Origin of the sequence: Mucilaginibacter sp. (assembly GCF_041088075.1) — a bacterium.
In the GTDB taxonomy this organism is placed as follows: Bacteria; Bacteroidota; Bacteroidia; order Sphingobacteriales; family Sphingobacteriaceae; genus Mucilaginibacter_A.
In genome coordinates this window covers 57,672-115,342 of sequence record NZ_JBGCVY010000033.1, presented here as the reverse complement: position 1 = coordinate 115,342, position 57,671 = coordinate 57,672, and the positions used below count along the sequence as shown (strand labels likewise).

The following is a 57,671-nucleotide window of genomic DNA, read 5'->3' as shown; positions in this document are numbered from 1 at the left end:
GATCAAAGAAACCGACCGCGTAAAAGCACTGCAAAACGAATTGGCTAAAATCGGTGTCGAGCTGATTGAAAAAGGCCAGGTTTACAAATTAAACTGTGCTAAAAGAAGCATTCCCGAAAAACTTTTCATCCATACTTACGAAGACCACCGCATGGCTATGGCTTTTGCACCACTGGCTTTGATCGTACCGGAAGTTGAGATTGAAGATTTTAAAGTTGTTGAAAAATCGTATCCGGGTTTTTGGGATGATTTGGAAACGGCTGGATTTAGCGTAGGGGCGATTCTTGAATCGCCCCTACACAAAAAAATATAAAATGGCAGGCAATACTTTCGGACAAGCATTCCGCATCACCACTTTTGGCGAATCGCATGGCGTGGCCATCGGCGTTATCATTGATGGTTGTCCGGCTGGTTTGGCGATTGATTTGGAGTTTATCCAGTCGGAATTAGACAAGCGCAAACCCGGACAATCCAAAATCACCACGCAGCGCAAAGAAAGCGATACGGTGCAAATTCTTTCCGGTGTTTTTGAAGGCAGATCAACCGGAACACCAATTGCGATGCTAATCCCGAATGAAGATCAACGCTCGAAAGATTATGCGCATAACACCGATACTTTCCGGCCTTCGCACGCAGATTTTACCTATCAAACGAAGTATGGCTTGCGTGATCATCGTGGCGGCGGCCGTTCTTCTGCCCGCGAAACTGCCGCGCGTGTAGCAGCCGGAGCCGTAGCAAAACTGCTGCTGCAAACACAAGGAATTGAAATTTTAGCTTCGGTAACCAGCGTTGGAAAAATGAACGCACCGGAAGTAAAAATCGAAAACGCGCAAGACTTTTTGCGCGTCCGAGAAGAAAACATCGTTCGTTGTGCCGACCCGGAAACGGCCGCGCAAATGATTGATCATATTGATGACGTCCGCAAAAAAGGCGATACCGTTGGCGGGAAAATCAGTTGTACGATTCTGAATTGCCCGGTTGGTTTAGGCGAACCTGTTTTTGATAAACTCCATGCTGATTTGGGCAAAGCCGTGCTTTCCATCAATGCCGTTCATGGTTTTGAATATGGTTCCGGTTTTGCCGGAAGTGAAATGCTGGGATCGGAACATAACGATATTTTCAGAAAAGATGAAGCCGGAAACGTGCAGACTTTGACCAATAATTCTGGTGGCATCCAGGGCGGCATCAGCAACGGGATGCCGATTACTTTTAAGGTGGCTTTTAAACCTGTGGCCACCATTATGCAAAACCAGGAAACGATTGATGCCGCCGGAAACCCGGCCGAAATAAAAGGCAAAGGCCGCCACGATCCTTGCGTAGTGCCGCGCGCCGTGCCGATTGTGGAAGCGATGGCTGCGTTGGTTTTGGCGGATTTATGGTTACGGAATTTGAGTGCGAAGTTGTAGGTTGATGCTTCTTTTATCGGGTAAAAATTGGTGTGTTAAAAGAAGCATTTGGTTTACATTTTACAAATTAGAATCTTTGTTATACGCTTTAAAGCTGTGTCCATTTCGTGCGAATACGCAAATAAATTTCTATTTAAGACGTACCACATTATCAGCTTTAAAGCGTTTTTTTTATTTTAAGAGTTAATGCTTCTTTTATCAGGTAAAAATTAGTGTGCTAAAAGAAGCATCTAATTTTTTATTCAATTGTAAATTCAATAGTTGATATTCTCCGTATAAAGAATGGAATTACAAGTCCAACAAAAAGAAATATGATGAATATTGAATTTAACAGCTTAAAACCAGTTATGTATATCTTGTACATTTTACTTTTGATTTGTACAAGTTGTGATTTTAAAGAACCAAAACCACCTCAAGTTACATTTGATGTTCCTTCGTTAATTGGAAAGAATATTGATCAGGTACGTAAAGTTTTAGGTAAATCTGACGATACTTCTCCTGATCCTTCTCGTCATAGTGTAGATGGTTATACGAATCATTACCACAAAAACGGGCAACATTTACTAATAGATTTTGATCCTCATACCCGCAGAATACATCGCTTATCCATTCATTCAGATGTACCTTACGATAACCTTAAAGATATAATGAAAGTTGGAAATTTAGATTCTATTGAAACAATGAACTATATAATAGAGCCATGGAAGGGTTTTTTAGGTATTTCTTTTAGCAGCATTGACGTAATTATAAGGTAAGTAGTAAAAACTACAAACTCCCTTTCAACCTTGCATCAAATCTAAACCGCTTAATCGATGCAATTTTTATACTGATAAAAGAAGCATGGTTTGGATTAATCAAATAATTATATTCCAAATCAATAATCGCAGAAGGAACTTTTAAAACAGCAGCCGTATTGGCCTTTAACCAATCGTTTCCCAATTTTTGGGTGAAAGGATATTGCTCTACCGATTGCCAGTTTGGATGAACGCTTGTTAAGTCCCCGCTCCTTACTTCCTCGATCTTTAAATCAGCAATATCAATAACAGACAAAGAGAAATTTCCGGCTGCCAAAGAAGTGCCGCTTTTGTGCGCCAGGTTTTCCAAGCAAGCCAAAGCAACAGAACTGGCCGTGTAAATCATTTTTTGATGAAGCGGATTCCAGCGGCCATCAATGCCGGAAGCGGTTAAACTGTTAGCGTATTTGGTCTGGCTGATCCGGTAAACAAACATCGAAAAGCGTTAAGCAGTTACGCCATAATCAATGCGAATCAGTTCGCTTTTAACCATATTGATGCCGGTCAGCGTATCCAGCAACTCCATCGGGACGGCATTGATACCGATATTGTGGTGTGGCAACCAGTTTTTAAATTCTTCCAACGAACCGAACGTGTCCATGCCTTTGTCAAACAATTCAAAAAGTTGGAGCAAATGTTCGCTTAAACCGGTGTTCAGTTCTTTGCCGGTTTTGATGTATTTTCTTAAAGTTGGTTCGGTTAAATCTAGAATATGCGCGGCATCCGTTTGCGTAACGCCTGCAATTTCAATCAAATCCTGTATGGCTTTCGGTTCCAAGCCTTTTTTGATGGCATCGTGTTTTGCCTTGGGCGAAGTGAAAAGCTTTTCGTAAGGTTTGATTAACGTTAAAGCTTCCTGCGTTCGTTCGGATAAGATCGAAGGCGTGTTTTCTACCGCTTGATATTCCTTGCTTGCTTTCATTTTCAAAAGTAAATATTTTCTTTTTAAAACGAAAAAATTTTCGATGCTGTTTTTATGTCGATAAAAACAGCATCAATAAATCTTTGGAAACTGTGCAGGTTTGCTTTCGCCCATCATCTCGTAAACCGTTTCGATGATATCATCTACCGAAGGTTTGCTAAAATAATCGCCATCCGAACCGTAAGGCGGACGATGGTCTTTGGCCGTCAAAGTTTTGGGCTGGTTGTCTAAAAAATAATAAGCTTTTTGTTTTTCAACGATTTGCTGCAAGATGTAGGCTGAAGCACCGCTTGGCACGTCTTCATCCACCACCAGCAGTTTATTGGTTTTTTTAACGGAAGCAGCACAAAGCTGGTCCAAATCAAAAGGATAAAGCGTTTGCGGATCTACAATTTCTACCGAAATGCCCATTTTTTCGAGTTCGGTTGCTGCCTGATAAACCAAGTTTAAGGTTGAACCATATGTAACAACGGTTAAATCTGTTCCTGCTTTGATGATTTCTGCTTTGCCTAAAGGAACGGTAAAATCGCCAACGTTGGTCGGCAATTTCTCTTTCAAACGGTAACCGTTCAGGCATTCGATCACCAAAGCCGGTTCGTTTCCGCGAAGCAACGTATTGTACATTCCTGCGGCTTGGGTCATGTTCCGAGGGACACAAATGTGCATCCCGCGAAGCGCATTCACGATCATACCCATCGGCGAACCGGAATGCCAAATCCCTTCCAAACGGTGGCCGCGGGTACGCACAATCACTGGCGCAATTTGTCCGCCAAAAGTACGGTAACTCATGGTTGTTAAGTCGTCTATTAGCACGTTCAAGGCATAAGGCAGGTAATCTAAATATTGGATTTCGGCAATCGGCCTTAAACCACGCAAAGCCAAACCAATGCCCTGACCAACGATCGTACTTTCGCGGATTCCTGTATCTGTTACGCGCAGCGGGCCGAATTTTTCCTGCAAACCGGCAAAGCCCTGGTTTACATCGCCTATGGCGCCAACATCTTCGCCAAAAGCAATAATGCGCGGGTCGCGGGAAAAATTAGCGGTAAAACAAGCATTCAGGATTTCCCGGCCGTCAATCATTTTTGCGTTTTCTTCGTAAACGGGAAGCTGGACGGGAACTTTTAACGGTGATTCTGTTGTATTGCTGAACTGGTGCGAATCGTAACGGAAAACGTTTTGTTCCATTTCCTGATGGTACAACTCCATCAATTTTGTACGTTCGACGCTGCTTTCTCCAGCAGTTAACATCAAGGCTTTTCGCAAAGCTGAAACGACATCTTTTCGGCCTAAATCGGTGGTTGTGTTGATGTGTTTGACCAAGCCTTCTATTTTTTCGCCTGCGGCAGAAACCGGAACCAGTTCGCGGATCACATTGGCGGTTTGGTTGCGTTCCACTTCAATTTCCTGCTGCAAACTGTTTAACGCCGCACGCTGGCATTCGCGCACGTATTTTTTAGCCGCATCTTCCAACTCGTCCAATTCTGCTGCATTTGCAATGGCCGAATCCAAAATCCAGGAACGCATTTTGGCCAAACAATCGTGTTCTTTTTCCCAGGCCAAACGCTCTTTGGTTTTGTAGCGTTCGTGCGAACCGGAAGTTGAATGGCCCAACGGCTGTGTCAGTTCGGTTACGTGGATCAATACCGGAACGTGCTGCGTACGGCAAATATTGGCCGCTTTTTCGTAGGTTTCGCACAAACCCGGATAGTCCCAGCCCGGCACTTTAAATATTTCAAAACCTTCGCCGTTTTCATCACGCTGAAAACCTTTTAAAATTTCGGAAATGTCTTCTTTGGTCGTCTGGTATTTTGAGGGAACAGAAATGGCGTAACCATCGTCCCAAACAGAAACCGTCATCGGCACCTGCATTACGCCTGCCGCGTTGATTACTTCAAAAAAAATACCTTCGGAAGTAGAACCATTGCCGATGGTGCCAAAAGCAACTTCGTTTCCGTTGATGGAAAAGGAATCCATGGCGGCCAGGTCTTTGTTTTCGCGGTACAATTTGGATGCCCAGGCCAAACCGATCAACCGCGCCATTTGGCCGCCGGTGGTAGAAATATCGGCAGAAGAATTCTTCATTTCCACCAAGTTTTTCCAGGTTCCGTCTTCATTCATGGAGCGTGTGGCAAAATGGCTGTTCATTTGCCTTCCTGCCGAAGATGGTTCCTGCTTTACATCCGGAATGGCGTACAACTGCGCAAAAAACTCGGTGATGTTAGAAATTCCGGTTGCAAAAGCAAAAGTCTGGTCGCGGTAATAACCCGCGCGCCAATCGCCTTTTCTAAACGCTTTGGCCATGGCCAGTTGCGCTACTTCTTTTCCATCGCCAAAAATGCCAAACTTGGCGCGCCCGGTCAATGCTTCTTTTCGGCCCAAAATGCTGGCCTGCCTGCTTTCCACGGCAATGCGGTAATCACGGATCACGATCTGCTTAAAGTCGTCAAAACTCAGTTCAGATTTTTCCAGTTGATCAAAGGCGCTTGTTACTTCTAATTCCTGCATTTTAGGTTTCTATACCAGCAAAAATAGTATTTAATCAGACTATTTTTTTGAGAAAAGGACAACCACCGGATGAATTTAACGTATCAATATTTTAATTGATTAAATTTGACTTATATTTGTTTTAACAGTCTGATAAAGAAGCTATGAAAAAATTAATGATGATTTGCGCAATGGTTGTAGGGTTCACAATCACTGCATCGGCACAAACCGACAACAAAGCCGAATTTAAATTTACAGAAGAAAAACACGATTTTGGCAAAGTACCGCAGGGAAAACCTGTAACCACCGATTTTGTGTACACCAACATTGGCGCAGAACCTTTGATTTTGACGGAAGTGAAACCAACCTGCGGCTGCACCATTGCCGATTATACCAAAACGCCGGTTAAAAAAGGCGAAAAAGGAAGCATCAAAATTACGTACAATGCCGCTGTAGAAGCACCGTTTAATAAAACCATTGTGGTAACATCCAACGCAAAAACGCCAACAAAATATCTGGTGATTGTGGGCGAAGTTGTAAAAGCTTCCGCAGCGACAAAATAGTTTCGATACTGTTTTTACCAACTAAAACTTCGTCTTGCAAAACAGGGCGAAGTTTTTTTGTGCAACAATTTTTATGGCATAAAAGAAGCATTGGGGTTGAGCTATCAGCTATGAGGTATCAGCAGTCAGGTATTAGCGATTTGCAAGGTTTTGAATTTAGAACTGGCAAACCGAAACTTGCAACTCACAACTCCTCACTCACGGCTTTTTCCTACTTTTGCTTTATGCCGAAAATATCAATAAAAGGCCAGCAAATGCCGGCTTCCCCCATCAGAAAATTAACGCCTTTTGCTGATAAAGCCAAGCTGGAAGGCAAAAAAGTGTATCATTTAAACATCGGCCAGCCGGATATTGAAACGCCGGAAATCATGCTAAATGCTGTTAAAAATATCGATTTTAAAGTTTGGGCTTACACGGCCTCGGAAGGAACGCTGGCCTATCGCAGCAAGCTGACCGAATATTACAATAAACTGGGTTATAATATTTCGCCAGATAATATTTTGGTTACGACCGGCGGTTCCGAAGCAATTACGATTTCGATGATGGCTTGTTTGGATGTCGGTGATGAAGTGATCATCCCGGAACCTTTTTATGCCAACTACAATGGTTTTGCGCATCAGTGCGGCGTGGTGGTGAAGCCGATTTTATCTTATATTGAAAATGGTTTTGCGCTGCCGCCGATCAATGAATTTGAGTTACTGATCACGGAGAAAACGAAAGCGATCATGATCTGCAACCCGAATAACCCGACCGGTTATTTGTACTCGAAGGAAGAAATGGAAGCGTTGAAGCAACTGGCTTTGAAGTATGATCTGTATTTGTTTTCGGACGAAGCTTACCGCGAGTTTTGTTACGATGGACGTGAATTTATTTCGCCAATGCATTTAAAAGGTTTGGAGGAACACGTCATTGTTTTGGACACGGTTTCTAAACGGTACAGTGCCTGCGGCGCGCGTTTGGGCTGCATCATCACCAAAAACAAAGCTTTGATGGCGGCCGCTTTAAAGTTTGCGCAAGCGCGGTTAAGTCCGGGCATGGTGGAGCAAATTGCCGGCGCAGCCGCAGTGGATACGCCCGATGCTTATTTTATCAACGTAAAAAACGAATACACCAAACGCCGCGATATTTTGGTGCAGGCTTTGAATAAAATTCCGGGCGTTTTTTGTCCGAACCCGGGCGGCGCTTTTTATGTTGTTGCCCGTTTTCCGATTGACAATGCCGATACTTTTTGCCAATGGATGCTGGAAACTTTCAGTTACGAAAACCAAACGGTGATGATGGCGCCCGCAACTGGTTTTTATAGTACGCCCAGCGGCGGTTTAAACGAAGTGCGTTTGGCTTATGTTTTAAATACAATAGATTTGGAAAAAGCCATGGTTTGTTTGGAAGAAGCTTTAAAAGTTTATCCGGGAAGGGTTTTGTGAAGAGGTTGATGGGTGATAGTTGATGGTTCATAGCTGTTGCGAGTTTCCATGAACTATCAACCATAACCCATTAACTAAAAAAATTTTTTCTTTTTTTATATCGCTAAAAACAGTATTTTTGCATCCACTTAAAACCCTTCTACAATTTACCTTTCACCCTTAAAAGGGCCCGACCGGAATTGACAGGATGGAGATAAGTAAGTAAGCATGCAGCGCGTTGGGTGAATTAGCGCTTTAATCTGAACACTCAAACTTTCAAATGGCGAAAATAACTACGCCTTAGCTGCCTAACTTAGAGTTAGCATAGCTTTCGTTCCGGTCGTCTGCGGTTTCTTAGGATCATCACCAGGAACGTCGAAATAAGAAACTGGTTTGCTGCTGGTGTGATCAGCAAACGAGATAAAGCACCTACGGAAGATGGTACAGGTACGCGGCTGACCTTCCCCTTCCCGACAATCAAACAGCAGCTAAGCATGTAGAAGGCTTACCTTATACCATGTTTGGACGAGAGTTCGAATCTCTCCGGGTCCACAAAATTTAAAAAACCACTTGTTTGTTTAAGCAAGTGGTTTTTTAGTTATCCAGGTTTTTTTTATTTTTCAAAGCTTTATTCCTTTAAATTGCCATGCTTCTTTTAGCACCATAAAATAGTGAAAAGCCTTTAAACCGATCAAAGCCAGATATGAAATACCTGTTTATTTTTCTGTTTGTATCAACCTCCATAAATGTTTTTGCCCAGCGTGGTTTAACGGTTACTTCGCCTGATAAAAATATCCGTTTTTGGTTGAGTACAGATCAAAATGGGTTAGTTTATCGCGTTAGTTATAAAGGCAATGTTTTGCTTGATAATTCCCGTTTAAATATCAGTTTTGAAAAAGGTGGCGCGTTTGCAAACAACCTGAAATTGGAGAAGCACCACTCCCAACATCTCGAAGAAAATTACCAATTAATTGTGGGTAAAAACAGCAACGTGCACAGCGCGTGCAACCAATTGCTGATTTCGGTTTCAGAAAAAAGCGGTTTAAAACGACGGCTTGAAGTCGAATTGAAAGTATTTAATGATGGCACTGCTTTTCGTTACCGCATTCCGCAGCAGCAGCAATGGAAAAGCGTGAACATTACGGAGGAAGCCAACACGTTCAACCTCAGTCAAAACCCGCTTGTGCTGACGCTTTTTCGCGAAAATTACACCACCTCGCACGAAGGGATTTACAACAAACTGCATCTAAGCGAAATTAAGGCTGACACACTGATGGATTTGCCAACGTTGTTTTCCTTCCCGAAAGGTGTTTTTATGGCGATAACCGAAGCCAACCTGCGCGATTACGGCGGCATGTATTTGCGCAAACATCAGGGCGTTTTGCAAAGCAGTATTTCGCCTTTGCCCAAGCAAACAGCCATCAAAGTAAAGGCAAAACTACCGCACCAAAGCCCCTGGCGGGTGATGATGATTGGCGACCGGATGGGCACTTTGATCGAATCGAACCTGCTAACGAATCTAAGCGATCCCAGCCAGATCAAAGATGTTTCCTGGATCAAGCCCGGCAAAACTACTTTTCCCTGGTGGAACGGCAATGTTACGCCTGATACTTCTTTCGCGCCCGGCAACAACTACGAAACCAATATGTATTACGTAAATTTCTGTGCTAAAAACAGCATTGCTTACCATACCGTGGTTGAGTATGGTTTGCACGAATGGTACGTAAACGATGGCGCCAACTTTATGCCCGGCCCTCACGCCGATCCTGCTAAAGCTGTCCCCGGTTTGGATATGCAGCAACTGTGCGATTCGGCAAAAAAGGTGGGCGTTGGCATCCGGGTCTGGGTGCATTTTGCTGCTCTGTACCCCAAATTGGAAGCAACTTTTGCGCAGTACGAAAAATGGGGCATCAAAGGTTTGATGTGCGATTTTATGGACCGCGACGACCAGGAAATGGTAAACATGCAGGAAGAAATTTCGCAAAAAGCGGCGCAGCACCATTTACACATCCAGTTTCATGGCGCTTACAAACCAACCGGCTTAAACCGCACTTACCCAAATGAGTTTACGCGCGAAGGAACTTTGAACTACGAAAACAACAAATGGAACAATAGCGTTACGCCAGATGCCGATATCAATATCCCGTTTACGCGCGGGCTTGCCGGTTCAACGGATTATCATTTGGGCGGGTTTCGGGCATCAAATCCTTCCACTTTTAAAATTCATTACACCGCGCCAATGGTTCCAGGCACACGCTGCCATATGCTGGCCATGTATGTGGTTTTGGAGAACGAGCAGGGCATGGTTTGCGATTATCCCGACGCTTACATCGGCCAGCCGGGATTTGAGTTTTTGAAAGAAGTACCGGTTACCTGGGACGAAACCAAAGCCGTAAGCGCAAAACTAAGCGAACACATTACGATTGCCCGGCGCAAAGGCAGCGATTGGTATCTCGGCACCATCAACAGCAATACGCCACGAAGTTTAAATACGCCCTTATCGTTTCTACCAAAAGGAAATTACACCGCCGAGATTTACAGTGATGCGCCGGATGCCAATATCAACCCCAACCATTTGGTAAAAGTGGTGCAAAAGGTAACCAGCCAAACTGTTCTGAAAACAACTTTAACTGCCGGGGGCGGCCAGGTGGTGCATTTGCGCAAGGATTTTTAAATGTTGGATTGCTGCTTTTGTCGGATGATTTTTGTCGGATGATTTTGGCTAAAGCCAAGTCCAGGTTTACCTATCCCGCGGCCTTTAGGCCGCGGCAATGAATAACCACCTTGTTTTAGGGCCTGTTTAAATTTTGTTAAATTGATTTGCCATGCTTCTTTTACCACATAAAAATCATTGTCTTTTTGTGGTTTTTATGCCCTTAAAACATCCGTCACACCAAATTTATAGGCATAAAAGAAGCATTGTAAATTTTTATGACAGAAATTCAAACAGGCTCTTAAATTTTTTTATCTGCTGATAACAAAACCCTACAACCTAACGCAGCTATTTATTGCCCCCCGGCTTAAAGGCCGGGGGGATAAAAGGAGCCAAAACTGGCTTTAGCCAAACCTAAGCCACCAATTTTAATGGCATAAAAGAAGCATTCAACCTTAACTCAAAAAATCCACCCCATAAAAACACTTAAAACAGTGGCGTTGTTACCCTAACAAAAAAACTTGAAAATTATGAGCACTTCAGCACAAACCCACGACCACAAAAAAATCCAAAAATGGACCGAAGAGCGCGAAGGCGTTCCGGCGAAAATAAAATCAACCGGCAAAGAAGAAGATGACGGCGTAATCCGCATCCACTTCCCGAAACACAGCGATGCCGACGACCGTTTTGAAGAAATCACCTGGGACGATTTTTTCAAGAACTTTGAGAAAAACAAGCTGGACTTTTTGTACCAGGATAAAAAGAAAGACGGCGAGATCAGCACTTTCCATAAGTTTGTATCGCGCGAAAAATAGGCTGATAGCTGATAGCTGATAGCTGATAGCTGATAGCTGATAGCTGATAGCTGATAGCTGATAGCAAAAATGACCAACACCAATTTTTGTTCGGTAAAAGAAGCATTGGTTGTTTTGAAACTGTTTTAGGTGAAGCCTTTGCTTCACCTAAAACAGTTTACACTTACTTAATTTTAGAATGTTAATTTTAGAAGTTGGCTGCCGAAATTATACCGATAAAAACAGTATCAAATAAAAATAACATGGCTATCAATTATGGGGTTTTAAGAGGGAAAGTTACCGATGCAATGCCTTACCAAAGCGGCACCGACCATTACCAAATTTTGGTACAGTCGGACCAGCTTTACCGCGTTGCCGTTGATGTTTACTCTAAATTTGCCGGGCAAACTTTGCTTTATCCGCAAAACGGCAGCACCAAATTGGACACGAACAGGATGGTCATGTTTTATAAAGATGAAAACTACCAGCATCCGGTTACGGCGGATATTTTAAAATCTAAAGTTGGTTTTACGCCAAAAGCGGCTATGCCTGCTTCCATTTGTTTGGATTATCTGCATTTTTCGCCGCCACTTTTCCCCATCAATTTGATGCAGGTGGTGAAACCGAAAAGCGATACTTCGCCGGGCGAAAACCTGAACGGCGACATTGACCCCTGGGTACAAAAAGCAAAAAACAACCCGGATGCCGAAATTTTTGCCTTTGGCTCCGGCTGGAACGATAACCTCCCCGGCAGCATCCCGGATTTAAACCCTTATTTTACCCAAAACCCGCCCGTTGGTGTCCACGACATCCACATGAACCAGGGCGACAGCGGCAGCCAAGCCGCCAACAACGGCAGCAAACAGGACGGCGCATTGTTTATTTATTTTAAAACTGCCAATCAATGGGTGGCGATGTTTTTTCGGTTTCAAAACCAAAATATTAAAACGGATGGCAAGGGAAATCCGGTTTAGGTTTCGATACTTCTTTGATCGGCATAAAAACCAACACCAACTTTTACCCGATAAAAACAGCATTCCGTTAAACATATCTGCCCAAAATAGCTTTATAATTTTAACATTAACAAAGCAATTATGGAATACAGGCCATTGGGCGCATCGGGTTTGCATGTGCCGGTTTTGAGTTTTGGCACCGCTACTTTTGGCGGAAGCAACGAGTTTTTTAAAGCCTGGGGCAACACGCAGGTAGAAGAAGCTTCGCGCATGGTCAACCTTTGTTTGGATGCCGGCGTTAATTTATTTGATACGGCGGATATTTATTCGGATGGTTTGGCCGAAGAAATCCTCGGAAAAACGCTGGAAGGCAAACGCGACCAGGTGATCATTTCTACCAAAGCCACTTTCCCGATGGGCAGCGGGCCGAACGAACAAGGATCATCGCGCTTTCATTTGATGAAAGCCTGCGAAGCCAGTTTAAAGCGTTTAAACACCGATTACATTGATATTTACCACATGCACGGTTTCGACGGCGTTACGCCGGTGGAAGAAACGCTGCGCACGCTGGACGATTTAGTGCAAAGCGGAAAAGTACGTTACCTGGCCTGTTCCAATTTTTCGGACTGGCATTTGATGAAATCGCTGGCCGTTTCTGACCGTTACGGCTGGAACCGCTACATTGCACACCAGGTTTATTACTCGTTGGTGAACCGCGAATACGAATGGGAACTGATGCCTTTGGGTTTAGACCAAAAAGTGGGCGGCATTATCTGGAGCCCTTTGGCGGCTGGCCGTTTGGGCGGAAAATACCGGCGGAACCATCCGATTCCTGCGGATAGCCGCGTGGCACAAGGCGGAAGCCCGGTTCCGGAATCGGCCATTCCTGAAGAACTTTTTTATAAAATTATTGATGTTTTAGACGAAGTGGCTACCGAAACCGGAAAAAGCGTGGCACAAGTTTCGTTAAACTGGCTGCTGCAACGCCCAACCGTTGATACCTTGGTGATTGGTGCCAGAAACGAAGAACAACTGAAACAAAACCTGGAAGCGGTGGGCTGGAATTTATCCACCGAACAAATTAAAAAACTAGATGCAGCCAGCGAAACGCCGACCATTTATCCTTATTGGCACCAACAGCAAAATTTAAAACTGAACCCGTTGCCGAAGTTTTATTAGGAATAGAAAAGCCTTTCTACAAATACATGTTTTGTAGAAAGTCTTTTATTAATTATTATACATTTTAAAATTTGAGGTAATACAATTACTTCAAATACATCAACAAGGAGACCAATATTCGATTTTACAAAGCTTTCCATTAAGAAAATAAAAAATGTACTTATCATCATCACCTTTCTCTTGCAAATCCAAACTTGTAGTTTTTAAATTTTGATTACCTATAACTTTAATAAGATCCGAAGGATTTTGCCCACCGATATTAGTATCGAAAGTATCTATACCGCTTAATTTCATAAACTCTTTCTGGGTGGTTTGATAAGAAAGTATTTTTCCTTTGTACTTTATAATATAATTTAAATTTGGTGAAATAAAAAGGTTTTCCATGGTATAACCCTGCTTATTATTTCCAATCCAATTAAGGAGTTTATATTGTAAGGTATAATAAACCTCTCCACGTTGTTCATTATCCGAAAAAAAACCGCATTCATAGTGAGGTTTAAATTGTTGTAAAGGTTTACCTAATACTTTAATTATAGCTTTTTTGCTAACAGTAAAAGGAATGCCATTTAGAGTTAGCTTATTGCGATTATAATTTGCTTTTTGCGCCTTTGCAATGTTATAAGAAAATACCGCAGTTATTGATAAAATCAAGCAAAACTTATTCATTAATCCAATTTTTTAAATCTTCTTCCGTAATCCCTTTTTCGTCTATGCTTTTTTGAATATTACATTGCAATTTATCAGAAAAATATTGTGCCATTAGTTTTTTGATAGCTAATAAATCCTCTTCTTTCGGTTCAAATGAATACACTTTTAACAGCTCCAATTGTAAAGAAGTTAATTTTTGACTTTGCATACTTTTATCCTTTTCAACAAATTTAACTATTTAAAAAGGACTTGTGGTTTTTTGCCTGATAAAAGAAGCATTAATCGTCGTCATCATCCGTATCTTTTCCCGCCAACTTCGCCGGGTAAGTTTTATTCCCCTTCCTATTAAACCACAAAATCCGGTTCAGCAAATCATCGTTTCCGCCGTCCACATGGTCGTATTCCGGCCGCATGGATTGTTTGGCGTAATACAACGCTTTGCCCTTTAACATCACCAGCCTCGGGTTCATTTCGTTCAAAAGGATTTTGTTCGCCAATTTTTGATAGGTAAAAGAAGCATCGGCGCGATCGGCAAAACAATTAAACATGGGCAAAGCGGTTGCATCAAGCAGGTTCATCGGCGGGATGCCCAGAATTTGTTCGATAGAACGGACGATGGAAGTTTGGTTATAATTGGTAGAAACCGTTTTTTGCAGATGGCTGTACGGACTGATCACAAAACCGGTGGTGCGGTAAGCCGAAACATGGTCCCAACCGGCCTGCGAATCGTCTTCGGTTACAAAAATCACCGTGTTTTTCCAGAACTTACTTTTGGTAACTGCTTCCACAATCCGGCCCAAAGCCAAATCGTTATCGGCAACCATGGCGCGTGGCGTTGGCATTCCGGGACTCGAACCACGTGTGTGATCGGTTGACAAAGCCATCACCATCAGTTCGGGCAACTGGTCGCCGCCTTTGCTTTCGTAGTCTTTTAATTCTTTGATAAAAGCCGCGGCACGAACCTGGTCTGTAATTTTCAGGTAATCAGAACCGGGATAGTTTTGCGAAAGCATCGGCCGAACACGCGAAATGGTACTTACATTTTTAAAACTCAAGGGTTTGCCCGCCTGGTAATTGTTGTAAATATCCGTCCACGAAAGTTTACTGTCTATTTCCGGGATGCAAGCCTCGCCATAAATCCGAACGCTTTTGCCATGATCGGCCGCATTGTTCCAGATAAAACCTTTTTTATTGTAAACCATCGCATCGGTTTGCACATGCGGGTAACTGCGGAACCAGGCACGCACACTTTTCTCGATATAATCGGTAACCATCGCCGCGTCTGTCCATTGGTGGCCTTCGGCAGAACATTTGCCCGAAGCATAATAATTGTCCAGCAACACAAAGTTCCTGGCAATTTGATGTTGGTTTGGCGTGATGCTGTCTCCATAGATACACAAATTTTTCAGGCCGTTCCCTTGCGGCATATCGCCCAAAACCTGGTCGTAAGTGCGGTTTTCTTTGATGATGTACAGCACGTGTTTAAAAACCGAAGGTTCGCCAATACGCTCGGGCATTGGCCGTGCAGGTTGGTTTTTTCGGGGAGATAAACGCGCCAGTTCCGTCCGAAAATCCAAACTTAGTTCTTTAACTTTTTTGGTGAAAGTTTTGAGCTGATTGGCATCCGGCAAATCAATCACCGAAATGGTTGCTTTTTGGTGATGCGAATTGTAAGAACCGCCATCCACATCGGGCACTTCCCGGTCTATCGCTTTGCTTTCTTTGCGGATTTCTTTAGAATTAACGCGCGCGCCTTCGCCTTCCAAATTGGTTACAATCAGTTTATTTCCCGCCAAAGCCAGTCCGCCCGGGTAAGCTTCCGTTGGGATAAAACCTTCGATACTGTTTTTACCGGTACTTTTTGGGGATGCGTTTGCGCCCAATTTTACGATGGCAATCGCATTGTCCATTCCGTTGGCCACATATAGATGCGTGCCATCTTCACTTAAAATCAGCGCGTTTGGCGTATCGCCGATAAAGCCTTTTTCGCCCGGATTGATTTTTACCGAAATATTATCAACCACACTTAAACTTTGGGTTTGAATAACCGAAACGTCATCGCTGTTGCCATTTGCCACATAAACATACTGTCCATCTTTACTTGGAATCAAATCGTTCGGGTGCAATCCAACCTCAATTTCTTTGACCGATTTTCCATCATTCAAACCAAAAACAGAAACTGTCCCGGCTGCTGTTGCGCCCGTTTTCGGATCAACATACACGTTTCCATACGGTGCGGGCACGCCAGCCGTTTCCCGCGTATCGTTTTTAACCGGCATCTTTCCGCCCCAATTACTTACAAAAGCTTTACCGCCCGAAATGGTTAAACCATAAGGCGCAACGCCGGTTGGAACTGTCCAAATTGTTTTTTTAGTATTGATATCGATCTTGACCAACTGGTTATTACCATTTAAAACCGCATACAAATAGTTGGTTCCATTCTCGTTATTGATAGCAACTTCATTGGGCAAAGCCAGTGGCGAACCGGCATCTGGCTTAAACGGAAATGCTTCTTTTATGGCAATATTTTTAGTGTCGAATTCTGCCTCAAACACAAAGGATTGATGGTTGCTGTCGTTCGCGCCGCTCCAAAAAATCTCGGTTTTGCCGTTTTCATTTAACAGTTGGATGCCGGAATACGTGCTCATCATACCTTTGTATTTTGTATCGCTGTTGTACGTCCAGCGTGCCACAATTGCGTTGGTTTCGTGGTTGATGATGGCAATGCCGTAACGGTCTTCCACCGCCACAAGCGGAGTATTTGGGATTGGCTGCACATCCAAACTATGGTTTTCGAACTCCGGGCTGCCAAAAACAATCACTTTTCCGGCCGGGTCAAGCAAACGGTTATAAGGCATCATTACCGGCAAAACGCGGTTGTTCAACGTGCTGTCGTCATAACCAAAATGGTGGCTCAGTTTTTCCTGATCTGTCTGGTTTTTAGGGCGGTAAAAGAAGTTACAACTGTTGCAGCAAACAACTAAATTCAATAAAATCAATACTACACAAAAGTGTTTAAAAAGCATATTTGGAAAATTACTGTTCAAAATTTTTGCATAAATATATCCGCTTTGTGTTAAGTTAATGTTGCTGTACTGCTTATTTTACAATGGAAAATTTTTTGGCAAAAAATTGTCATCTAAATAATGCTTTAAGCTTCATCATCCTGTTTAAGATATTTGTAAATTTGATTAAGATTTTAAAGTATGTACAAACACACTTTCGTACCCGACAAAAAAAACCATAGCATCAATTTACCCGAAGAGTTTTACGGCAAAAAAGTGGAAGTAATAGTTATCGAAGTTGAAGAAGAAACGTTTATAAAACCAGTTGCAAAATTGCCGAAAGGAAAAAAAGTAGCAGTAGATCAATTACTTGAAACTTTTGGTTCTGATTTGAACTTTCCGTCAATAGAAGAAATCCGTAACAACTTCTGGCCATCTAAATGGTAATCTTTGATACTGTTTTTAGCCCGATAAAAGAAGCATTTACTCGATCAGCAAACCTTCTTCGTCATCGGTCAAACTTAACTGGATGGTATCGCTTCCCGCAATTCCTTCGATAGAGCCACGGATCCAGGCTGCATTTAACAACACTTTTTCCAATTGCTTTTCGCGCGCTTTCCACATTCTTTCCATCGCAATCCGCTCTTGCTGAATAGATTGCCGCATACTCATAAAACCTTCTTTTATCGCTTTCCACTGTTCAGAAAACTCGGTACTGGTTAAATAGCTGTATAAAAGCTGCATTTTGTCGCCGCGGTTTTCCTGCGATTTATTGGTGTTGAAAAGTTTGATAATCCCGTCCCGTAAAATATAAGCCACCGCTTTGGCTTCTTCAAAAGAACAAATCCAAACGCCGTCTTTCTCGCCAAAACAATCCATGCCTTTTGGGTAACATTGCGAAACGATGACGGCCACATCTACGCCCTGGCTGCGCATGTCTTTTTTCAGTTTTTCAATCCAGTCGCCTCCAAAATCTTTGGTTCGTTTGCTTTCATAAATAATCTGTCCGCATTCCTGGCCAAACTGGTTGCGCACCGTTTGCACACAATCCGCACCGCGAATGCCTTTTCCAACTTCGCTGATCACATCAAACGGAAAACTTTGCCGCAGCAGTTCTTCCAAAATCAATTCCTGCACTTCGCCTTGCAACTGCATCGAGCCTTGTTCGGCTTTACGTTTCATTTCTTCGGCCAGTTTTTTCTGGTCGTCCAACTGTTTTTCCAGTTCTTTTACGCGCAGTTGGTGTTCGGTTTCCTTAATGCTGTTTTTTTCGGATTCCTGCTTGCGAACCTGTTCTGCAATTTCGCCGCGCTGTTCCTGCAATTTGCGTTGCAGTTGCAGTTCCATTTCGGCCTCTTTATTTTTCAACTGCTGTTCGCGCTGCAAAAACTCCATTTCTTTTTGGCGCGAAAGTTTTAGTTTTTCTTCGGATTCTTTGTTGGCATTTTCCAGCATCACCAGCTTGTTTTCAAAATCCGAAGCAATGTTTTTGCGCAGTGTTTCTTCCAATTGTTGTTGCAATTGCTTTTTTTCGGAAGCCAAACGCTCTTCAAAAACTAAGTTTTGCTGGCGCGATTTCTTGTCAAATTCTTCTTGTTTGCGCAAAAGTTCTTCCCTTATTTTCTGCGCTTCTTCATCTTTTTTGCTTTTGTAGGAAAGCATTTCCCGCTTCAGCTCTTTTTTATATTCCTCGGCCATCACTTCCTCAATCGGGAAACCATAACCACAACCCGGACACTTCACTTCTGTTGCCATTGCTAAAATATTTGGCCGAAAGATAGGTAATCGGCAACAAACCTAAAAATAGTGGTTTTTGGTTTTTACAGTTTTTGAAAACTACCGGTCATTCAAAATGCTTCTTTTACCACCTCAATTTTTTGCCGGTAAAAACAGCATCAATCGGTTTTATAGTTTTATTTTGTGCCGATGGATATTTACGGCCAGGCTTTACAGGATTTTTACACGCAGCAACCCGAAGAAAAATTGTGGCTGCACAACAATTACGGCGGGCCGGAAGAAATGCCTATCGAAGTTTTTTTTCGGGAAGAAGATGAAATGCCGGAAGCCGAATTACTGGCGCTGCAACTGTGCCGAGGCAAAATATTGGATATTGGCGCCGGTGCCGGAAGCCACGCTTTAATTTTACAAGAACGCGGTTTTGAAGTTACAGCTTTAGAAGTATCGCCCGGCGCAGCCGCCGTGATGCAAAAAAGAAATGTAAAAAGAGTATTGGAGCAGGATATTTATCAATACAAAACCGACAAATTTGATACGTTGCTTTTGCTGATGAACGGCATCGGTTTAACGCAAAACCTGGCCGGCCTCGACCGCTTTTTACAACACGCCAAACAATTGCTGCTGCCTGGCGGACAATTTATTTTTGACTCTTCGGATATTGCTTATTTGTATGAAGATTTGCCGTTGCCGAAGAACCAATATTACGGCGAGATCAGCTATCAATATGAATACAAAAAACAGCGCGGCGATTGGTTTAACTGGTTGTATATCGACCCGGAAACGTTGCAAAAACAGGCCAAAAAGCAAGGCTGGAATTGCGCGATTATGTACCAAGATGAAATGGATTTGTATTTGGCCAGGCTGACTTTGGCTTGATTGCAAATGCTTCTTTTACCGGCATAAATTTGGTCTGAAAAAGGACACGCCCCTAACCCCTCTCAAAGAGGGGAAGCATGGCGCATACTTTTCTGCCTTAAAACCTTTTACCTCAAAACCTTTTACCTCAAAAACCTACAAATCCATCTGATACTCGTTAATCGCATCTTTGCTTTCCAGTTCCGAGTGGCCCATCAAAAATTCGTCAACTTTTCGTGCTGCTTCGCGTCCTTCGGAAATTGCCCAGACTACCAAAGATTGACCGCGGCGCATATCCCCGGCCGTAAAAACTTTATTGACGTTGGTGCGGAAAACGCCTTCGGCCGCTTTTACGTTTTTGCGTTCGTCCAGCTCTACGCCCAATTGTTCTAATAAACCCTGATATTGCGGATGCACGAAACCCATCGCCAGGAAAACACGCTGACAAGGTATTTCCCGTTCAGAACCTTCAATTTCTTTAAATTTTACCGGTCGGCCTAAAAAGTCTTTTTCCCATTCCACATCGGTAACAACCAAACCTTTCAGGTTTCCGTTTTCGTCTCCCACAAAACGTTTGGTGTTGATGCCCCAAAAACGTTCGCAGCCTTCTTCGTGCGAACTGGTGGTTTTTAAAACCATCGGGAAACTTGGCCACGGCATTGCTAATGTACGGTTTTTGTCCGGCTGAAACATCACTTCAAACTGTTTGATGGAACGCGCGCCCTGCCGGTTAGAAGTGCCCACGCAATCCGAACCGGTATCGCCGCCGCCAATCACCACCACATCCTGGCCTGTTGCGGTGATATTTTCACCGGTAAAAGAAGTATTGCTGACGCGCTTATTTTGCTGCTTTAAAAACTGCATGGCAAAATAAATACCTTTTAATTCGCGTCCGGGAATGGGCAAATCGCGCGGAATGGTAGAACCGCCGGACAAAACCACGGCATCGAAACTGCGAACCAACTCCTCGGCTGCGATGTCTTTTCCAACTTCTGTATTGCATTTAAAGGTGATGCCATCGTCTTTCATCACTTCTAAACGGCGGTCAATTACTGTTTTTTCTAATTTAAAATCAGGGATGCCGTAGCGCAATAATCCGCCCGGCTGGTCATCCCGCTCAAAAACCGTAACCAAATGTCCGGCTTTGTTTAATTGTGCCGCGGCGGCTAAACCTGCCGGACCAGAACCGATAACGGCAACAGTTTTTCCACTACGGATCAAAGGTGCGGTTGGTTTTACATAACCTTTGGCGTAGGCAATTTCGATGATGTGTTTTTCAATTTCCTCGATGACAACAGCCGGTTTGTTAATGCCCAAAACACAGGCAGATTCGCAAGGCGCCGGACAAATACGGCCGGTAAATTCCGGAAAATTGTTGGTGGAAGAAAGGATCTGGTAAGCTTCTTCCCATTTCTTCTTATAAACCGCATCGTTAAATTCGGGAATAATATTGCCCAACGGACAGCCCGAATGGCAAAACGGAATGCCGCAGTTCATGCAGCGTGCCGATTGCTCGTTCAGCTTTTCGTCCGAATAATTGCCCACAAACTCTTTGTAATTTTGCACCCTTTCCTGCGGCGCTACTTTTGGCGGAAGTTCTCTTCCGTACTCTTTAAATCCGGTATCTTTTCCCATTGATGATCAGATGGTTAAGGGTTCTTTTTGTTGTAAAACTTTTTTGTACTCTTTCGGGAATACTTTGATGAATTGGGAGGCAACGATTGGCCAATTGTTCAACAGTTCCTGCGCCAACGTGCTGTGCGTCAATTGCACGTGTTTGCGCAACAGGCTGATGATCTCTTCCTCGTCGGCATCCGTTAACTGGTCCAAATCAACCATTTCTGCATTGCAATTTTCGCGGAAAGTGGCATCTGCATCAAAAACCCAGGCAATGCCGCCACTCATGCCGGCTGCAAAATTACGCCCGGTTTTGCCAAGGATCAAAGCACGGCCACCGGTCATGTATTCACAACCGTGATCGCCAACACCTTCTACTACAGCCGTTGCGCCTGAATTTCGGACGGCAAAACGCTCGCCTGCCTGACCGCGGATAAATAGTTCGCCGGAAGTAGCGCCGTAAAGCACCACATTGCCAACAATAATATTTTCTTCAGGAATGTAGATGCTGTTTTTAGCAGGATAAATTGCGATCTGCGCGCCGGAAAGGCCTTTTCCCACGTAATCGTTCGCTTCGCCTTCCAACTCAAAAGAAAGCCCTTTGGTAGCAAAAGCGCCAAAACTTTGTCCGGCAGAACCGGTAAATTTATAATTGATGATCCCGGCAGGCAAACCGGCAGAACCATAAATTTTAGAGATTTCGTTGGAGAGCAACGTGCCAACCGTACGGTCTGTATTTTTGATGGTAAAAGAAGCATACACCGGCATCTGGCTTTCCAAAGCAGGTTTTGCCTGCTCCAATAGTTTCCAATCAATAATATTATCCATGCCGTGGTCTTGTTTTTCGCTGTTGTAAAGCGTTAAGCCGCGCGCATTGCTCACCGGATGCAGCAAGGCAGCAAGATCAACCTTTTTAGCTTTCCAGTGCGTAATATTTTCGCGCAATTTAAGAAACTGAACGCGGCCAACCATTTCGTTAATGGTTCGGAAACCTAATTCGGCCATAACTTCGCGTAATTCTTCTGCCAAAAACTGAAACAGGTTGACTACATGTTCCGGTTTGCCGCTAAACAATTTACGAAGTTCCGGATCTTGCGTGGCCACACCAACCGGACAAGTATTGAGATGGCATTTCCGCATCATGATACAACCACCGGCAACCAAAGCAGCCGTGGCAACGCCCCATTCTTCCGCGCCAAGCAAAGCCGCAATGGCCAAATCTTTTCCTGTTTTTAACTGCCCGTCGGTTTGTAAAACCACGCGGCTTCTTAATTTATTTCGGACTAAAGTTTGATGGGCTTCGGATAAACCCAACTCCCAAGGCAAGCCAGCATGTTTAACCGAACTGATGGGTGATGCGCCAGTTCCACCATCGCTTCCGGCAATCAAAATCACATCGGCATGTGCTTTGGCCACACCAGCAGCTATTGTTCCGACACCCGCTTTAGAAACTAATTTTACGTTGATCCGCGCAGCACGATTGGCATTTTTTAAGTCGAAAATCAGTTGCGCCAAATCTTCGATCGAATAAATATCGTGGTGCGGCGGCGGCGAAATTAAGCCAACACCAGGCGTGGCGTGGCGCACTTTGGCAATCCAATCATCCACTTTATGGCCGGGCAATTGTCCGCCTTCGCCCGGTTTTGCACCTTGCGCCATTTTAATCTGCAACTCATCGGCATTGGTTAAATAATTGGACGTTACGCCAAAACGGGCGGATGCAATTTGTTTGATGGAAGAACGCATCGAATCGCCATTTTCCAAAGGCATGTAGCGCATTTCGTCTTCGCCGCCTTCACCGGTGTTGCTTCTGCCGCCAATCCGGTTCATGGCGATGGCCAGCGTACTGTGCGCTTCGTGCGAAATGGAACCGAAAGACATCGCGCCGGTTGCAAAACGCTTCATAATGCTTTCCACCGGCTCTACTTCGTTTATGGCAATAGATTCGCGGTGATGCGCAAAATCCAGCAAACCGCGAATGGTGTACATGCGGTCGGTTTGCTCATTAATCAGTTTGGCGTAGCTTTTATAAACCGAATAATCGTTGGTACGTGTAGCATGTTGCAGCAAATGCACCGTTTGCGGGTTAAATAAATGCGCTTCGCCCCGGCGTTTCCATTGGTAAATACCGCCTTCGGGCAGCAACTGGTCTTCTTTTTTTGAACTGCGGAAACCGTTGCTGTGTTTGCACAGGGTTTCTCGGGCAATTTCATCCAAACCTAAACCACCGATGCGCGTGATGCCTCCGGTAAAATATTGATCAACCACTGCTTTGTTTATGCCCAATATTTCAAACACCTGCGAACCGTGGTAAGATTGCAAGGTCGAAATCCCCATTTTAGAGAAAATCTTCAGCAAACCATCGCAAATCGCTTTGATGTAGTTTTTGGAAAGCGATTTGATGTCCAACGTAGTGTCTAATTTATTTTCCTTGCTCAGCGTTTCAATCGTGGCCAATGCCAAATAAGGGTTGATGGCTGTTGCACCAAAAGCCAGCAAACAGGCAAAATGATGGACTTCCCAAATATCACCGGCCTCAACTACCAAACCTACAGCACCGCGCAAACCTTTTTTAATTAAATGGTGATGAATGGCAGAAACAGCCAACAAAGAAGGTATCGGCGCGTGTTCAGAATCTACTGCACGGTCTGATAAAATCAAAACCTCAAAACCATCCTGTACGGCATCTTCTGCATAACGGCAAAGGCGGTTTAAGCCGTTTGCAAGCGACCCCGGCAAACCATCAGCTTTAAAATAAGTTTGCAATGTTTTGGCATGAAACAAACCGGTATCAATACTGCGCAACTTCTCCAGTTCGTAATCGTGCAAAATGGGTTGCTTGTGCGCCACGCAATGGCAGTGCATTTTATCTTCGTCCAACAAGTTGCCGTTGTTGCCGATGAAAGTAGCCAGGCTCATCACCAAACGTTCACGGATCGGATCAATCGGCGGATTGGTTACTTGCGCAAAAAACTGTTTAAAATAGCTGGAAATATGCTGCGGACGATCGGACAAAACCGCCAGTGGCACATCCGTTCCCATCGAGCCAATCGGCTCTTTGCCGTCCGTTGCCATTGGTTTAATGATGGTTTCGATATCCTCACGCGAGTAACCAAAAACCTGCTGGTATTTAAAAACCGACTCTTTGGACAAACCGGTGAAAGAAACGCGCGGTTCGGCCAGTTCGTCCAGCTTGATTTTATAGTTTTCTAACCAGCGGCCATAAGGCTGGCGCGAAATAATTTCTTGTTTGATCTCCTCATCGGTGATGATTTCGCCTTTCGTGGTATCCACCAAAAACATTTTCCCGGGCTGCAAACGGCCTTTTTTTATGACGCTTGCTTCATCCAAAGGTAAAACACCGGCTTCGGAAGCAACGATCACGCGGCCATCATTGGTAACTACGTAACGAAGCGGGCGCAAACCATTCCGGTCCAGTAAAGCACCGATGATTTTGCCATCGGTAAAGTTTAGCGCAGCCGGGCCGTCCCAGGGTTCCATCAACGTGGCGTGGTATTCGTAGAATGCTTTTTTTAGCGGGTCCATTTGCTCGTTGCCGTCCCAGGCTTCCGGAACCAGCATCATCATCACATGCGGTAATGATCGGCCTGAATGAACCAGCACTTCCACCACATTATCCAAACAAGCCGAATCCGACTGGTTGTTGTCAATCACCGGAAACAGGATTTCCATTTCATCCTTCGTAAAATACGGAGAAACATAAGAACGGATGCCCGAATAAAACCAGTTTAAATTTCCGGTCAGCGTATTGATTTCGCCATTGTGGGCGAGGAAGCGAAAAGGCTGGGCGAGTTTCCAGGAAGGAAAAGTATTGGTCGAAAAACGCGAATGGATCATCCCGAAACCGGAACAAACACGTTCATCGCTTAAATCGGGGAAATATTGGCGAACCTGATACGTAGTAAGTTGCCCTTTATAAACAATTATTTTGCATGAAAACGACGTAAAGTAAAAATGGTCTGCGCCGGTTTTAATTGTTTTTTGAACGGTTTTGGTGATAAAGCGACGCAGAACATACAGCTTCCGTTCAAAATCATCTGTGTTATGTATCGTAGCAGGGCGCGCTACAAACAATTGCTCCACTATTGGTTCTGCGGCGCGGGCGGTTTCGCCGATGCAGGAAGAATCAACCGGGACTTTGCGGTAACCTAAAATAGTCAATCCTAATTTATCACAACACTGTTGAATGATGCTGCGGCATACTTTTTTTATGGCAGAATCTTTGGGCAAAAACAGCATGCCTACGCCATATTCGCCAGGCTCTTTTAACGAGATTTCATCGGCAACACATTCTTCCAGCAAAAATTCGTGCGGGATTTGAAGCAATAAGCCAGCGCCATCGCCCGAATCCGGGTCGCAGCCGCAGGCACCGCGATGCTCCATATTTTCGAGCATGGTCAAAGCGTCAGCAATAATCTGATGCGATTTATGGCCATGGATATGTGTGATAAACCCGGTACCGCAAGCATCATGCTCAAATTTGGGGTCGTATAAGCCCTGCTGGTCTGTTTCAGATTGCTTCATTACTTGTATAAAAAGAATTAAAATAGTGGTTATTATACGAATATAAGTTTAATGAAAGAAACTTTCATACATAGGATTTCTTTTTACAGAAATTTTAAAAACGATTGTCAAAAAAGACGAAAAATATAATCTTGGCAATAAAACAAAAGCATTTTTGCTATACTCATAACCGAAATTTCATATTTAAAAACGGCCCTGGCTTTTCAAAAAACAAAAGGGCATAGCCAATTGAAGCAGGTTAAAATTGGCATCATAAAAAACACACCTACGATTGCTGACGGAATATTTACCAGAATTAATAATGCAATTGTTTAAACTTTTTTTCCGGCCCTCCTTTTTGGCGATGCTTCTTTTACCCTATAAAAATTGGTGTCTGCATCAGCCTAAACAAATCAAAACAAATAGGCCGCCAATTTTTAGGCGATAAAAGAAGCATAGTGTAAAGCATAAAATAATAAGTTTAAACAAGTTAAATAGGCATGGTGATTTTTAAAAGCAATTTTTTAAAACTTTTAAAAACTTTAAAATATAAATTTACTTATTAAGATAACGCAAGCAATTAGCAAAGCCTTAATCCTGTTCATCTTATTATTTCGTTCTGATAAGTGCTGGGTGCGAAGCGTATTTGAACAAGCAAACTAAATTTTTTTATCATAAAAAGCTATGTCTGGAATTAACAAAGTAATATTGGTGGGGCATTTGGGCAAAGATCCTGAATACAGGCATCTTGAAGACGGTGTGGCGGTGGCAAGTTTTCCGCTGGCTACATCAGAAATTGTTTTGAGGGAAGGAAAACGGACCGAAATAACCGAGTGGCATAACGTGGTTTTGTGGCGCGGCCTGGCCGATGTGGCCCAGCAACTGCTTACAAAAGGCAAACTGGTTTATATCGAGGGCAAACTGAAAACCCGTTCTTTTGAATCGAGGGAAGGGGTTAAAAAATTTACCACCGAAGTAGTGGCCGAAAACTTTAAACTGTTGGGCCGAAAAACAGATTTTGTAAGCAGCGAAGAGTTGGAAAACGCAAAATTTTAAGTAAAAAGGCCAGCAAAAATGCTGGCCTGGTTTTTTTATCCTTTTTCCTGGTTTGGGTTTGGTTCCAGGGCCTCGTCATCATCGTTTGGTGTAACTGTCGGGATTTCTCTTGCAAGTTCCTCGTTATCTTTCCCTTTTTCCGCTTCGCCCGAAGCTGGTTTATTTTCCTGGTCTTGGTTTTCTGGCGCTGTTTCCATGTTGTTTGTTTGTTAAGTATTGCTCTAACACGAATAATTTACCTGATTGTTTTACCAGAAATAAAATCCCAAATTTTTGGCACCGGTTTAAATTGATCAGGAAAATACCAATGCTTCTTTTACCCTATAAAAATTGGTGTTTGCACAATTTAAACAAACCGATACCAGGCAATGTCAATTTTTAGGCGGTAAAAGAAGCATTGAAAATAAATTTTTAAACGGGCCTCAAGCTTGTTTTCTTATCTCCCCAACCGGGAAACAAAATCAACAACATGGGGATTTAATTACAAGTAAAAACATTTTTTAAAACCGGAAAAGCGGTAGCAAACAGGTTGATTTCCCTGATCCGGAAACTGAATGTAGAAACGCCTTGCTGGTTGTTTTCCTGTTGTTTCATCGAGTCGCATTGCAAGCGAACACGGTCGTCCCAGATTTCAACTTCAAATACAAAAAAACCTTTTTCCTGCTGGTTTTCAAACAGTTGCATATCCTGGTCAGGGGCAGTTACTTCAATCGTGTCGCCAATTTTGAAACTTGCAGGATAATTGAATGTTAAAGGAACGGAAGTACCGTTTGATAAATTTTGGATAGTTGTGTTGCTGATTTTATCCATTGTTTTTGTGCTCATAATGCTTAAATTTTTAATGTTTATAAAAGCTTAATTGCAATTATGAATCCGTTTTGAATTGAAGCTGAAAAAAGAAGATGAACGAATATGCCGATACTGTTTTTACCGGCATAAAAACAGTATCGCATTTATTAAAAGCACTTTCAAATTTTATTTTGGCTAAAGCCAATATAGCATGATGCAACCACGGCCTAAAGGCCGTGGCAATTTAAAAACCCTTTTTTACGGTATTTTTTTATTAAACTTGTTTAAACTTTTATTATTCATTACGTTCATTTACAGATGTTTATTAAGAAACACACCCCTAACCCCTCTCGAGAGGGGAAATATGGTGCCTACCTTTCCAGTGTTTAGAAAGGCGTCGTTTGCAGGTTCCCCTCTTGAGAGGGGCAAGGGGTGTGTCCTTTGTTTTCATGCCATAAAAGAAGCATCCGAAATTAAGTTTCAACACCGATACTGTTTTTATCGGCATAAAAACAGTATCGCGTTTTTAAGATTGGATTGAGCAGTTCAATTCACAAATGATCCAAATTTTGTTTTCAATGAAAAAACTAAACCAGTACGGCCGGATTTTTTATTTGCCGGATGAACGCCGGTATTCCGTTTAAATAATCTTTTTCAGAAGCCAAAAATTTTACAAAAGCACTGCCTACAATTGCGCCGTTGGCATAAGCGCAGGCTTTGGCAAAAGCCGCATGGCCGGAAATGCCAAAACCTATGACCGTTGGGTTTTTCAGTTCCAAATCTTTGATCCGTTTAAAATAAAGTTCTACATTGTCCGAAACTTCGAGGTTTTTGCCGGTTATGGAAGATGAAGAAAGCAGGTAAATAAAACTTTGGCTCAGTTGGTCAATTTTTCTGATCCGGTCTTCCGAAGTTTGCGGCGTAACCAAAAATATATTGCTCAGGTTGTTTTCGATAAAATAAGGTTTGTACAAACTTTCGTATTCGTACATCGGCAAATCGGGGATAATAACGCCATCTACGCCAACTTCCACCGCTTTCTGACAAAATTTTTCCACACCAAATTGTACCACCGGGTTAAAATAACCCATCAACAAAATCGGGATGGTAACGCGCTGGCGCAACGTTTTTAACTGTTCAAACAGTACGTTCAGGTTCATGCCGTTTTCCAAAGCTTTTTGCGAACTGTTTTGGATGACCGGCCCATCGGCCAAAGGATCAGAATACGGGAAACCAATCTCCAGAAAATCGGCACCTGCTTTTTCCAAAGCTTCGGCAATCGCAACCGTTGTGTTTAATTCGGGGAAACCGGCGGTATAATAAATGGACAAAAGGTTTTCTTTTTTGGTGGAGAAAAGCTGGTTCAGCCTGTTCATGGATGTTGGGTTGATATTAAAAGAAATGGCAATACTGTTTTTATCGGCATAAAAACAGTATCGGATTTTTATATTGATTTGTTAGAATGGGTTTGCTCAATGTTTTGTCATCCTGAACTTGTTTCAGGATCCCTTTTGCCTGGTTGTAACCTTTTCTGATGAGATGCCGAAAAAATTTCGGCATGACAGTCCAGCTAAAATCCGAAGTGGTTGATGTAAGTATTGAGGTCTTTATCGCCGCGGCCGGAAAGGCAAACCACCACCGTTTCATCACCTTGAAAGTTCATTTTTTTCAATTGCGCCAAAGCGTGTGCGGTTTCAATCGCCGGGATAATACCTTCCAAACGCGAACATTCCAGGCCGGCTTCCATTGCTTCGTCATCGGTTATGCTAACGTATTGCGCACGTTTGATTTTGTGCAAATGTGCGTGCTGCGGGCCAATCCCGGGATAATCCAACCCTGCTGAAATGGAGTAGGGTTCTACCACTTGTCCGTCATCGGTTTGCATCAAAATCGTACGGCTTCCATGCAAAACACCTTCGCGCCCCAAATAAGTCGTCGCGGCAGATTCGCCCGAATCCACGCCTCTTCCGGCAGCTTCCACAGCTACCAATTTTACGCTTTCTTCATCCAAAAAATGGTAAAACATGCCCATCGCATTGCTGCCGCCGCCAACACAGGCCAGGGCATAATCAGGCAGTTCTCGTCCGGTTTGTTCCAGCAATTGTTTACGGGTTTCTTTGGAAATGATAGACTGAAAACGGGCAACCATTTCGGGATAAGGATATGGGCCAACCACCGAACCGATGATGTAATGTGTGTCTTCCGGGTTGTTGATCCAGTCGCGCATCGCTTCGTTGGTGGCATCTTTCAGCGTTTTACTACCAGAAGTTGCCGGGATAACGGTTGCGCCCAGCATTTTCATCCGTGCCACGTTTGGCGCCTGGCGTTCAATATCAACCTCGCCCATATAAACCACGCATTCGATATTTTTAAGCGCACAAACCGTTGCCGTTGCCACGCCGTGCTGGCCTGCTCCGGTTTCGGCAATGATCCGGGTTTTGCCCAAACGTTGCGCAAGGAGAATCTGGCCGATGGCATTGTTAATTTTGTGCGAACCGGTATGGTTTAAATCTTCGCGCTTAAAATAAATATTGGCACCGTACAAATCCGAAGTACGTTTGGCAAAATACAAAGGCGAAGGGCGGCCCACGTAATCACGCATCAACTGGTTAAATTCATGGATAAAAGAAGCATCCGTGGTAATTTCCAGGTATTGCTGCCTCAGTTCTTCAATATTCGGGTAGAGCATTTCGGGGATATATGCGCCGCCGAAATCGCCGTAATAACCTTGTTCATCAACTCCGTATTTCATCTTTTTAAGGTTTAGATGGAGGGAAACGATTGATCCTGCGCTTTGATCAAGGCAAAAGCCTCCTCCAGTTTTTTAATATTTTTTAGTCCGGGCTCGTCTTCAAATTTGCTATTCAAATCCAAGCCATAAAAGGCCGGGTGTTTAAATTCTAAAACAGAACTTAGGTTTTCATTGCCCAAACCTCCGCTGATAAAAAATGGAACGTTCAACGTATAGTTTTCTAAGACACGCCAGTCAAAACTATTGCCGGAGCCGCCATAAACGGTTGTTTTGGTATCGAACAAAAAGTAATCAACCTTATTTTCGTATGCTTTAAGCAGATTGAAGTCGAAATGTTCGTCCACGCCAAAAGCTTTGATCACTTCAACCGTTTTTCTTAAAGCGGCGCAGGTTTCTGCAGATTCGCTTCCATGAAGCTGCACGGCATCCAAATGGTATTTTTGGATGAGGCTTTTGATGGTGCTAAAGTCTTTGTCCACAAAAACGCCTGTTTTTTTTGCCGGTAAACGAAGCTCCGTCAAAGCTTCGTTTGGCTCGTAACCCACAAAACGCGGCGAATGCGGATAAAATATTAAACCTAAGTAATCCGGCTGCAAAGCGGCAACTGCTACCATATTATCCGGATACTTCATTCCACAAACCTTAATTTTCATCGCCCTTTATTTAATTGGTCAACAATGTTTTAAAACTGTTTAAAGCTTTTTTGCTGCGCAAAGATACGTTTGCTTCGTCAAAACTTTCGTCAAATGATTTTTCGGGATGGATTGTTTTGATGGCCATCGCCGCGTTGCACAAAACGACATTGGTTTGCGCTTCGGTTGCTTCGTTGTTTAAAACCTGCATAAAAACTGTCGCCGCTTCCGGGACGGAATGGCCGCTGCTGATTTCGGCTGAGTTTAATTTATCAAAACCAAATTCGGCCAGTTTACAAATCTGTTCGCCCTGGTTAGAGAAAACCTTAAAATCCGAGGTCAGCGAAATTTCATCATAACCATCCAACGAATGAACAATGGTGTAATTTTTATCTGTCTTTTGGTACAAATACGCGTAAACCCGTGCCAGTTCCAAACTAAAAACGCCCACCATCTGGTTTTTTGGTTTTGCGGGATTGACCATCGGCCCAAGCATATTAAAAAAAGTTTTTACAGCGAGTTCTTTGCGAATGGGTGCGATGACTTTCATGGCCGGGTTAAACAAAGGCGCATGCAAAAAACAAATCCCAGCCGTTTCGATGCTTCTTTTAAGGCGGTCAATTTCGTTTGTAAACTGATAGCCCAGATATTCCATCACGTTGGAAGAACCGGAACCGGAAGAAACGCCGTAATTGCCGTGCTTTGCAACCTTGTACCCCGCACCGGCAACCACAAAAGACGCCAGGGTAGAAATGTTAAACGTGTCTTTACTGTCGCCGCCCGTTCCGCAAAGGTCAACCAGGTTTTCGGTTTCCAGGTTCACCGGCACACAAAGCTCGAGCATCGCATCCCGGAAACCTTCCATCTCGTCAATCGTGCTGCTGCGCATACAATAAGCCGTGATAAAAGCCGCCATTTGCGAAGGGTTGTACTGGCCACGGGCAATATTGATCAGAATATTTTTAGCTTCTTCTTTGGCAAAACTTCGGTTTTCAAATAAATGGTTGAGTATGGCTTTCATGTATGGTTATTACTGCCCAAAGCTAAGGCAATTGAACGGATAAACACAAGGAACACAAAGGTAAAAACGGGTAAGCCACGGTCAACAAAAATAGGTCGGTAAAAGAAGCATGGCGATTTTAATCTTTGCGCCGCGGATAATTTTGCTTCTTTTACGATACTTTTTTATAAATGATTTTTTAATTTATGCCCACCAATTTTATAGTGGTAAAAGAAGTATGGCTATAAGTTTGTTCAGACTTTTGTTTATATTAGAACAGAAATATTTACAAAACCGATCAATTCATCCCCCTAACCCCCTTCGAAGGGGGAAAGAGAACCAGGGCGGACATCTTTCCATTTCCAAATTTCTAAAATTTAGAAAGGTAGGCGACAGGCTTCCCCGCTTTGAAGGGGGTTAGGGGGATGACCTTGTTTTTACCGATAAAAGAAGTATCTAACATTAAACTAAAGTTGTTTAAACTTAATTTCGGATGCTTCTTTTATGGCATAAAAATAAAGGACACACCCCTTGCCCCTCTCAAGAGGGGAACCTGCAAACGTCGCCTTTCCAAACGTTGGAAAGGTAGCAAGCCATGCTTCCCCTCTCGAGAGGGGTCAGGGGTGTGTCCTTTAATGTCCTTTAATAAATAGCTGTAATGAACGATGTAATGAATAATAAAAGTTTAAACAACTTAACTGCAGAAACAAGTTTAAACAACTTCAACACATAAAATGCCGAAAACAAAATTTGCCATGCAGGACGATCTGGGACTAGGCCTGCAACCGGTTGTACAAAACCAGCGCACCATTAACCGAGACGGGACTTCCAACAGCCGCCGCACCGGCTTGCCTTTTTTCCGCACGGCCGATGTGTACAACGGCTTAATCAATATGTCGTGGGCAAAGTTTAACCTGCTTGTTTTTGCGGCTTATATTATACTCAATGTGTTTTTTGCGTTGGTTTATTTGCTCATCGGTATCAAAAACCTGGACGGGCTTAAACCCGGCGGTTCCGGTTTTCAGCATTTTATGGATGCTTTTTTCTTCTCGGCACAAACCATTTCTACCGTTGGTTACGGGCATATCAGCCCGTCTGGGTTGGCGGCCAGCACGGTTGCCGCGCTCGAATCGCTGGTTGGTTTGCTCAGTTTTGCGCTGGCCACCGGGCTGTTGTACGGGCGTTTTTCCAGGCCGACGGCCAAAATCAGGTACAGTAAAAACATGGTTGTTGCCCCTTATCATGATATTACGGCGTTGATGTTCCGGCTGGCCAACTTCCGCAGCAACCAGTTGATTGAGCTGGAAGTGCAGGTGATGCTGACGTACAATGCTGTAATTGAGGGAAAAGCGGTACGCCAGTTTGTGCCGCTGGAACTGGAAAGAAACAATATCAATTTGCTTACATTAAGTTGGACCGTGGTACACCCCATTACCGAAGACAGCCCGCTTAAAACGATAGACCTCAAATTTTTGCAGGAAAACGAAGCCGAGTTTATTGTGATGCTGAAAGCTTTTGATGACAACTTTTCGCAAACGGTACATTCCCGCACCTCCTACACGGATGAAGAAATTATTTGGGGCGCCAAATTTTTGCCTGCTTTTGCCCGCGATGAACGCGGTGTCCATGTTTTGGCTTTGAATAAAATTGACGACATGGAAAAAGTGGTGTTGGAGGGACAGGTTAAGGGTTAACCCCAGGCCATTCAGGTAAAACAGGACCCGGTTAATAGCTTACATGCACAACTTTTAATATGAGTATTTACAATCCCGAATCTTTACCCCTATTTGAAAGAAGTATTATGGCAAATACACCTGTAAATTTTAAAATTATTAGTAAAACGGGCAAAACATCCCAATTTTATTAATTTTTTTTGCAATAAACTTTAATAATCTTAGTTTTACTCACTACTTTTAACAGAATTTAACATTTAAAACTAAACTAATTTATTCAAAACATGAAAAAACTTCTACATGTATGTACGGTTTTCCTGCTGTTGTTTGCTGCCCAGGCCTACGCACAAAACCGTACGATTACCGGTACAGTTACGGCTAAGGAGGATGGGTTGCCGCTTCCGGGTGTAAGTGTGCGGGTACAAGGGACGACAATTGGCACGGTAACGGGTGTTGACGGGAAATTTTCCATCAGCGTACCTTCCAGAAACAGTAGTTTAACATTTACCTTTATTGGGTATGGTACGCAAACAATACCTGTCGGATCAAATACGACTATTAATGTTACTTTAACCAGCAGTAGCCGTCAGTTAGGGGAAGTTGTGGTAACCGGAGCTTTGGGTTTAACCAGGACACGTAACCAACAATCTTATGCCGCTCAGCAAATATCCGGAGATGAGGTAAATAAAACCCGTAATTCAAATTTTGCAAGCGAACTTTCCGGTAAAGTATCAGGTTTAGAAATTCGTCAATCCAACAGTTTGGGCGGTTCTACTAATGTGGTACTACGCGGTGTAAAATCAATTAGTGGCAATAACCAAGCTTTATTTGTGGTTGATGGCGTACCTTTTAGTAATGGAGGGCTTAACAGCTCATCATTAAACCCAAGCGATCAAAGAACAGGAAGAGGCGGATATGATTATGGCAGCCCTGCTGCAGATATAAATCCTGATGATATTGAGTCAGTTACCGTGTTAAAAGGTGCTGCGGCTACAGCGTTATATGGTTCTCAGGGAGCCAATGGTGTAATTTTAATTACCACTAAAAAAGCTAAAAAGGGACTTGGTATTGTAGTTAATGCAGGTGTTAGCGTTTCAGGGATTGATAAATCAACCTTTCCTAAATACCAAAAAGAATATGGAGGAGGCTACGGCCCCTCTTATGAAGATGCAACGGGTAGGTTTCTTTTTCGTAACCCGAATGCTGGTTTTGCTCCAGTAAAAGCTACAGACCCAAACGGACGTTTAGTTGACCCTTTAAGTGAGGATGCTTCCTACGGTGCCCGATTTGATCCTAACCTACAAGTTTATCAATGGGATGCATTTACGCCTTCGTCACCCAATTATGGTAAAGCCACACCATGGGTAGCTGCTGCACATGACCTTTCTACTTTCTTTACCCATCCGGTTTCCGACAACCAAAGTATATTTATAACCAATGGTACAGATCAAGGTTCGTTTAAGTTAGGCTATACGCGTGATAACCAGAATGGCATTATGCCGAATAGTAATATTCTTAAAAATAGTATCAATTTTGGAAGTACCTATAATGTAACCAATAAACTAAGTGCAGGTGCCAATATTGATTATACCAATACTGTTGGTTTAGGCCGGTACGGAACAGGCTATCAGTCTGATAATATTTTGAACTCTTTCCGCCAATGGTATCAAGTCAACAATGATATCCAGGAATTAAAACAGCAGTATTTTGCATCAGGTGGAAAGAACGCAAGCTGGAACTTTGCTGACCCTACAAACCTTACCCCTATTTATTGGGACAATCCTTATTTTATCCGCTACCAAAACTACGAGTCAGATACGCGTAATCGTTATTTCGGCAATGTATTTGCCAATTATAAAGTTACCGATTGGATTAATATATTAGGCCGTGTTACCGTTGATAATTGGACACAATTACAGGAAGAAAGAAGGGCAGTTGGTGCTACAGGCGTATCTTCTTATACCAGAAGAGATTTAAGCTTTAATGAAACCAATTATGATTTAATTGCGAATGCAAATAAAGATTTGAATGAAGATTTTAATTTAAAAGCTGTTTTAGGTACTAATATCCGTAAACAACGTTTTCAGTCTTCAGCTCCGCCTATAGGGCCGGGTTTGCCAGGAACCTCAACTAACGGTGGTTTAGTTGTTCCCGGCATTTATGCCATAAATAATTCTTTGAATACGCCTATTCCACCCGTGGAAACAGATGCAAGAAGAGAAGTAGATGGCATTTATGCCGAAGGTACTTTAACCTGGAAAAGACTACTAAACATAGACGCAACCATCAGAAGAGATGTTTCTTCTACATTACCCGCCGGAAAAAATGAATATTATTACCCTTCAGTAGCAGGCGGATTTATTTTTTCCGAATTGCTGAAGCAATACAAGTGGTTGTCTTATGGTAAGTTAAGAGGTAATTTTGCAGAAGTGGGTAGCGATGCAAACCCTTATAGTTTAACTAATACTTATTCTTTAGGCTCAGCTTTTGGTTCTATACCGCAGGCTAATATTTCTACTACCCAAAACACTCCAAATTTAAAACCTGAACGTACCAGGAGCACAGAGGGCGGGCTTGAACTTCAGTTTTTTGGTAGCCGTTTAGGATTAGACGGCAGTTACTATGTTACTAAAACTATTGACCAGCTAATAGCAGTACCGGTATCAACGTCAACAGGCTATTCTTATAAATACCAAAACTCTGGTACGGTACAAAACAAAGGCTTGGAATTATCTTTAAACGGTACACCGCTTAAAACTAAAGATTTTTCATGGCGCATGGATGTTAACTTTACCAGAAACCGGAATAAGTTAATTGCTACATACCAAGATGCAAGCGGTAACCAGGCAGACAATTTAGTTTTAGCTTCTCTTCAGGGCGGCATATCAATCAATGCTACTTTAAACCAGCCTTTAGGAACAATACGGGGAACTGATTTTGTTTATACTAACGGGCAAAAAACAGTAGGTGCTGACGGTCTATATCTTAGGTCATCTAATTCAAACCAGGTGATTGGAAATTATAACCCGGATTGGGTGAGTGGTGTTAACAATACTTTTAAATACAAAAACTGGTCTTTAAGCTTCCTTGTAGATGTTAGAAAAGGCGGCAGTGTATTTTCATTAGATACCTATTATGGTATGGATACTGGCTTATACCCTGAAACAGCGGGGTTAAACGATCTTGGAAAACCTTCAAGAAACGCACTTAATGATGGTGGTGGTGTTATTTTACCCGGTGTAACTGCTGACGGTAAACCTAATACTATAAGGGCTGATAATACTGGAACAGGTTTGTATGGGTATGAAAGTAATCCTAACAAAGCTTTTGTTTATGATGCAAGTTATGTTAAATTAAGGCAAGCATTATTAAGCTATTCATTCCCATTAAGCGTTGTTAGTAAATTAGGCCCCGTAAAAGGAATAGATTTATCGCTAATTGGAAGAAACTTGTGGATCATCCACAAAAATCTTCCTTATTCCGATCCTGAAGAAACTTTAAGTTCGGGTAACTTTCAAGGTTATCAAAGTGGTGCAATACCCACTACCAGGACTTTTTCTTTTAATGCAAGGTTCAGTTTTTAATTAAAAAACTATATGAAAAAAATATTATATGCAATGTTGCCGGCCCTTCTTTTTACAACAGCCTGCAAAAAGGGGATAACAGATATTAATGTTAACCCAAAATCACCGCTTATTGTACCTTCAGCAACAGTTTTTACCAATGCTGAACGTGTACTTACAAATACGGTAACGTCCTCAAGTGTTAACCTGAATATTTTTCGGTTAATTGAACAGCAATGGCAGGAAACAACTTATACCGATGAATCAAATTACGATATCAATACCAGAACTATTCGGGATGGTATCTGGAATGCATTATACCGGGACGTGCTTAAAAACCTTGAACAGGTGAAAACGCTGGGTGCAAGCGAAGGTTTAAGTACTACTAATTTGAACACAAACAAAGCAATTAGCGATGTACTTGAAGTTTATACTTATTATTATTTATTAACTACATTCGGAAATATACCTTACACCCAGGCGCTAAATGATAACGTTTTGTTTCCAAAATACGACGACGCAAAAACAGTATATTATGATTTATTAACCCGTTTGGATGCTGATGTTGCCATACTCAATACAGGTTCAAGCAGTTTAGGCCCTGCTGATATCATTTATCGTGGCGATGCTGCAAAATGGAAGCTTTTCGCTAATACACTTAAATTAAAAATGGGTATCACTATTTCAGATTTGGATAATGCAAAAGCAAAAACAGTAGTTGAATCTGCAGTGGCTGCCGGAGTATTTTCTTCAAATTCCAATAACGCTTATTTTCAATATTTAAGTGCACCGCCTAATACCAATCCAATTTGGGTTGATTTGGTACAAAGCGGTAGAAAAGATTTTGTTGCCTGTACAACTTTAATGAATCAGTTAAAAAGTACAAATGACCCTCGCTTACCTTTGTATTTTACCACAGACGCAAGCGGTGGTTATTCTGGCGGTACTCCCGGAAAAAGAAGTAACTATGCAACTTTTTCCAAACCAAGCACAACTATTACTGCGCCTGATTTTCCCGGAATTTTGTTAAGCTATTCAGAAACTGAATTTAATTTAGCGGAAGCTGTAGAAAGAGGCTATAATGTTGGAGGAGATGCAGCAACCCATTACAACAATGCCATTACGGCATCTGTTCTTGAGTGGAAAGGAACAACAAATAGTGCAGAATTATATATTGCACAACCTTCTGTAAATTATCTTACCGCCAGCGGCACTTATAAACAAAAAATAGGGATCCAAAAATGGATAGCCTTGTATAACAGAGGTTGGGATGCATGGATTGAACAACGCAGATTGGATGCCCCTGTGCTTGTTGCCCCGGCAACTGCATTATCTGCATTTCCTGTTCGTTTTACTTATCCTGTAAATGAAGGAAATACAAATGGTGCTAACGTATCAGCAGCCGGTACTGCCATTGGTGGCGATGCTGTTACTACTAAACTTTTCTTTGATAAATTTTAAATACCGGTTTTATTAAAAAATAGGCTATCTGTAATCAGGTAGCCTATTTTTGTTTTCATGGTTTTATTTAAAAACATCTATATAATTTGTTGTTGATTGCAAAAACTAATCGCCCAAAACCCCAATCTCCAGCAACTCCTCCAAAACCGCCACCAACTCGTTCACACATTTATCCGCATTGGTTTTGCCATGGGCCGGAAAAGCAATGGCTTTGGTATAGGCAACAGAATCTATCCCAGATAAGCGAATCGCTTCCAACACTTCTTTTTCCAAAACCTTCATCACCGTGATCACCACTTTCGGTTGCAGCAAAACCAGCAGTTTGCTAAAGGGTTTAATGCTGAAGAAATTCTTAACGGCTTTTAAATCCCCATAAGCATAGCTAAGTTCTTCTTTCGCCGCCTAAATATGTTGAATTTTTTAAGGTAAAAAATTTGTTAATATTACAAACAAGTTTGAGAGGCTGTTTAAATTTGTATCATAAAAAATTGCAATGCTTCTTTTATGCCTATAAATTTAGTGTGCCTGAATATTGGATTAGTCCAAAAACCACAAAAAGACAATGGTTTTTATGTGGTAAAAAAAGCATGGCAACTAAGTTGAACAAAAATTTATAATGCTTCTTTTATGCCTGTATATCCTGTTTTTAAAAAATATATGCTGATACAAAAAGCACAATGAGCCACTGATTTTTATGCGGTAAAAGAAGCATAGGGAATATATTGAACAAGTATTAAACAAACCCTCAATTTATTTTGATACTTCGTTTATCACCTAAAACCATTAGGTTTCCTTGCTTTTTTATCAATACAGAATGAAGTTGTTTAAACTTTTAACTGCCATCATCTTATTATTTGTTCAGTTTGATAAAGGACACACCCCTAACCCCTCTCGAGAGGGGAAGCATGGTTTGCTATCTTTCCATCGTTAAAAAGGTAGGCGACATATTTCCCCTCTTGAGAGGGGCAAGGGGTGTGTTTCGCTTAGATATTTAAAAAAACATAAGGATAAATACCTGAACAAAAAGTTTAAACAACTTCAATATCAAACCAAATTTATAGGCATAAAAGAAGCATTACAATTTTCCAAAAAAAAAATCAAACAGCTTAAAAACTTTTAATACGCCCTCACCAGTAATTAATAATTATTTTTTAACTTTACTTCCCAATTCTATTGAATTTAAAAACTTATCTAATTTTAACTAAAAACATGAAAAAACTTCTACATGTATGTACGGTTTTCCTGCTGTTGTTTGCCGCTCAGACTTATGCACAAAACCGTACGGTTACCGGTACAGTTACGGCCAAGGAGGATGGGTTGCCGCTTCCAGGCGTAAGTGTGCGGGTACAGGGGACAACGGTTGGTACGGTAACGGGGACAGATGGAAGGTATTCTATCAGTGCGGCTAACAATAATGTGCTTGTGTTTACTTTTATCGGTTATACTGTTCAAAATATACCCGTTGCCGGTAAATCAATTATTAATGTTTCCTTACAAAGCAGCAATACACAATTGACTGAAGTTATTGTTACAGCTTTGGGTATCCGAAGAGAGAAAAGAGCTTTGGGATATTCTATACAAGAGGTAAAAGGTGATGATTTAGTTGCCGCAAACCAATCTGATGCCATTGGAGCTTTAGCCGGCAAGGTTGCCGGTGTGCAAATTACCTCATCAGGAGGTACGGCGGGCTCTGCAACTTATATCCAATTAAGAGGCACAAACTCTTTAACAGGGAATAACCAGCCTTTATTTGTAATTGATGGTATGCCTATTGACAATTCTCAAAACCAAACCACAGACCCGTTACAAGGCGGCACCCCGATTAACAGAGGTGCTGATATTAACCCTGACGATATAGAAAGTGTATCAATATTGAAAGGGCCTTCAGCTGCTGCGCTTTATGGTATCCGTGCAGCTAATGGCGCCATTGTAATCACTACTAAAAAAGGTGCAGCCGGCAGGGTACAGGTTGATTTTAATGCCGGTGTATCGTTTGATGTGGTAAACAAACTACCAAAACTTCAGCATGAATATATTAAAGGCCTAGACGGAACTATTCCTTCCAATACATCTACCAGCCGTTATTCCTGGGGTGCTAAAGCTGATACCTTGTTCAGGACTGGTGTTCCAAACCAATACGATGTAAATGGGAATATTGTAGGTAAATCAAATCCGTTAGCGAAAGTACCCTTTACACCTTATGATAACCTGAATAATTTTTTCAGGACCGGAGCTACATTTAACAATTCAGTTGCAGTTAGCGGTGGCAGTGATATTGCCACTTATAGGGCTTCTGTTACCAATGTTTACCAAAATTCTATTGTTCCTACCCAGTATTATCAAAGAACTTCTGTTGCTTTCTCAGGTCAGTTAAACGTGTCAAAAAAGTTGAGGGCTTCAACCAACATGACTTATACTTCAAGCGATGGAAATATTGCACAACAAGGAAGTAATCTTTCAGGTATCATGCTTGGTTTAACCAGGACACCCATATCATTTGATAACTCTTTTGGACGAAAAGACCCTACCGACCCGGCTGCTTATCTATTTCCGGACGGTACACAACGATCCTATAGAAACGGAATCTATGATAACCCATTTTGGACAATTAATCAAAACCCTTTTACCACCAACCTTAACCGTATAATTGGCAACATCCAGTTAGATTATAATATTGGTGGTGGTTTTAGTGCCTTATACCGCTTAGGTACTGATGATTATCAGGATAACAGGCATCAGTATTATGAAATCCAATCAGGTGCTTTTCCGGGCGGCCGCGTAATTGATGATCAATACAGCTACAGAAGCCTTAATTCGGATTTAATTTTAAGTTATACAAAAAAATTGGGATCAGATTTTCAATTTGACGGGAAAATAGGAAATAACTTTTTTGGCACTAAGCTTAATAACTTATATACAACCGGCGATGCTTTAGTTGCACCGGGTTTTAACAATGTAGCTAATGCCAGTACGGTAATAGCCAATAATTTGATTACACCGTATAGAACTGTTTCTGCTTACTATGATTTAAATTTAAGTTATAAATCTATATTATATCTGGAAACAACTGGCAGAAACGATTGGGCATCAACTTTGCCAAAAAACAACAATTCGTTTTTTTATCCATCCGCTAACTTAAGTTTTGTATTTTCTGAGTTAGGTGCATTAAAAGATAACGATGTGTTAAGCTTTGGTAAACTTCGCCTTTCAGCAACCCAGGTAGGAAATGCCCCCGCTGCATTCCAAACAAGCAGTTTTTATGCACCAAGTAGTTTTGCAGACGGCTATACAACAGGTATAGCTTACCCAAGCAATGGTTTGGCAAGCTATGGTTTAACGGCTAACTTAGGCAACAGCCTTTTGAAGCCCGAAAAAACAGTATCTTACGAAGGAGGCCTTCAATTGCAATTCTTTAAAAACAGATTAGGAATTGATGCAACCGTGTACCACAGTAAAGGAACAGACCTGTTGGTAAATGCTCCAATATCAGGCTCTACTGGTTATACATCTATCACTTTAAATTCCGGATCGGTTAGGAACAACGGATTTGAACTGTCAGTAAATGGCACACCCGTAAAAAGCAGGAATTTTACCTGGGGTTCTTTTGTAAACTTTAGCCTAAACAGAAGCAAAGTACTTGAATTAGCACCCGGAGTTAACCAAATCACTTTGAATGGTTTTACCGGAACATTAATTGCACAACTGCCAGGGGCACCTGCTGCAAGTATTTATGGTTTTGGCTATACCCGTGATAATAACAATAATATTGTGGTAAGCGATGCAAAACAGGTTGATGCCAATGGCAAGGTAACCAACGTTCCGCATGTTAGTGGTTACCCTATCAGTAATACCAACGATCAAAAAATAATTGGTAATACTAACCCTAAGTTCCGTATGGGTTTTGGCAATACGTTTACTTATAAAAAAGTATCTTTATATGGTTTAATTGACTGGAAGTTTAGGGGAGATATTTGGGACGGTACACGTGGCTCATTAGCGGCTATTGGTACATCTGATCTAACTTCTAACAGGAACACGAATAAAATTTTTAACGGAGTTTCAGGACATTTAAATGCCAGCGGCAACTTAGTACATTATGCAGCAGACGGTAAAACAGAATTACCAGGCGCAGGCGCTGTAAATGCGCTCAATGTACCGTTAGACCAAGTTTGGTATCAGGGTAATGGTGGCGGTTTTGGTAATCTTAATGAGGAATTTATTGAAGATGGTTCTTTTGTTAAATTACGTGAAGTAACTTTATCGTATGACTTTAAAGATTTGATTTTTGGAAAATCAGCCACCTTTATTAAAGGGTTTTCCCTTGGTGCATTTGCCCGTAATGTCATTATATGGACACCGTATAAAGGCATTGACCCTGAAACCAGTTTAACAGGTGCAAGCCAGGCCCAGGGCATTGATTATTTTAACAACCCCGGAGCATCAAGTTACGGTGTTAATTTAAAAGTTAGGTTTTAATTAGATAAAACTATAAGACATGAAATTAAAAGTTAAAAATATATTTATCAAGGGATTTATGATGCTTACGATTGGCGTTGTATTTACCGCTTGCAAAAAAGGGTACTTTTATCCGGGGATTAATGATAATCCTTCCCAGTTGCAAAAACCAATCGCTACAAATTTGCTCCCCGGCATTATTCAAAGTACCGGATACGAGTGGAATGGCGATGCTTCCCGTTTTACCTCCACCTTTATGCAACAGGTTACCGGTGCTGCCAATCAGTCTGCATTAGCCAATACTTATGCCGTATCTACTGATGACGTTAATAATATGTGGACTACCGGTTTGTACGGCGGCGGTATCATGAACAATGCCAATTCCCTGATAAAAATCGCTGATGCTGCAAACCAGGCACATTATGGTGCAATTGGAAGGATAATGATGGCCAACGCTTTAGGGTTAACTACTGATCTTTGGGGAGATGTTCCTTACACAGAAGCATTTCAGGGAACTGCAAATTTGCAACCACATTATGATCCGCAACAATCTATTTATGCAACGCTTGATAAATTATTAAGTGATGCCATTACGCTGGCTGCCAAAACGGAAACTACAGCGCAACCCGGAGCAGATGATGTACTATATAGTGGCAATATGGGCAAATGGGTTCGGTTTGCACATTCATTAAGGGCTAAACTTTATTTACATTTGGTAAAAATAGACCCCGCTAATTATGATAAAGCTTTAGCCGAAGCGGCGTTAGGTTTTACATCAAACACTGATGACGCTGCGGTACCGTTTTCCGGAGCAAGTGTAACTTCGCAAAACCCATGGTATCAATTCTACAATCAGAGAAGCGGAGACATAGCTTTTACCGGTTACATATATGATTTATTAGCCGGAACAGCAGACCCTGCGGAAGTGCCTGCCAAAGATCCCCGTTTAGCTGTTTACAGCGATGGCAACGGAGGCTTAGGCACTTTATACGGCAGTGCTAACTCTGCCGTATATTTGCTTAGTTATGATGAGTTGATGTTTATCCAGGCAGAAGCTCAATTTCAAAAAGGAAATAAGGCTGCCGCCGCTACAGCTTATAACAATGCCGTAAGTGCAAATTTGACAAGAACTGTTGGCAGCAGCGCCTATGCCGGTACTTATACTAAAACAGCCGCTAATATTACCTTAAAAGATATTATGGTACAGAAGTATATTGCCAACTTTTTAAACCCGGAAACCTGGACAGACTGGAGACGTACCGGTTATCCGCAGCTTACTCCAAACGCTAGTGGCGTACTAAATGGCCAAATTCCAAGAAGCTTACTGTATCCATCCGGCGAGCAAAGGTATAATGCAAATGCACCCAAAAACACCAGTATGTTAAAAAGGGTTTGGTGGGATAAGTAAATAATTTTACCTTTTTTATCAATGCTATAACAAAAGCGGGCTATTTTAAATAGTCCGCTTTTTTATTTATTAATTTTTACTTCAAAAAGAACCTGTTTAAATTTCTATCGAAGTTGTTTAAATTTTTTGTTCAGGTATTTATCTTTGAGCCTGTTTAAATTTATAAGAGAAAAAATGATGATGCTTCTTTTACCCTATAAAAATTGGTGTACATTTCAATTTGAATAAATCAAAACTAAATGTTACAATTTTTAGGTGATAAAAGAAGCATCTGAAAATATATTGAGCAAATTTTAAACAGGCTCTTTATGTTTTTTTTAAATTTAGAAGCGAAACACACCCCTTGCCCCTCTCAAGAGGGGAAGCACAGTTTGCTATTTTTCTAACGTTAAAAAGGTAGGCGCCATATTTCCCCTCTCGAGAGGGGTTAGGAGTGTGTCCTTTATCAAACCAAACAAATAATAAGATGATGGCAGTTAAAAGTTTAAACAACTCCATCATAAAAATCTATAATGCTTCTTTTATGCCTATAAATTTGGTGTGCCAAAATATTTTACGGGTACAAAAACCACAAAAAAGACAATGGTTTTTATGTGGTAAAAGAAGCATGGCAAATAAGTTTAACAAAATTTAATCAGGCTCTAAGTATTTGATCAGGAAATTTTTCCTGAAAACCCTTTTATCGAAATATTCAAAAACTAATCGCCCAAAATCCCAATCTCCAGCAACTCCTCCAAAACCGCCACCAATTCGTTCACACATTTATCCGCATTGGTTTTGCTATGGGCCGGGAACGCGATGGCTTTGGTATAGGCAACAGAATCAATCCCGGACAAGCGGATGGCTTCCAACACTTCTTTTTCCAAAACCTTCATTACTGTGATCACAACTTTAGGTTGCAGCGAAACCAGCCGTTCGCTTAAGGGTTTAATGCTGTCGGTCCTTACCTGTTTTCTAAATTCTATGGTTAGCCCATTGATCATGTCCGGACATAAATAATCTACATAACAGCCGTTTGCTTTAAAAAACTGAAGAAAATCTTCGTGGCTTTTAAATTCCCCAAACACTTGGCCGAATGCTTCTTTTACCGCCCTAAAAACATTGGAGTTTTTGCGGTAGAAAAACATATTTCCGGGTTGTACGGCTTCTTCCACAAACAAGATTTGTATATTTTCCGGCTGGTAAGGCTGCCTGGTTTGGTTTAACGCTTCTGTCATATCCTTTTAAAATGGATTTGGCGGTTTAATGTTTTTAAGGCCTCACCCTAAATTCATGACCAAAAGAGAGGCGCTTAAAATACAGCAATCACAAAAAAAAGCCTTTAATTTATACCGGTAAAAACAGCATCTTGCAGTACCCATTTAAAAACTTTCGGACATGAAACTGCAATCACGAAGAAATTTCATCAAATCTACTGCTGCGCTGGCTGCCGGTGCTGCATTGGTTCCTGTTCCGGCTTCCCCAAAACCAAAACCCTCCCCTGCTGTTGCTGCTTCCATGTATAACTCGCCTAATTTTAACGGTAAAGTTTTTGTTAACCCCATCCCAACGCAAACCGGTCTGTCTTCCAGTATTTTTAAGGTTTTGGCAGAATATACCAAAGACCACACCAACCGTACGCCGCGTATCCCGCCCGGCCCTTTCCCGGTTGACCTTCCGCTATTAAATACATTGCCGGAAAATACTTTGCGCGTAACGTTGATCGGCCATTCTTCTTTGTTGATCGAGATTGACGGAAAGCGGATTTTGACAGACCCGGTTTGGGCAAAACGCGCTTCGCCTTTTCAGTTTTTTGGCCCGGAACGCTTCTTTCCCGCACCAATTGCTTTAAAAGATTTGCCGCCAATTGATGCCATCATTTTGTCGCACGATCACTACGACCATCTGGATGAAGCAACCGTAAAAACATTGGGTAAAAGAAGCATCCCTTTTTTCTGCTCGCTGGGTGTTGGCCGGATTTTGGAAAATTGGGGCATCAGCAAAAACCAGATTACTGAGTTTGACTGGTGGCAGGAAAAAGAAATCTGGCCGGGTTTTAAACTGGCTGCTGCTCCGGCGCGCCATTTTTCGGGCAGAGGGATTACCAACAGAAATACTACGCTCTGGGCTTCCTACATCATCAAAGGCCCAACCCATAAAGTTTATTTTGGTGCCGATTCGGGCATCCACCCGCTTTTTAAAACCATTGGCGAAAAGTACGGCCCTTTTGACATTGCGATGCTGGAAATTGGCGCGTACAACGACCTTTGGAAAGACATCCACATGGGCCCAGACAATGCTGTAGATGCTTTTCTCGCTGTAAACGCCAACCTGATGATGCCCATCCACTGGGGCACTTTTAACCTGGCTTTTCATACCTGGACACAACCGGTAGAGAGATTATTGGAATTGGCTCCGCAGAAAAAAATCCAACTGTTAATTCCGCAACCCGGAGAAACTTATACCTACAATGGCAAGCCTTATGTGAACAAATGGTGGGAAGCTTTTAAATAAAAATGGACCCTAAATTTTTAAAAGCTTATTGCTCGGAGTTTGTGGGTACGGCTTTATTGGTTTTGGTCGGCTTATCGTTTGTGATTTTTGTTAACGGGAAAGGTTCGCCGGTGCTTAAACTTATCCCGGATGCTGGCCTGAGAAGGGCAATTTCCGGTTTTTTATTTGGCACAACCGGCTGCCTCATCACCATTTCCCCGGTGGGCAAAATCAGCGGTGCGCACATTAACCCGATGGTAAGCATTGCTTTTTGGCTGCGAAAAAACATGCAGTTTAAAAATATGCTTGGTTTTGTTGTGGCACAAATGGCAGGTGCCGCGCTTGGCTGCGTGCCTTTACTTTTTTGGGGAAAGCAAGGTTTAAGTATGGATTACGGCATTACCATACCAAACGGGGTCAGTGCTGCTTTTATCGGTGAAATTTGGACAACTTTTGTGCTGATTGCCGTCATCCTGTTTTTTACCAGCCATGATAAACTGAAAAACTTTACGCCTTTTATGATGCCCGTCATTTATTGCATCATGGTTTATGTAGAAGCCCCCGTTTCTGGCACCAGCACCAATCCCGCCCGTAGTTTTGGCCCAGCGGTGGTTAGCCATGTTTGGTCGGGCTACTGGCTCTATTGGGCTGCGCCGCTTATCGGGACGATGATTGCAGTTTTGGTTTTTAACGTGGGCTGGCTGAAACATTTAAGATCAGAAGTGGCTAAATTATACCACTTTAAAAAACACCAAAACATCAGCAAAGATTTGTAAATAACAATACTTCTTTTAACGCTATTTTGACGGCTTTCTTTGCTGCACTAATTTTTTGCCTGTAAAAGAAGCATCGTTAAATGGATAAGTATTATTATAATGAGATTAGAAATTTTTGGCCCAAAGAACCAGTAATTTGCAAATCAGGGCAGGCATTAGTTTAACTTGTCCGTACGGTTTGAGATGCTTCTTTTATCACCCAAAAAACAAGGGGCACGTTATATTTTTATGCAGCACCGGATGACGAAAACAAAAATTCTTAATGCTAAAAAAAGCATGATTGTTTTTTGTCCTATAATTTTAAATAGCTTTACAAAACCTTGCTGTTTTTTAAGGGATAAAAGAAGCAGGGCCATTAAAAGCCAAACAAATTTAAACCGATGAAAAAAAGCTTACTTGCGCTGGCGTTCATGTTTTTAATGACCGGCACACATGCACAAACAAACAGCTATCAACCCTCGCCGCAAAATACAGCAGCCAGAAAATGGTTTACCGATGCAAAATATGGCATGTTTATCCATTGGGGCCCGTTTAGCATTCCGGGTTCGGGCGAATGGGTGATGAACAACAGGAACATCACGGTAAAAAATTATACCCGGCTGGAGCGTTTTTTTAACCCGGTTGATTTTAACGCCGCAAACTGGGTAAGCTTGGCCAGGCAGGGCGGCATGAAATACATCACTTTAATTACCCGCCACCACGACGGGTTTAGTATGTGGGATACCAAGTATTCTGATTTTAACATCATGCACACGCCTTACAAAAAGGATATTGTAAAGCAAATGGCCGATGAGTGCCATAAACAAGGCGTTAAACTTTTTTTATATTACTCGCTGCTGGATTGGAGAAGGGACGATTACCAATATTGGACGGGCAGGACCGGCAAAGGCACCGGACGGACAGAAAGAGGCAACTGGAATGATTATATTACATTTATGAAAAACCAGTTAACAGAACTTTTAACAAATTATGGCACCATCGGCGGGATTTGGTTTGATGGTTACTGGGACCAGATGGACGAGGAAAGTAAAGGCCGGAAAGATAACGACACCCGCGTTGACTGGCATATCCGTGAAATTTACGACCTGATTCACCGGCTGCAACCGCAATGCCTAATTGGCAATAACCACCACATGTCGCCTTTACCCGGTGAGGATTTTCAAATGTTTGAACAGGATGTGCCCGGCGAAAACACAAGCGGGTTAAGTTTTCAAAAAATCTCCGGCCTTCCGCTGGAAACCTGCGCCACCATTAACAACAGTTGGGGGTTTAACCTTACAGACACTACCTATAAAACACCAGCACAGCTTGTTAACCTTTTGGTAAGATCGGCAGGAAACGGGGGCAATCTTTTACTTAACATCGGCCCAATGCCTAACGGCGAGATCCAACAGGAATTTCAGGACCGCATTAATTGGATGGGCACTTGGTTAAAAACTTACGGCGAAAGCATTTATCAAACCAAAGGCGGTTTCATCAGGCCGCAAAAATGGGGCTGTTTAACGCAGGTATCCGGAAAGGTATATGTACACCCTTTAAATCCCGAAGGGAACAGCCTTACCCTGGAAAACTTTCCTTATAAACAAATCAAAAAGGCATATTTGCTTAAAACAAAGCGTCCTGTAAAAGTTGGCCTCCAAAATAAAAATTTATTATTAGAAGTGCAGCAGCCCACAGCAGAAGACCCTGACCAGGTAATTGTACTGGAAGTTGGAAATAAATAATCTGGGGGTTTTAGGTGAACATGATATTTGGAAAAATGAGCCCTTTAAGGCTCATAAATTTATGCCAGACCAACTTTTTGGCTGTAAAAGAAGTATCGTGGCAATTGAACCAATGCTTCTTTTACCACCTAAAAATCATTATTTATGCTGATGCTTTGCCCGTTCATATTGCACTGGCCATTTTACATCCACGCCTAATTCTTGCGCCGCATGTAGTGGAAAATATGGGTCGCGCAAAGATTCCCGGGCAATCAATACCAAATCAGCTTGTCCGCCGGCAATGATTTCCTCCATTTGTTCTGCTTGGGTAAGCAAACCAACAGCACCAGTCAGTATGCCGGTTTCTTTTTTAATCTGTTCGGCAAACGGAACTTGGTAATTTGGGCCTGCTGCTATTTTTTGCCAGGAAACCAATCCGCCGGAAGAGCAATCCATCAAATCAACACCTTTTTCTTTTAAAATTACTGAAAGTTTAACCGATTCTTCCGGGCTCCAACCGCCTTCTGCCCAATCCGTTGCCGAAATACGGACAAACAACGGCAAATCCTTAGGCCAAACTTCCTGTACGGCTACCGTTACTTCCAGCAAAAAGCGGATCCGGTTTTCAAAAGAACCGCCGTACTCGTCCGTCCGCTGGTTGGTTAGCGGCGATAAAAACTGGTGCAGCAAATAACCATGCGCGGCATGAAGTTCAACCACTTTAAAACCAACTTCGACAGACCTTCTGGTTGCTTCCTTAAAATCGCTGATTACTTTTGCCAGTCCGGCTTCGTCCAAAGCCATTGGCGTTTCGGTCCCTTCTTTGTACGGAATGGCACTTGGTGCAACCGTTTGCCAGCCTTCCGGTTCATTGCTTGGGATCAGCATTCCGCCTTTCCAAGGCGATTGATGGCTTGCTTTTCTTCCCGCATGCGCCAACTGCACACCGGCAACCGAACCGTTTTGATGGATAAAACCGACGATCTTTTTTAGTTCTGTTAGATGTTCATCTTTCCAAATCCCCAAATCGTCTGGTGTAATCCGGCCTTCCGGAGAAACCGCGGTTGCTTCGGTAATGATTAAACCGGCACCGCCAACCGCGCGGCTGCCAAGATGTACAAAATGCCAATCGTTGGCAAAACCATCAACGCTCGAATATTCGCACATCGGCGAAATCACAATCCGGTTTTTTAGTTCAATACTTTTTATGGTTAATGGTTTAAACAGTGCTGCCATGATGCTTCTTTTATCGGTATATTTTTAGGAAGAACACAAGGGCAGCCAACTGGTTTCAAAACAAAATACGCCGAATAGAAATAGTCGTGATTAAATACCAATTCAACCTTCAGAATTATTTTTGTAGTTTTGATATCACCAAAAACAATAAACGATGAATTACGGCGCAATTAATATTGACCCGGAAACCATGGGCGGAACTCCCGTTTTTACAGGAACACGTGTGCCTATCCAAGCCTTGTTTGATTATGTTGAAACAGGAGAAACCTTGGACGAATTTTTAGAAAATTTTCCGACTGTAAAAAAAGAATACGCCCAACAAGTTCTTAAAATGGCAAGCAAAACGCTAACATCTGAAAAATTGCTTAGTGAAAATTTTGCTTGACGAAAACATGCCAACCAAAGTTAAGTACGATTTTGGGGAAGGTTATTTTGTGAAAACAGTGAGAGACATGGGCTGGTTAGGAAAGAAAAACGGCGAACTTTTAGGTTTGGCAGCTTTTAATGGTTTTGATATTTTTATCACCTTAGACAAAAACCTAAAAAACCAGCAAAACCTAAATAAGGTAGATTTAAAATTTATTGTATTATTGGCCAAAGACAATAAACATCAAACTTTGCAACCGTATATTGAAAAAGTAAGTTCGATTTTAAAAAGCAATGATTTGCCTAAAATATTGATAGTTTCAGCCGAAGATTTGTAAAAATCCTACAACTCCACCTTTGGAAAATGGATCTCATACTTTTCCAGTTCCAGCACAATTGTATTTAAAATAGCATAGTTTTTATACCATTTTTTATCGGCAGGGATAATGTTCCAAGGGGCAGCTTCGGCGCAATGCTCAAAAATATATTCGTAAACTTTGGCAAAATCGTCGTGCTTTTTGATGGCGGCAATATCTTCCTGCTGGTATTTCCAGCGTTTGTATTCGTTGGTTTTGCGTGCCTGCAAGCGTTCTTCCTGTTCTTTTTGCGAAACGTGCAAATAGAATTTCATCATAATAGTATTGTTCCTTACCAAACCGCCTTCAAAGCAGTTAATCTCTTCGCAACGCGCTTTAATCAGTTTATCGTCTATGGATTTGTTGACGGAAGGCACCAAAATATCTTCGTACTGCGAGCGGTTAAAAATCTGAACCATGCCTTTTTCAGGGCATTCTTTACTTATCCGCCACAAAAAATGATGTGCCAGTTCCTCTTCCGTTGGCGCTTTAAATGATTTTACCCTGCACCCGGCCGGGTTTACGCCCGAAAAAACATGCTCAACTGCGCTGTCTTTCCCCGAAGCGTCCATCCCCTGCAAAATAATCAGCACATCGTACTTCTTTTGGGCATACAATTTATCCTGGATTTCCGCCAGTTTTTCAATCAGTTTGCTGCTTTCTTTGGCCGCTTCTTCTTTGGTTATTTTTTCTTCGGGAGAAGTGGAAATATCTGATAGTTTGATTTTCTTGCCCATGATGCTTCTTTTACACACTAAATTTTATCCAACCTGTACCTTCATAACCAAAAATAAACTGTTTTGGATTGATGATCTCCGCTAAAATTTCAACCGAATCGGCAATACGCGGACCGGAACGGTTAAAGTACTGGTTTCCATCGGCAATAAAAAGCCGGTTGTTTTTTACAGCCTGCAAATCCTTAAAATACGGTTGCTGCAGCAACGTGTCCATTTCCTTCAAAGTCCGTTCGATATTAAAACCGCAAGGCATCACGATGATGATTTCGGGATCAGCCTCCACCAAATCCATCCAATCAATAGCCGGCGAATGTTTTCCGCTTTGCGCTAAAATAGCTTGTCCGCCTGCAATTTCCACCATTTCCGGCGTCCAGTTTCCGGCCATCATCAACGGTTCAATCCATTCGATACAAGCCACGGTTGGTTTTTGGGTGATGAATTTGAGCTTGTGCCGAATCAGTTCCATTCGTTCCTGCATCCGTTCTGTCAAATCTGCTCCGCGATCGGGCACGCCCAAAACCTGTGATACTGTTTTTATATCGGTAAAAACAGCATCGAGGTTATTAGGTTCCAGCGAGATAATTTGAACGGGATGATCCAGCAAATTTTCCAATGCTTTTTCTACATCGCTAAAACTCACGGCGCAAACCTCGCATTGTGTTTGGGTGATGATGACGTCCGGTTTGAGTTGCTTGATCAGTTCGCGGTCAAGCTGATAAAAAGAAAGTGCGTCGGTTAAGCTGCCTTTTACCTGTTTGTCTATTTCCAAACTATTTGCATTCGGATCCAGCATCGCCGAAGAGCAAACCGGCACATGCAAAATACTTTCCGGAAAATCACATTCGTGCGAACGGCCAACCAATTGTGCTTCCAAACCCAGTTCGCATATAATTTCGGTTCCGGCGGCCAGCAGGGAAATGATTCTTTTTTGATTCACAAACGATTAAATTATAACTTCACTCTTTATCAAACGCTTGCAAGATCAACGCCCTGGTCCTCTTCCCTCTTTGAAGGGGGCAAGGGGGATGACCTTCAAACCAATAAAAATATTTTGAACAACCATTACAACCCACAAAATAAAGGATTCGCCCGCAATCTCCGCAATAATTCTACACCGGCAGAAATCAGGCTTTGGAGCGATTTACTTCGGGCTAAAGGACTTTGCGGTTGTTCATTTTTACGACAAAGGCCAATTGGTAATTACATTGCTGATTTTTTTTCCAAAGATTTGAAACTGGTAATTGAATTAGACGGCCAAAGCCATCAGAATGAAGAACACGCGCAACGGGATATTATTCGTGATAATAAATTGGAGGGATTGGGTTATAGCGTTATTCGATTTGAAGATGATGAGGTTTTGTATGATTTTTTGAATGTGGTGCGGACTTTGAAACTTTTTGTGGAGGAATTTGAGGAAAAGCAGAATCAGAAAGGTCATCCCCCTAATCCCCTTCGAAGGGAGAACGAGGACCAGGGCGCAGATCTACCAAAAGCAAATATTCAAAATAACAAGAACCAAGACAGAGGTTTACTCGCAATACTTCTTTTATGCCTGTTTTTTTTGTGCGGCTGTTTTTCCAAAGATCAATCCAACAAAACGGTTTTCAACTTTAACATGGACGATGCGCTCACCTCGCTTGACCCGGCCTTTGCACGAAACCAAAATGCTTTGTGGTGCGACAACCAGTTGTACAACGGTTTGGTGCAAATAGATGACAGCCTGAAAACCAAACCTTGCATTGCCAAATCTTGGGAAGTTTCTGCGGATGGGCTGCATTATACTTTTCATCTCCGCAACGATGTTTTTTTTCATGACGCCGCACAATTTAAAAACGGAAAAGGCCGGAAAGCAGTGGCGAAAGATTTTGTGTACAGTTTTTACCGGTTGACGGACCCTAAAGTCGGCTCTTCCGGTTCCTGGATTTTCAGCGATAAAGTAGCGGTAAAAGAAGCATTCCAGGCACCCGATGATTCTACCTTTATCATCAACCTGCGCCGTCCTTTTCCGCCCATGCTGAGTTTGCTTACGGCACAATATTGCTCAGTTGTGCCGCATGAAGTGGTTGATTTTTATGGAAAAGATTTTCGCAGCCATCCCATCGGCACCGGCCCGTTTCAATTTAAGTATTGGAAAGAAGGCGAAGTGCTGGTCTTCCTTAAAAACGAAAAATACTGGGAGACGGAAAACGGCCACCGTTTGCCTTATCTCGATGCCGTCCGTGCTTCTTTTATCACCAATAAACAAACGGCATTTATGGAGTTTGTAAAGCATAACCTCGACTTTTTCAACGATATAGACGGCAGTTACCGCGATGATATTTTGACCAAATCGGGTAAAATCACTAAAAAATACCAGGGCAAATTTCAGCTAAAAATACGGCCTTATTTAAATACGGAATATTTAGGGATGCTGGTGGATACCGATTTGGCCATCGTTAAAACTTCTCCGTTACGGTTTAAAAAAGTACGGCAAGCTATCAATTATGCCATTGACCGGGAGAAAATGGTGAAGTACCTGCGCAACAGTGTGGCTACGGCTGGCCACGCTGGTTTTGTTCCTTTGGGAATGCCTGGTTTTGAGCAGATGCAGGTAAAAGGCTACCATTACGACCCGGAAAAAGCGCGGCAACTATTGGCCGAAGCGGGTTTCAACAACGCGCATCCCGTTCCGGAAATCTTGTTAAATACAACCACAACTTACCGCGATTTGATCGAATTTGTGCAGGGGCAATTGAATGCAGTTGGCATCAAAACACGGGTTGAAGTTACACAGGGCGCAAGTTTGCGGGAAATGATCGCTAAAAACAGCATCAACTTTTTTAGAGGGAACTGGATTGCCGATTATCCGGATGCCGAAAATTACCTTTCTGTTTTTTACTCGCGCAACAAAGTCCCTTTCGGCCCAAATTATACGGCTTTTTACAATCCGGATTTTGACCGTTTGTTTGAGGCCAGTTATCAGGCCAAAACCGAGCAGGAACGTTTTAAACTGTACCGGCAAATGGATGCTTTGGTGATAGAACAAGCGCCGATTGTTATTTTGTATTATTATCAACTGGTCAACCTGTACCAAAACAATATCAGCGGCATCAGCACCAACGCGCAGAATTTATTGGTTTTGAAAAGGGTGAAAAAGGCGAAAGGTTAAGGGTTGAAAGGTGAAAGCCTGCCAATCCGAAACAAAAAAATCCGGCTGTTAATAGCCGGATTTTGAATGCTTCTTTTATCGGGTAAAAATCATTGTGGCCTTCCGCCGCCACCCGATGGAACGCCGCCGCCACCGTTGCCGGTATCGCCAGGCATAATATCATCATTGTTAACACCTTTTTTCTTGGCCTGTTGTCCGTAAGTAATCTTGCCAAAGTTGTAGCTGAACGAAATACCGAACGAGCGTATAGGATACGATATAGTTTGAGTTTGGGTAAGGTTAGCACTGTTGATATTGGTATTTAAGTGCAGATACTTTTGAAACGGAGATAACGCATTTAAACCCAAAGTAAACTTCTTGGCAATAATGTCTTTTTTCAACCCTAAACCATAAATGTTAAAGGCAGGGCCAGTACCTTGTATATTACGTCGTTTTGAATTGAAAACGCCAAATAATTCGGCTGCAAAGCCTTTTTTCAGTGCTAATGATGCACCTGTAAAAATATTATACTGGATATAAGTATTGTTACTACTTTGCTGTGCTAACAAAGCAGAACTTGCAGAGGCATCATAAGTGTAAACACTCGCGCTTCCCCTGATGGTCAGCGGTTTTACCGGGTTGACGGAACCGGACGCACTTACACCTATCGAGTTATTTTTACCAATATTTAAAAAGTTGGTCCTGGTGATATTACGGCCCAAATCCGTATCATACAAAGAAGTGGCAATGCCTTCGATCAGGTTGTTGGTGTGTTTGTAGTAGGTAGATAAAATAACCACCGAACTTTTGATAAAAGCGGTATAGCCCAACTCTACCGTTTGGCTAACCTCTGGCGATAAAGCCGGGCTGCCTTGCGTTTGGTTATCCGCGTTGGCTTTGTTGATAAACGGATTGATTTGGGTTAAGCTTGGGCGAGTTATCCGTTTGGTATAGTTCAGTTTCACACTGTTGCCGCCTTTTAAAGCCCTGGACACTGCAATGGTTGGCACAAAAGTAGTGTACGAGTTAGAAAACGGCGATAAGCTGGGCTGCGTGCTGTTGGATGGCGTACCATCAATCTGCGTGTTTTCTACACGTGCGCCAACTTGCAGACTGTAACTTTTAGGCAAGGTAAAAGTTGCCACAGTATAACCTGCGTACACATTTTGGTTGTATTTGTACAGGTTTGATGCCGTATCGTTCAGCAAATACGGCCCGGTGTTGTTGTTTTGCTGAAAAACCTCAAAATCACTGTTGATCCGACGGAAAATTGATTTGCCGCCAGCTTCCAGCTTGATCTTTTTGCCGATAGGCAAACTGTAATCAGCCTGGGCAGTGTATTCATTGTTTGTACCATCATTCGTACCGTTTTGGTTTGGGGTGAAACGGATAAAGGCAGCAGGAACGCCAAAGTATTCGGTAGCGTAATCGTTTGTTGCCGCTGTATGGCTCCACTGGCCGGCAATGGTCAGTTCTTCGCCTTGTTTTTTAAATTTGTGGGTGTAATCGGCACTCCAGTCAAAACCGCCCAAACTGGTTTTGTTGTAGTTATCACTGGTGTAACCGGCAGTGGCGCCAAACAAACTGTTGGTGCTAAAACCCATACCCTTGTTTTTCATGGCGATGCTGTTGATCGTAACATTTGTGGTGATCGAGTTAAAATCGTTAAAATCATAACTTCCGTTGATCGAGCCACGAACACCAACACGCGTAGTCCTGGACTGGGAAGATTGTGTGCGTGTAACGGGACCGGTAACACTGTTAAAATCAACCAAAGAAGTTTGCGGCCAGGCACCGTTGCCACCAATATTGGCGCCCAGGCTAAACCGGTTATGCTTATAGTTTAGGTTGATGTTGCCGTTGTTTTGCCGCGTGCCCACACCGCCACTTATCGAGCCGCTGATACCTGATGCTTTGCTGCTTTTGGTAATGATATTGATGATACCGCCAGAACCTTCTGCATCGTATTTTGCCGATGGCGAAGTAATCACTTCAATACTTTTAATTTGGTCTGCTGGAATGGTGCGCAACACATCCGCCAAACTGGTAGATAAAGCGCCGGAAGGTTTACCGTTGATCAATACACGCACGTTTTGATCGCCGCGCAGCGAAACGTTGCCATCCAAATCAACCGACAAAAGCGGCACTTTACGCAACACATCTGTCGCGTTTCCGCCAGACGTTGTAATATCCTTTTCAGCATTGTAAACCAATTTATCAATATGGTTTTCAACAAGGGCTTGCTGCCCTACAACTTCCACTCCTTTTAACATCCTACCTGATGGAGATAAACGCACCGTACCCAAATTGGCATCCGGTTTTGCAGGCGTGGTGGTAACCGGGTCGAAGGTTTTGGTGGGATAACCGATAAAGCTGACGGTAATTTTATATTTGCCCGGGTTCAGGTTATCAATGCGGAAATTTCCTTTGCTATCGGTAACCACACCGTTCAAAGGTGCTTTTCCGCCGCTGCGGAACAGTGTGATGGTGGCATAATCAATCGGTTTTTTAGATATAGAATCCACCACAGAACCGGCAATACGGCCGGTAACAGAACTGCCGCCACCGC

44 protein-coding genes and 1 other RNA gene (2 of these 45 cut by a window edge) are annotated in these 57,671 nt (G+C 42.5%); 24 read left to right on the top strand and 21 right to left on the bottom strand.

Annotated features, from left to right (window positions below):
* The 3 genes from aroA to V5804_RS07755 all read left to right on the top strand — a co-directional run.
* On the top strand, positions 1–313 hold the 3' end of the coding sequence (aroA, locus tag V5804_RS07765; protein ID WP_369590814.1) for a 3-phosphoshikimate 1-carboxyvinyltransferase. The gene continues 1,010 nt to the left of window position 1, outside the view; only the last 313 of its 1,323 coding nucleotides appear in the window; its start codon lies off the left edge, out of view; it ends in the stop codon at positions 311–313.
* A gap of 1 nt (position 314) precedes the next feature.
* Positions 315–1,406, top strand: coding sequence for a chorismate synthase (gene aroC, locus V5804_RS07760; RefSeq protein ID WP_369590813.1), 1,092 nt, complete (start codon positions 315–317; stop codon positions 1,404–1,406).
* Positions 1,407–1,717: 311 nt separating this feature from the next.
* Positions 1,718–2,161 carry a hypothetical protein gene (locus tag V5804_RS07755; RefSeq protein ID WP_369590812.1) on the top strand — a complete coding sequence of 148 codons (444 nt, stop codon included), beginning with the start codon at positions 1,718–1,720 and terminating at the stop codon, positions 2,159–2,161.
* A gap of 10 nt (positions 2,162–2,171) precedes the next feature.
* Here the strand turns inward: V5804_RS07755 and V5804_RS07750 are convergent, their stop codons facing one another.
* The 3 genes from V5804_RS07750 to V5804_RS07740 form a co-directional block, all read right to left on the bottom strand.
* On the bottom strand, positions 2,172–2,636 hold the full coding sequence (locus V5804_RS07750) for an RES family NAD+ phosphorylase (RefSeq protein WP_369590811.1): 465 nt from the start codon (positions 2,634–2,636) through the stop codon (positions 2,172–2,174).
* 9 nt (positions 2,637–2,645) lie between these two features.
* Positions 2,646–3,122: an antitoxin Xre/MbcA/ParS toxin-binding domain-containing protein gene (locus V5804_RS07745; protein WP_369590810.1), complete on the bottom strand. Its 477-nt coding sequence runs from the start codon at positions 3,120–3,122 to the stop codon at positions 2,646–2,648.
* A 72-nt stretch (positions 3,123–3,194) separates the two neighbouring features.
* The gene (locus V5804_RS07740) at positions 3,195–5,630 is read right to left on the bottom strand and encodes a thiamine pyrophosphate-dependent enzyme (RefSeq protein ID WP_369590809.1); all 2,436 of its coding nucleotides are present in this window, start codon (positions 5,628–5,630) and stop codon (positions 3,195–3,197) included.
* A 143-nt stretch (positions 5,631–5,773) separates the two neighbouring features.
* Between V5804_RS07740 and V5804_RS07735 the strand changes: the two genes are divergently transcribed.
* The 7 genes from V5804_RS07735 to V5804_RS07705 all read left to right on the top strand — a co-directional run bounded on the left by V5804_RS07735 (position 5,774) and on the right by V5804_RS07705 (position 13,154).
* A complete protein-coding gene (locus tag V5804_RS07735) occupies positions 5,774–6,172 on the top strand; it encodes a DUF1573 domain-containing protein (RefSeq protein WP_369590808.1) in 399 nt (132 codons plus the stop codon).
* Between the two features lie 224 nt (positions 6,173–6,396).
* Entirely contained in the window at positions 6,397–7,596 is a 1,200-nt protein-coding gene (locus V5804_RS07730; RefSeq protein ID WP_369590807.1) for a pyridoxal phosphate-dependent aminotransferase, read from the top strand.
* A gap of 165 nt (positions 7,597–7,761) precedes the next feature.
* Positions 7,762–8,130, top strand: a transfer-messenger RNA (tmRNA) gene (gene ssrA / locus V5804_RS07725).
* Positions 8,131–8,278: 148 nt separating this feature from the next.
* The gene (locus V5804_RS07720; RefSeq protein WP_369590806.1) at positions 8,279–10,249 is read left to right on the top strand and encodes a glycoside hydrolase family 97 protein; all 1,971 of its coding nucleotides are present in this window, start codon (positions 8,279–8,281) and stop codon (positions 10,247–10,249) included.
* A gap of 509 nt (positions 10,250–10,758) precedes the next feature.
* Positions 10,759–11,043, top strand: coding sequence for a hypothetical protein (locus V5804_RS07715; protein ID WP_369590805.1), 285 nt, complete (start codon positions 10,759–10,761; stop codon positions 11,041–11,043).
* A 242-nt stretch (positions 11,044–11,285) separates the two neighbouring features.
* Positions 11,286–11,996 (top strand): DUF2278 family protein, encoded by a 711-nt coding sequence (locus tag V5804_RS07710; RefSeq protein WP_369590804.1) that lies wholly within the window; start codon positions 11,286–11,288, stop codon positions 11,994–11,996.
* Between the two features lie 120 nt (positions 11,997–12,116).
* On the top strand, positions 12,117–13,154 hold the full coding sequence (locus V5804_RS07705) for an aldo/keto reductase (protein WP_369590803.1): 1,038 nt from the start codon (positions 12,117–12,119) through the stop codon (positions 13,152–13,154).
* 99 nt (positions 13,155–13,253) lie between these two features.
* On the opposite strand, the gene V5804_RS07700 is transcribed toward V5804_RS07705, so the two are convergent.
* From V5804_RS07700 to V5804_RS07690, 3 genes are all read right to left on the bottom strand, one after another.
* Complete coding sequence (locus tag V5804_RS07700; RefSeq protein WP_369590802.1) at positions 13,254–13,820, bottom strand: hypothetical protein; 567 nt, start codon at positions 13,818–13,820, stop codon at positions 13,254–13,256.
* Positions 13,813–14,010: a hypothetical protein gene (locus tag V5804_RS07695; RefSeq protein ID WP_369590801.1), complete on the bottom strand. Its 198-nt coding sequence runs from the start codon at positions 14,008–14,010 to the stop codon at positions 13,813–13,815. Before V5804_RS07695 ends, V5804_RS07700 begins: the two co-directional genes overlap by 8 nt.
* Positions 14,011–14,080: 70 nt before the next feature.
* Positions 14,081–16,828 (bottom strand): bifunctional YncE family protein/alkaline phosphatase family protein, encoded by a 2,748-nt coding sequence (locus V5804_RS07690; RefSeq protein WP_369590800.1) that lies wholly within the window; start codon positions 16,826–16,828, stop codon positions 14,081–14,083.
* Between the two features lie 180 nt (positions 16,829–17,008).
* Between V5804_RS07690 and V5804_RS07685 the strand changes: the two genes are divergently transcribed.
* On the top strand, positions 17,009–17,254 hold the full coding sequence (locus tag V5804_RS07685) for a hypothetical protein (protein WP_369590799.1): 246 nt from the start codon (positions 17,009–17,011) through the stop codon (positions 17,252–17,254).
* A 36-nt stretch (positions 17,255–17,290) separates the two neighbouring features.
* Here V5804_RS07685 and V5804_RS07680 read toward each other — a convergent pair whose 3' ends face one another.
* The gene (locus V5804_RS07680; RefSeq protein ID WP_369590798.1) at positions 17,291–18,562 is read right to left on the bottom strand and encodes a DUF2130 domain-containing protein; all 1,272 of its coding nucleotides are present in this window, start codon (positions 18,560–18,562) and stop codon (positions 17,291–17,293) included.
* Between the two features lie 171 nt (positions 18,563–18,733).
* Here V5804_RS07680 and V5804_RS07675 point away from each other — a divergent pair, with 171 nt between their 5' ends.
* Positions 18,734–19,420 (top strand): class I SAM-dependent methyltransferase, encoded by a 687-nt coding sequence (locus tag V5804_RS07675; protein WP_369590797.1) that lies wholly within the window; start codon positions 18,734–18,736, stop codon positions 19,418–19,420.
* A 135-nt stretch (positions 19,421–19,555) separates the two neighbouring features.
* On the opposite strand, the gene V5804_RS07670 is transcribed toward V5804_RS07675, so the two are convergent.
* Both V5804_RS07670 and gltB read right to left on the bottom strand, forming a co-directional pair.
* Positions 19,556–21,034 carry a glutamate synthase subunit beta gene (locus V5804_RS07670; RefSeq protein WP_369590796.1) on the bottom strand — a complete coding sequence of 493 codons (1,479 nt, stop codon included), beginning with the start codon at positions 21,032–21,034 and terminating at the stop codon, positions 19,556–19,558.
* Positions 21,035–21,040: 6 nt separating this feature from the next.
* Positions 21,041–25,561, bottom strand: coding sequence for a glutamate synthase large subunit (gene gltB / locus V5804_RS07665; protein WP_369590795.1), 4,521 nt, complete (start codon positions 25,559–25,561; stop codon positions 21,041–21,043).
* Between the two features lie 663 nt (positions 25,562–26,224).
* Between gltB and V5804_RS07660 the strand changes: the two genes are divergently transcribed.
* Entirely contained in the window at positions 26,225–26,596 is a 372-nt protein-coding gene (locus V5804_RS07660; protein WP_369590794.1) for a single-stranded DNA-binding protein, read from the top strand.
* A gap of 35 nt (positions 26,597–26,631) precedes the next feature.
* Here the strand turns inward: V5804_RS07660 and V5804_RS07655 are convergent, their stop codons facing one another.
* From V5804_RS07655 to trpD, 6 genes are all read right to left on the bottom strand, one after another.
* On the bottom strand, positions 26,632–26,793 hold the full coding sequence (locus V5804_RS07655) for a hypothetical protein (protein ID WP_369590793.1): 162 nt from the start codon (positions 26,791–26,793) through the stop codon (positions 26,632–26,634).
* Positions 26,794–27,073: 280 nt separating this feature from the next.
* Entirely contained in the window at positions 27,074–27,421 is a 348-nt protein-coding gene (locus V5804_RS07650) for a hypothetical protein (protein WP_369590792.1), read from the bottom strand.
* A gap of 551 nt (positions 27,422–27,972) precedes the next feature.
* Positions 27,973–28,761 carry a tryptophan synthase subunit alpha gene (trpA, locus tag V5804_RS07645; RefSeq protein ID WP_369590791.1) on the bottom strand — a complete coding sequence of 263 codons (789 nt, stop codon included), beginning with the start codon at positions 28,759–28,761 and terminating at the stop codon, positions 27,973–27,975.
* 194 nt (positions 28,762–28,955) lie between these two features.
* Positions 28,956–30,137, bottom strand: a complete 1,182-nt coding sequence (trpB, locus tag V5804_RS07640) for a tryptophan synthase subunit beta (RefSeq protein ID WP_369590790.1) — start codon at positions 30,135–30,137, stop codon at positions 28,956–28,958.
* Between the two features lie 11 nt (positions 30,138–30,148).
* The gene (locus V5804_RS07635; protein ID WP_369590789.1) at positions 30,149–30,790 is read right to left on the bottom strand and encodes a phosphoribosylanthranilate isomerase; all 642 of its coding nucleotides are present in this window, start codon (positions 30,788–30,790) and stop codon (positions 30,149–30,151) included.
* 10 nt (positions 30,791–30,800) lie between these two features.
* Positions 30,801–31,790, bottom strand: a complete 990-nt coding sequence (trpD, locus tag V5804_RS07630; protein ID WP_369590788.1) for an anthranilate phosphoribosyltransferase — start codon at positions 31,788–31,790, stop codon at positions 30,801–30,803.
* Between the two features lie 713 nt (positions 31,791–32,503).
* Between trpD and V5804_RS07625 the strand changes: the two genes are divergently transcribed.
* The 3 genes from V5804_RS07625 to V5804_RS07615 all read left to right on the top strand — a co-directional run bounded on the left by V5804_RS07625 (position 32,504) and on the right by V5804_RS07615 (position 38,466).
* Positions 32,504–33,463 carry an ion channel gene (locus V5804_RS07625; RefSeq protein ID WP_369590787.1) on the top strand — a complete coding sequence of 320 codons (960 nt, stop codon included), beginning with the start codon at positions 32,504–32,506 and terminating at the stop codon, positions 33,461–33,463.
* Between the two features lie 263 nt (positions 33,464–33,726).
* Positions 33,727–37,026, top strand: coding sequence for a SusC/RagA family TonB-linked outer membrane protein (locus tag V5804_RS07620; RefSeq protein WP_369590786.1), 3,300 nt, complete (start codon positions 33,727–33,729; stop codon positions 37,024–37,026).
* 12 nt (positions 37,027–37,038) lie between these two features.
* The gene (locus V5804_RS07615; protein ID WP_369590785.1) at positions 37,039–38,466 is read left to right on the top strand and encodes a SusD/RagB family nutrient-binding outer membrane lipoprotein; all 1,428 of its coding nucleotides are present in this window, start codon (positions 37,039–37,041) and stop codon (positions 38,464–38,466) included.
* 105 nt (positions 38,467–38,571) lie between these two features.
* On the opposite strand, the gene V5804_RS07610 is transcribed toward V5804_RS07615, so the two are convergent.
* Complete coding sequence (locus tag V5804_RS07610; RefSeq protein ID WP_369590784.1) at positions 38,572–38,778, bottom strand: hypothetical protein; 207 nt, start codon at positions 38,776–38,778, stop codon at positions 38,572–38,574.
* Positions 38,779–39,675: 897 nt separating this feature from the next.
* Between V5804_RS07610 and V5804_RS07605 the strand changes: the two genes are divergently transcribed.
* The gene (locus V5804_RS07605) at positions 39,676–42,942 is read left to right on the top strand and encodes a SusC/RagA family TonB-linked outer membrane protein (RefSeq protein WP_369590783.1); all 3,267 of its coding nucleotides are present in this window, start codon (positions 39,676–39,678) and stop codon (positions 42,940–42,942) included.
* Positions 42,943–42,961: 19 nt separating this feature from the next.
* Complete coding sequence (locus tag V5804_RS07600; RefSeq protein WP_369590782.1) at positions 42,962–44,329, top strand: SusD/RagB family nutrient-binding outer membrane lipoprotein; 1,368 nt, start codon at positions 42,962–42,964, stop codon at positions 44,327–44,329.
* A gap of 698 nt (positions 44,330–45,027) precedes the next feature.
* On the opposite strand, the gene V5804_RS07595 is transcribed toward V5804_RS07600, so the two are convergent.
* The gene (locus tag V5804_RS07595; RefSeq protein WP_369590781.1) at positions 45,028–45,546 is read right to left on the bottom strand and encodes a hypothetical protein; all 519 of its coding nucleotides are present in this window, start codon (positions 45,544–45,546) and stop codon (positions 45,028–45,030) included.
* A 160-nt stretch (positions 45,547–45,706) separates the two neighbouring features.
* Here V5804_RS07595 and V5804_RS07590 point away from each other — a divergent pair, with 160 nt between their 5' ends.
* From V5804_RS07590 to V5804_RS07580, 3 genes are all read left to right on the top strand, one after another.
* A complete protein-coding gene (locus V5804_RS07590; RefSeq protein WP_369590780.1) occupies positions 45,707–46,822 on the top strand; it encodes an MBL fold metallo-hydrolase in 1,116 nt (371 codons plus the stop codon).
* A gap of 2 nt (positions 46,823–46,824) precedes the next feature.
* On the top strand, positions 46,825–47,577 hold the full coding sequence (locus V5804_RS07585) for an MIP/aquaporin family protein (protein WP_369590779.1): 753 nt from the start codon (positions 46,825–46,827) through the stop codon (positions 47,575–47,577).
* A gap of 380 nt (positions 47,578–47,957) precedes the next feature.
* The gene (locus V5804_RS07580; RefSeq protein WP_369590778.1) at positions 47,958–49,301 is read left to right on the top strand and encodes an alpha-L-fucosidase; all 1,344 of its coding nucleotides are present in this window, start codon (positions 47,958–47,960) and stop codon (positions 49,299–49,301) included.
* 138 nt (positions 49,302–49,439) lie between these two features.
* Here the strand turns inward: V5804_RS07580 and V5804_RS07575 are convergent, their stop codons facing one another.
* Complete coding sequence (locus tag V5804_RS07575; RefSeq protein WP_369590777.1) at positions 49,440–50,516, bottom strand: NADH:flavin oxidoreductase/NADH oxidase; 1,077 nt, start codon at positions 50,514–50,516, stop codon at positions 49,440–49,442.
* 154 nt (positions 50,517–50,670) lie between these two features.
* Between V5804_RS07575 and V5804_RS07570 the strand changes: the two genes are divergently transcribed.
* Positions 50,671–50,901 carry a DUF433 domain-containing protein gene (locus V5804_RS07570; RefSeq protein WP_369590776.1) on the top strand — a complete coding sequence of 77 codons (231 nt, stop codon included), beginning with the start codon at positions 50,671–50,673 and terminating at the stop codon, positions 50,899–50,901.
* 7 nt (positions 50,902–50,908) lie between these two features.
* Complete coding sequence (locus tag V5804_RS07565; protein WP_369590775.1) at positions 50,909–51,220, top strand: hypothetical protein; 312 nt, start codon at positions 50,909–50,911, stop codon at positions 51,218–51,220.
* A gap of 5 nt (positions 51,221–51,225) precedes the next feature.
* Here the strand turns inward: V5804_RS07565 and V5804_RS07560 are convergent, their stop codons facing one another.
* Together V5804_RS07560 and V5804_RS07555 are read right to left on the bottom strand one after the other, a co-directional pair.
* The gene (locus V5804_RS07560) at positions 51,226–51,975 is read right to left on the bottom strand and encodes a PPK2 family polyphosphate kinase (protein WP_369590774.1); all 750 of its coding nucleotides are present in this window, start codon (positions 51,973–51,975) and stop codon (positions 51,226–51,228) included.
* A 10-nt stretch (positions 51,976–51,985) separates the two neighbouring features.
* Positions 51,986–52,912: a cobalamin-binding protein gene (locus tag V5804_RS07555; RefSeq protein WP_369590773.1), complete on the bottom strand. Its 927-nt coding sequence runs from the start codon at positions 52,910–52,912 to the stop codon at positions 51,986–51,988.
* 114 nt (positions 52,913–53,026) lie between these two features.
* Between V5804_RS07555 and V5804_RS07550 the strand changes: the two genes are divergently transcribed.
* On the top strand, positions 53,027–55,123 hold the full coding sequence (locus V5804_RS07550; protein WP_369590772.1) for an ABC transporter substrate-binding protein: 2,097 nt from the start codon (positions 53,027–53,029) through the stop codon (positions 55,121–55,123).
* Positions 55,124–55,212: 89 nt separating this feature from the next.
* Here V5804_RS07550 and V5804_RS07545 read toward each other — a convergent pair whose 3' ends face one another.
* Positions 55,213–57,671 carry the 3' portion of a TonB-dependent receptor gene (locus V5804_RS07545; protein ID WP_369590771.1) on the bottom strand. It continues 73 nt past the right edge of the window, so only the last 2,459 of its 2,532 coding nucleotides appear in the window; the start codon falls outside the window, past its right edge — the gene reads right to left on this strand; it ends in the stop codon at positions 55,213–55,215.

Excerpts from the sequence above, each read along its gene's own strand:
- V5804_RS07680 (WP_369590798.1), bottom strand. The coding sequence starts at position 18,562 with ATGGCAACAGAAGTGAAGTGTCCGGGTTGTGGTTATGGTTTCCCGATT.
- V5804_RS07745 (WP_369590810.1), bottom strand. The coding sequence starts at position 3,122 with ATGAAAGCAAGCAAGGAATATCAAGCGGTAGAAAACACGCCTTCGATC.
- V5804_RS07600 (WP_369590782.1), top strand. The coding sequence starts at position 42,962 with ATGAAATTAAAAGTTAAAAATATATTTATCAAGGGATTTATGATGCTT.
- trpA (WP_369590791.1), bottom strand. The coding sequence starts at position 28,761 with ATGAACAGGCTGAACCAGCTTTTCTCCACCAAAAAAGAAAACCTTTTG.
- V5804_RS07705 (WP_369590803.1), top strand. The coding sequence starts at position 12,117 with ATGGAATACAGGCCATTGGGCGCATCGGGTTTGCATGTGCCGGTTTTG.
- V5804_RS07735 (WP_369590808.1), top strand. The coding sequence starts at position 5,774 with ATGAAAAAATTAATGATGATTTGCGCAATGGTTGTAGGGTTCACAATC.
- V5804_RS07670 (WP_369590796.1), bottom strand. The coding sequence starts at position 21,034 with ATGGGAAAAGATACCGGATTTAAAGAGTACGGAAGAGAACTTCCGCCA.
- V5804_RS07560 (WP_369590774.1), bottom strand. The coding sequence starts at position 51,975 with ATGGGCAAGAAAATCAAACTATCAGATATTTCCACTTCTCCCGAAGAA.
- V5804_RS07655 (WP_369590793.1), bottom strand. The coding sequence starts at position 26,793 with ATGGAAACAGCGCCAGAAAACCAAGACCAGGAAAATAAACCAGCTTCG.
- V5804_RS07715 (WP_369590805.1), top strand. The coding sequence starts at position 10,759 with ATGAGCACTTCAGCACAAACCCACGACCACAAAAAAATCCAAAAATGG.
- V5804_RS07695 (WP_369590801.1), bottom strand. The coding sequence starts at position 14,010 with ATGCAAAGTCAAAAATTAACTTCTTTACAATTGGAGCTGTTAAAAGTG.
- V5804_RS07625 (WP_369590787.1), top strand. The coding sequence starts at position 32,504 with ATGCCGAAAACAAAATTTGCCATGCAGGACGATCTGGGACTAGGCCTG.
- V5804_RS07730 (WP_369590807.1), top strand. The coding sequence starts at position 6,397 with ATGCCGAAAATATCAATAAAAGGCCAGCAAATGCCGGCTTCCCCCATC.
- V5804_RS07615 (WP_369590785.1), top strand. The coding sequence starts at position 37,039 with ATGAAAAAAATATTATATGCAATGTTGCCGGCCCTTCTTTTTACAACA.
- V5804_RS07720 (WP_369590806.1), top strand. The coding sequence starts at position 8,279 with ATGAAATACCTGTTTATTTTTCTGTTTGTATCAACCTCCATAAATGTT.
- V5804_RS07710 (WP_369590804.1), top strand. The coding sequence starts at position 11,286 with ATGGCTATCAATTATGGGGTTTTAAGAGGGAAAGTTACCGATGCAATG.
- V5804_RS07690 (WP_369590800.1), bottom strand. The coding sequence starts at position 16,828 with ATGCTTTTTAAACACTTTTGTGTAGTATTGATTTTATTGAATTTAGTT.
- gltB (WP_369590795.1), bottom strand. The coding sequence starts at position 25,561 with ATGAAGCAATCTGAAACAGACCAGCAGGGCTTATACGACCCCAAATTT.
- V5804_RS07755 (WP_369590812.1), top strand. The coding sequence starts at position 1,718 with ATGATGAATATTGAATTTAACAGCTTAAAACCAGTTATGTATATCTTG.
- V5804_RS07605 (WP_369590783.1), top strand. The coding sequence starts at position 39,676 with ATGAAAAAACTTCTACATGTATGTACGGTTTTCCTGCTGTTGTTTGCC.
- V5804_RS07685 (WP_369590799.1), top strand. The coding sequence starts at position 17,009 with ATGTACAAACACACTTTCGTACCCGACAAAAAAAACCATAGCATCAAT.
- V5804_RS07580 (WP_369590778.1), top strand. The coding sequence starts at position 47,958 with ATGAAAAAAAGCTTACTTGCGCTGGCGTTCATGTTTTTAATGACCGGC.
- V5804_RS07650 (WP_369590792.1), bottom strand. The coding sequence starts at position 27,421 with ATGAGCACAAAAACAATGGATAAAATCAGCAACACAACTATCCAAAAT.
- V5804_RS07590 (WP_369590780.1), top strand. The coding sequence starts at position 45,707 with ATGAAACTGCAATCACGAAGAAATTTCATCAAATCTACTGCTGCGCTG.
- V5804_RS07575 (WP_369590777.1), bottom strand. The coding sequence starts at position 50,516 with ATGGCAGCACTGTTTAAACCATTAACCATAAAAAGTATTGAACTAAAA.
- V5804_RS07740 (WP_369590809.1), bottom strand. The coding sequence starts at position 5,630 with ATGCAGGAATTAGAAGTAACAAGCGCCTTTGATCAACTGGAAAAATCT.
- trpD (WP_369590788.1), bottom strand. The coding sequence starts at position 31,790 with ATGAAAGCCATACTCAACCATTTATTTGAAAACCGAAGTTTTGCCAAA.
- V5804_RS07635 (WP_369590789.1), bottom strand. The coding sequence starts at position 30,790 with ATGAAAATTAAGGTTTGTGGAATGAAGTATCCGGATAATATGGTAGCA.
- V5804_RS07620 (WP_369590786.1), top strand. The coding sequence starts at position 33,727 with ATGAAAAAACTTCTACATGTATGTACGGTTTTCCTGCTGTTGTTTGCT.
- V5804_RS07585 (WP_369590779.1), top strand. The coding sequence starts at position 46,825 with ATGGACCCTAAATTTTTAAAAGCTTATTGCTCGGAGTTTGTGGGTACG.
- V5804_RS07750 (WP_369590811.1), bottom strand. The coding sequence starts at position 2,636 with ATGTTTGTTTACCGGATCAGCCAGACCAAATACGCTAACAGTTTAACC.
- V5804_RS07565 (WP_369590775.1), top strand. The coding sequence starts at position 50,909 with ATGCCAACCAAAGTTAAGTACGATTTTGGGGAAGGTTATTTTGTGAAA.
- V5804_RS07700 (WP_369590802.1), bottom strand. The coding sequence starts at position 13,820 with ATGAATAAGTTTTGCTTGATTTTATCAATAACTGCGGTATTTTCTTAT.
- trpB (WP_369590790.1), bottom strand. The coding sequence starts at position 30,137 with ATGAAATACGGAGTTGATGAACAAGGTTATTACGGCGATTTCGGCGGC.
- V5804_RS07595 (WP_369590781.1), bottom strand. The coding sequence starts at position 45,546 with ATGACAGAAGCGTTAAACCAAACCAGGCAGCCTTACCAGCCGGAAAAT.
- V5804_RS07660 (WP_369590794.1), top strand. The coding sequence starts at position 26,225 with ATGTCTGGAATTAACAAAGTAATATTGGTGGGGCATTTGGGCAAAGAT.
- aroC (WP_369590813.1), top strand. The coding sequence starts at position 315 with ATGGCAGGCAATACTTTCGGACAAGCATTCCGCATCACCACTTTTGGC.
- V5804_RS07570 (WP_369590776.1), top strand. The coding sequence starts at position 50,671 with ATGAATTACGGCGCAATTAATATTGACCCGGAAACCATGGGCGGAACT.
- V5804_RS07675 (WP_369590797.1), top strand. The coding sequence starts at position 18,734 with ATGGATATTTACGGCCAGGCTTTACAGGATTTTTACACGCAGCAACCC.